We start from the raw sequence: 57,671 nt of genomic DNA on the forward strand, positions 1-57,671 counted from the left end.
AACAAGCCAGGTATAAGCATCCTGTTTTTAGTATTTGTGGCTTAATTAAAAGTGGCAAAAGCAAAGTAATTATCTCCTGGCTCAGCTTGTGTGTACTTTATGTGCTGATGCCCGCACTTCTCTGTTATACCTGGTTATCCATAAAGAAAAGCAGATGTTTTGTAGGCTTAAATGGAAGAAAAGCAAGTATAAATTACGACTTATCGGTTAGTTGGCGTAATTGTTGATATATAATCAAGTATGAATGGAAGGCGTTTTCTGCGTCAGGCTGATTTAAGGCTTACAAGGATTTATACTCGTTTGTAAATACTTTCGGATTTACGCTTAATTTTTTCAATATTTTAAACTATCTTTGGTTGCAATAGTCAATATTAGTAAAAAAGAGGATCTTAATATGATAATTTCTACTCAAAAAATATTTCTGGCTGTTATGCTGCTGGGCACTTACCTGACAGGATTTGTCGGGAAAGCATACTGCAAGGGAATATCCCGCGAGGCTATTGCGGGGGTGTTGCCTGTTTACAAGGGCGGAGTGGCCGTGTGGGCCTTTGTATCGGAGCAGCATTCGCAGCTGGCTCCTTCGGCACAAAACGCGCACCCGCACATTCTTACAGATGTGGCGGAGCATTCGTGTTCTAAAATTTATGCATCGGCTGTAGGCCAGGTATTTCATACACTGGAACTCAGAACCGATAGAAACATGTATGCGGCAAGTCTTGTTGCTTTGGCACCCAGCCGTAACCTTATCAAGGAACTGCCTTCTATTAACGCTTACCCGAACCCGTCGCGCGGCATTACGCTTTTTTCGCTCAACCTGACGGCCAACGACAACTATAAAATCAGAATATCCAACACCATTGGACGGGTGGTAACGAGTGCCGAAGTATTGCCCGCCAGTGCCAACACAGTTGTGCAACTGGATATGAGCAGCCTGCCTTCCGGCGTGTATTTTTACAGCTTGCTGGTGAACGACAAAACTGTAGAAACAAAACGCCTTATACTTCAGAAATAACCCCTTTTATAAGGATTTAGCAACAGGAAGCCGGCCAAATGGCCGGCTTTTTGATTTTAAACTTTTAAAAGTAGCCTTCCCTTAACATTATTTATTATTTTCGGGGCTGAATCAACTATCGTTATGACTGATTATCGCAGGATAAATAACATCGTGGGGTGGATCGTATTTTTGATCGCCGCTACAGTTTACGTACTTACACTCGAACCGACCGCCAGTTTCTGGGACTGCGGGGAATTTATCGCCAGCTCATTTAAACTGCTGGTACCGCATCCGCCCGGCGCACCGCTCTTTCTGCTGATAGGCCGCATGTTCTCGCTTTTTGCCTCCGATGTAACGCAGGTAGCCTGGTGGGTTAACTTTCTTTCTGGTCTGTGCAGCGCCTTTACCTCTTTGTTCCTGTTCTGGAGCATTACGATTCTGGCCAGGCGCATACTTATAAAAGAAGGCGAACAGCCCACAACCGGCAACATCCTGCTCATTATGGGCAGCGGCGTGGTAGGAGCGCTGGCTTATACTTTCTCTGACTCCGCTTGGTTCTCCGCCGTAGAAGCCGAAGTATACGCCATGTCGTCTTTTTTCACGGCGATCGTATTCTGGGCGATGCTGCGCTGGGAGGCAAAAGCCGGCGAAGCTTACTCCGACAAATGGCTTATCCTGATTGCATACCTGGTAGGCCTTTCCATCGGGGTGCACCTGCTCAACTTGGTAGCTATTCCGGCGCTCGCTTTTATTTATTACTTCCGCTTATACAAGCCCACTTTCTGGGGCGGTGTAGTAGCCTTCCTGATTAGTGCCGTAGTGCTGCTGACCATCCTATGGGGCATCATACCCGGTTTGCCTTCGGTCGCGGGCGACGTGGAAGTGTTCTTCGTGAATTCGCTTGGCCTGCCGTTCGGCAGCGGCGTTATTGTATTTGTAGTGCTGGTGGTAGCAGCCATTGTATATGGTATCCGCTACTCCATCAGGCACAACAACCGCATCCTGAACACGGCGCTGCTTTGCCTGGTATTTGTATTGATAGGTTACTCATCTTATATGATGATTCCAATCCGGTCCAGCTATGATCCGACTATTGACGAAAACGATCCGGATGACATCCTGGGCGTGGTGGCTTACCTGAAGCGCGAGCAATACGGTGATCGCCCCTTGATCTATGGCCCGCAATACAATGCCCAGCCCGTTGACCAGGAAGAGGGCGCACCCCGATACATCAGAGGAAAAGACAAGTATATTGTTACAGGCCACAAGATTGAGCCGATATACGAGAGCAAAGACAAAACCCTGTTCCCCCGCATTTACAGCGATCAGCCACAACACATTGATGAGTATAAAAAATGGGTTGATCTGCGTGAAGGCCAGATGCCGACTTTCGGCCAGAACCTGAGCTTTCTGTTCCGTTATCAGTTGGGGCACATGTACTGGCGCTACTTCCTGTGGAACTTTGCAGGCCGCGAGAGCGATGTGCAGAATGCCGGGGTGCTGTGGTTTGGCAAGGGAGGGCCTAATGTGCCGGATCGGGTGCTGAACAGTGAGGCCCGCAACTGCTTTTACCTGCTGCCGCTGCTGCTGGGTATACTTGGTTTGATTTACCAGATACGCAAAAAAGAGAAAGATGCTTTCGTGATTGGCCTGCTGTTTTTCTTTACCGGTATCGCTATTGCCTTATACTTAAACCAGCCGCCATCAGAGCCGCGCGAGCGTGATTATACTTTTGCAGGCTCGTTTTACGCTTTCAGTATCTGGATTGGCCTGGGTGTGCTGGGCGTGGCAGAGTTAATACAGAAAGTGCTGAAGAACAGAACGGCTCAGGCGGGCCTGGCTACTGTTGTCTGCCTTTCGGTGCCGGTTATAATGGCCGCAGAAGGCTGGAACGACCACGATCGCTCTGACCGCTACCAGTCCGTAGACTCTGCCAAGAACCTGCTGGATTCCTGTGCCCCCAACGCCATCCTCTTCACCAACGGCGACAACGATACGTTCCCGCTTTGGTATGTGCAGGAAGTGGAAGGATACCGGACAGATGTGCGCGTGGCTGTGCTCAGCTATCTCAATACCGACTGGTACATCGACCAGATGAAGCGGCAATCGTATAAATCGGCGCCGTGGCCGCTGACGCTGGAGAACGAAAACTACCGCCAGGGCACCAATGATTACCTGCCTTACATGGAGCGCCCGCAGGTAGCCGCCGGCATCGACCTGAAGCAGTTTATAGAATTGGTGAAAGAAAACCATCCGGCGCTGCAGGTGCAGTACGGCGAAGGTACAACGCTGATGACCATGCCGACACACAACTTCTTCCTGAATGTAGACACAAGCCTGGTGCAGCAGATGGGCTTTATCCCCGCCGAAAAGCAGAACCAGGTAACGGACCGCATGCAATGGACCATTAACAAGTCGCTTCTGGAGAAAAAGCACCTCATTATGTTAGACTTGCTGAGCACCAATAACTGGGAGCGCCCGATTTACTTTTCCACTACCGTGAACAGTGCAGACTTTATCGGCTTGTCGCAGTATTTCCAGCTGGACGGACTTGCTTTCCGGGTAGTGCCTGTAAAAACAGCTAGTGAAGAAGAGCAGGGCTACGTGAACAAAGACGTGATGTATAACAACATGATGAAAAAGTTCAGCTTCCGCAACTTCAACAACCCGGACATTTACTACGACGAAAATTACCTGCGCTTCTCGGCCAACGCCCGCGATAAGTTTGCCAAACTGGCTACAGCTTACCTGGAAGACGGCAATGTGGCCAGAGCAAAAGAAGTTGTGGATCATTGCTTCGATGTGATGCCCGGCAACGCTGTGCCGTATGATTATTACACGCCGCAGTTCATCCCGATTATGATGAAGATAGGCGAAGAAGAGAAAGCCAGGCAGATACTCGACGAAATGACGAAAAATTCGCAGCAGGCCCTGGATTATTATTTTGAGAAAGGCGCTTTGTTCGATACGGAGATACAGACCAATATGGTTATTTTGCAGCAGCTGGTAGGCATAGCGCAGGAAATCGGGATGGAAGACCGTGCGCAGCAGCTGCAACAGCAATTTATGCAGTACCTGCAACGCATGCGCCGCTAAACAAAAAGGAGCGGAAGGCAGTAATTAAAGCCGGACTGCCTGCAGGTAGCCCGGCTTTAATTTTTCAGGTTCACCTTGTTATCCTGTCACAGATGAAGCACTTTGCGCTGATTTTATTTTCTGTTTTGCTGTTTTCCTGGGGGTGTGGCGGGCCGCGTCTGCGCCCCTTGGCCAGAATGCAGCCTGTGATGGCAAAGCCAGTTATACCGGAGATAATATTACAGCAACGCTTCTACGGTAGTGGCGACAGCTTATACCTGCTGCTGCGGTTCGAGGATGTGCGGCAGGTGCTGGATGTACCGCAAACGGCTAAGTACATGATTTACAGCATTCGTGCCGGCGCGTCGGAACGGGATGCGCTGCTGCAGTCAGACTCGGTGAATGTAACCGTTGCCGGCCGCAAAGATGCGCAGGGGCTGGTGCTGCAACTGGCGCTGCCGCGGCAACTGGTGCAGGAGCCTAATGTGCTGCACCTGCGCCTCTGGCAGGATCTTGAGAACAATGAGCGGATGGGGGCCAGGTTTAAGGTGCCGCTGCAGGCAAGTATGCCGGAGAAAGACTTTCTGCTGGTGCAGGCTACAAACGGGCAGCCGGTATTCCAGGATTACACAACCACTTCTACGCCCCTGCTGCTTCGCTCTTACAGTGCAGCGCCCGGCACTCTGATGTTACAGCGCTTCGAAGCTGATTTTACACCCGCTCTGCCACCAATGTCTGCAAGGCAGGAGGCTGTGCCGCGTACCATCTCGGTGCTGGAAGAAACAAGTATAGTGCCTGGTGATACGTTCAGCCTAAAGGAACCCGGCTTATACTTACTGGCGCCTGACAGCAGGTTTCCGAGGGGCTTGCTGGTGCAGCCAAATGCTTATCCGAAGGTAACCATGGCAAAAGAACTGCTGCCGCCGCTTATTTATCTGACCACTTCTGCAGAGCGGGAAGCCATGATGCAAGCGGCAGATACCAAGGAGGCCGTAGATCGGTTCTGGCTTAAAATAGCCGGCAACGAAAATGAGGCGCGCCGCCTGATCCGCACATACTACAGCCGCGTAGAGACGGCGAACAGGCTTTATACTTCGCATAAAGCAGGCTGGGCTACGGACAGGGGTATGATTTACATTATCTACGGCCCGCCCAGCGACATTAGCCATACCGCCGGTTCCGAAACCTGGATATACCGCCAGTCTGAAACGTCGCCATACGTGAAATTCGTTTTTACCAAAAAAGAGAATACCTTTACTACGAATCATTATGAGCTGATACGGCGCCCCGAGTACGAGGAAAGCTGGTACAGCACAGTAGCAAAATGGAGAGCAGGTATAACAGGAACGTAGGCAGCCGCTATGGTAGCCCCAGAGCACCCAAAGAAGATAAAATAGAAATGATTTTCGGCTCCAGGCCCATTCTGGAGGCGATGCTGGCCGGTAAAACACTGGAAAAAATATTCCTGCAGCGCGGCAGCCGCAACAGCACCACAGATGAGATTACGGACCTGGCCAAAAAGCTGGATGTGCCCGTGGCGTCGGTGCCCGTTGAGAAACTGAACAACCTGACCCGCAAAAATCACCAGGGCGCTGTGGCCTTCCTTTCAGCTATTGCTTACGCCCCTCTGAACGAGATTGTAACATCGCTGTTTGAAAAGGGCAAAAATCCGCTGCTGCTTATACTTGATCGGATTACGGATGTGCGCAACTTCGGCGCTATTGCCCGGAATGCAGAGTGTATGGGCGTGGATGCTATCATTATTCCCAGCCGCGGCGGTGCACAAATCAATGCTGATGCTATTAAAACATCAGCCGGCGCACTGCACCTTATACCCGTTTGCCGCGAGCCTAATCTGAAGGATACCCTCGATTACCTCAAGGATTATGGCGTACAGCTGGTAGCCTGTACCGAAAAGACGGAGCAAAGCCTGGCGGATGATGACGTGGACATGGTCGGGCCGACAGCTATTATCATGGGCAGCGAGGAAGACGGTATTTCGCCGGAATACCTGAAGCGCGCTGATGCCCGCCTGCGTATTCCGCTGATGGGGCAGATTGGCTCTTTGAACGTATCCGTAGCCACCGGCATTATACTTTACGAAGCCATGCGCCAGCGCCTGAAAGAGGCAAAAGCTTAATTTATGGATAAAGGATTGTTTGGCAGGTGATAAGGGTGTTTTGTTATACCATACATAGCCTGGTTCATTTCATCCCAGATATAAAGTATGGCGTCTATAGACTTGCTTCGAAAAAGCCAATATGATTCGCTACTGAAGGATGACTTCCGCTAGTGCGAACTTGCAGCTCGTACTTTCCTTAACGCTGTCGGTGTAAAGATACGAGCTACAAGCTCGCACCAGCAGGGGTATGATACCAGCCGAAGTATAAAATATGCGTAGACCTCGCAGCGTGCGCAGCTCCTGCGAGTGTCCTGCTTGCTACCAAGGCTTCGGAATTAATTGGTTTCCGGGATGGCTATGTTTTTGAGTATAAAACAAATCAGCCATAGCATAGCTTTATACTTCTTCGTGCTTTTCCCTGTATGTGCACAAATACGAGCTACTAGCTCGCACCAGCGAAGTATAAAAAAGGGAGAAGGAGCTTTGAGTAACTCCTTCTCCCTTTCTTTTCTTCATTTGTCGAAAATTCCTTTGCCTGAATTACCCGGATTAAATATACTCTGTGCCTTTTTTGGATTTGGCATCTGCCATAAACTCTTTTACTTTCTGCTCTTCCTCTATTTTGCAGATCATCAGTACATTATCATACTCGGCTACAATGTAATCTTCTAGGCCCTGCAGTACCACCAAGCGTTCTTTAGGTGTTTTTACGATGCAGTTCTTCGTGTCATAGAGCAGCACTTCGCCATCTACTACATTCCCGTTCTCGTCTTTCTCATTAATAGTATAAAGCGATTTCCAGGTGCCCAGGTCCGACCAGCCGATATCGGCAAGCAACACATACACATTGTCCACTTTCTCCATAATGCCATAGTCTATCGATACGTTGCGGCACTGTGAGTATGCGCGGGTAATAAAATTCTGCTCTTTGGCAGTGTTCAGAACAGCACTGCCTTCCTCAAAAACCTCGGAAATCTCGGGCAGGTACTGGCGGAAAGCTCTCAGGATACTTTGTACGCTCCAGATAAAAATGCCTGAGTTCCAGACAAAGTCGCCGCTCTCCAAAAACATTTGCGCCAGTTCCAGATTTGGCTTTTCAGTAAAGGTCTTCACCTTTTTGATACGCTGCGACTCGTCGCCGATGTACTGGATGTATCCATAGCCCGTATCGGGGCGGCTTGGCGTAATACCCAGCGTTAAAAGCACATCGTCTTTGGCTGCAGCGGCCACGGCTTCAATAATCACGTCTTCGAACTCCCGCTCTTTCAACACCACATGGTCTGAGGGCGCTACAACCAGTTTGGCGTCAGGGTTGAGTTGCGCGATTTTATAGGAGGCGTAAGCCACGCATGGTGCCGTGTTGCGGCCAACAGGCTCCAACAGTACCTGGTTGTCGCTCAGTTGGGGGAGCTGCTCTTTTACCAGGGCTTCATAGTCCTTGTTGGTCACCACAAACACATTCTCCGGCGGACAGATATGCGCGAAGCGTCGGGCAGTCATTTGCAGCATACTTTCGCCGATGCCGAGCACGTCGTGAAATTGCTTGGGATAGTTGGTGCGGCTGAATGGCCAGAAGCGACTTCCGATACCGCCCGCCATAATAACTACATAGGTATTTTTATCCATGGTAATTAAACGAGTCCTTCTTTTAATAAATCGTGTAAGTGTATAAAACCGGCAAAATTACCAGATTCTGTAACAATAAGCTGCGTTATAGTTTTATCTTGCATAATAGCCAGCGCTTCTGCCGCATACTGATCGGGTGAAATGGTGAGCGGGGCAGGAGTCATGATGTCGGAAGCGCGAATGCCGTCAATGGAATCAAACTTGTTGAGCATACGGCGCAGATCGCCGTCGGTTATAATGCCTACTAAATGGCTGGTGCCATCCTGTACCACCGCGGTGGCTCCGAGGCGCTTCGAGGAGATTTCTATAATAATTTCTTTCAGCGTAGCGTTTTCTTTTACATTTGGAGCCTCATTCTGCCGGTAGATGTCACCTACCGTCAGGTATAAACGCTTGCCCAGCGAACCGCCCGGGTGCAGCCCGGCAAAGTCGGCAGTACTAAAGCCCCGGGCTTCCAGCAGGCAGACTGCCAGTGCATCGCCTAGGGCAAGGGCAGCGGTAGTGCTGGTGGTAGGCGCCAGGTTATGCGGACAGGCTTCGCGCTCTATATGGGCGTTAAGTATAAAATCGGCACACTGGGCCAGGTAAGAATCGGTGCTGGAGACCATGGCAGCCAGTTTGGAGCCTTTGCGCTTCAGTAGCGGAACCAGAACCTTAATTTCGGGTGTGTTGCCGCTTTTGGAGATGCAGATAACGAAGTCGTCGGGTTGTATCATACCCAAATCGCCATGTATGGCATCGGCGGCGTGCATAAAAATGGCGGGTGTGCCCGTAGAGTTAAGCGTGGCTACAATTTTGGAAGCAATGTTGGCGCTCTTACCAATACCGGTAACAACGACGCGGCCTTTGCTCTGCAAAATAGCGTTGACACAGCCTTCAAAATTCTCGTCAACCAGATCTGCCAGTCTGGCGATGGCTTCAGCTTCTAATTGCAAGACATTTTTTGCAGTTTGAATGATGTTATTAAGTAGATTCAAATTAAATTTGTATAAATGTGCCTTGAACGGGTACGTTGCAACCAGAATATTTTTTGCAGGATTACATGTCAGTTAAACAAGAGGTCAATCTCAAGAACAAATTAAAGGAAGTTTTTGGCTATAGTCAATTCAGGGGCAACCAGGAGTTGATAATAAACAACATCATTAATGGCAAAAACACCTTTGTGATTATGCCGACGGGCGCGGGCAAGTCGCTGTGTTACCAGTTGCCGGCGTTGTCACTTCCGGGCACAGCCATCGTTATATCGCCCCTTATTGCCCTGATGAAGAACCAGGTAGATCAGCTGAACGCTTTTGGTGTGAACGCGCAGTTCCTGAACTCTACACTTTCGAAGGCTGAGATAAACAAGGTAAAAAAAGAAACGCTTGCCGGGGAGGTAAAGCTGCTGTATGTGGCGCCGGAGTCGCTTACCAAAGAAGACACCATTGAATTCCTCCGCAACTCCAACATTACCTTTGTGGCCATCGACGAGGCGCACTGTATCTCAGAATGGGGGCACGATTTCCGGCCGGAGTACCGCCGCATCCGGGGCATCATCGATCAGATCGGTAATTTGCCCATTATTGCGCTTACCGCCACCGCCACGCCCAAAGTACAGCTCGACATCCAGCGCAACCTGCAGATGGACGAGGCCTCGGTATTTAAATCGTCTTTTAACCGCACCAACTTATACTATGAGGTGCGCCCCAAGCACAATACCAAAAAGCAGCTCATCCAGTATGTGAAAAAGCATAAGGGCAAGAGCGGCGTAGTATACTGCCTGAGTCGCAAAAAGGTGGAAGAAATTGCCGAACTGCTGCGCGTGAACGATGTAAAGGCGCTGCCTTACCATGCCGGCCTCGACGCACAGGTGCGCATGAACAACCAGGACGCGTTTCTGAACGAGGACTGCGATGTGATTGTAGCCACCATTGCCTTTGGCATGGGCATCGACAAGCCGGACGTGCGCTTTGTTATCCACTATGATACGCCAAAGTCGGTGGAGGGCTACTACCAGGAAACCGGACGTGCGGGCCGCGATGGGCTGGAGGGCAACTGCCTGATGTTCTACAGTTATGATGACATTATCAAGCTCGAAAAATTCAACAAAGATAAACCTGTAACGGAGCGCGACAACTCCAAGCTGCTGCTGCAGGAAATGGCCTCTTACGCTGACTCAGCGGTGTGCCGACGCAAGCAGTTGCTGCATTATTTTGGCGAAGCCTACGAGAAGGATTGCGGTTTCTGCGACAACTGCCTGCATCCCAAAGAGCGCTTTGAGGCGCAGAACGAGGCACAGCTGGCCTTAAAGGCGGTGCAGCAAACTGGTGAGCGCTTTAGTATAGAGCACCTGACGGCAGTGCTGACAGGCTTGCGCAACCAGTATACGACCAGCTATGATCATGACCAACTGGAGGTGTTCGGCGCCGGAAAAGAGCATGATGCCCAGTTCTGGAGCTCGGTACTGCGCCAGGTGCTGTTGTCTGAATACCTGGAAAAAGATATCGAGAATTTCGGAATTGTGAAGCTAACGCAGAAGGGCCGTGACTTTATCGCGCAGCCGCATCCTATACAGCTCACAAAAGACCATAACTACGAGCAGGAAGTAAAGGAAGACGCAGAGAAGGAAGAAACACAAGCCGCTGCAGGCCACGACGAAGCCTTGTTTGACCTGCTGAAAGGCCTGCGCAAAAAAATGGCAAAGGAAAAAGGCCTGCCGCCATACGTCCTGTTCCAGGACCCGTCGCTAAAGGAAATGGCCACCGTATACCCTACTACCAAAGAAGACCTGGCCCATATTGCCGGTGTGGGAATGGGCAAGGTGCAGAAGTTTGGTAAGCCCTTCCTGGATCTCATCAGCAAGTATGTAGAGGAGAATGATATTGTAACGGCGGCAGACGTAGTGGTGAAAACCACAGTAAACAAGTCGAAGATAAAGATTTACATCATTCAGCAGATAGACAAAAAAGTAGATCTGGAAGAACTGGCAGCCTCTAAAGATTTGACAATGCAGGAGCTGATCGAGGAAATTGAGCATATCTGCTATTCCGGCACCAAACTTAACCTGAACTACTACATCAACAATGTGCTGGATCAGGAGCGTCAGGAAGAAATTTATGACTATTTTATGCACGCCAGCACCGATAACATTGCTGTGGCCCAGCAGGAACTGGGGGCGGATGATTATACCGAAGAGGATCTGCGCCTGATGCGTATCAAGTTCCTGTCGGAGTACGCTAATTAAGCTGTTTAGTAGTTTAAAGGCTGTTTTTTTATCAGCAAAAATAAAAATCGCTGCACGAAAGGCAGCGATTTTTATTTTTGGGCAAAGTATAAAACATACTTTGTGCTGCGAGAGCAAGTATAAATTTATAACTTCGCAGCAACGTTCTGTACACAACAGCAGAGCACAACAATTAATAATCAGCCATTAACAACCCAAACCATGAACGTTCTGATTATCGGATCCGGAGCCCGAGAGCACGCCATTGCCTGGAAACTGCGCCAAAGCCAATACTGTGAGCAGGTTTTTGTGGCCCCCGGCAATGCCGGCACAGCAGCCTTCGGCACCAATGCCAGCATCGACATACATGACTTTAACGAACTGGCAAAATTTGCCTGCGACTTTAACATCATGATGCTGGTAGTAGGGCAGGAACACGCGCTGGTAGAAGGCATCCACGATTTTTTTCAGGGTTCGGAGTATCTGAAACATATTCTGGTAGTCGGTCCGAAGAAGGCAGGCGCCATGCTGGAAGGCAGCAAAGATTTCTGCAAAACGTTTTTGCAGAAGTATAATATCCCCACGGCACGTTATCAGACGTTTACGGAAGCCACTTTCAGGGAAGCCACGGCCTACCTGCGTACGCATTCGTATCCGGCTGTTATCAAAGCCGATGGCCTGGCAGCCGGTAAAGGCGTAATCATCGCCCAGGATTTTGAAGAGGCTGTTGATGCGCTGGAAGATTTGCTCCGCAACAAGCGGTTTGGCAACGCCAGCAGCAAGGTAGTGATAGAAGAGTATCTGCACGGCATTGAAGTATCGGTATTTATACTTACCGACGGCAAAGAATACGTGCTGCTGCCGGAGGCGAAAGATTACAAGCGCATTGGCGAAGGTGACACCGGCCTGAATACCGGCGGGATGGGCGCCATTTCGCCGGTGCCGTTTGTTGATGCCGCCTTTATGGATCGGGTAAAAGAGCGCGTAATAATGCCGACCCTGCGCGGCATGCAGCAGGAAAAGATGGATTTCTCAGGCTTCCTGTTTATCGGGCTGATGAACGTGAACGGCGAGCCTTACGTGATAGAGTACAACGTGCGCCTCGGCGATCCGGAAACAGAAGCCATACTGCCGCGCATAAAGTCTGATTTGTTTGAGCTGTTCAGGGCGCTGCACGATCACAAGCTGGGCGAGTTTGAATTGGAGGTAGATCCGCGCACAGCAGCTACCGTATTCCTGGTGTCGGGCGGCTACCCCGAAGGCTTTGAAAAAGGCAAAGAGATAAGCGGCCTGGAGCAGGTGCCGGCAGATGTACTGGTATTTCATGCGGGTACCAGGATGGAGGAAGGGAAGTTAGTGAGCAGCGGCGGTCGCGTGATTGCCGTTACCGCCCTGGCAGACAGCCAGGAGGCGGCGCTGGCCAAAGCAAACGCTGCCGCCGAAGCCATTAGTTGGAAAGGTCGTTACTACCGCCATGACATTGGTTTCGACCTGAAACCTGCCCGCCTGGTATAGGTATACAGTATAAAGCACAGGTATAAACCTTGCGTATAAGTATAAAAGAGAAAAGGCCGGTAAATTTACCGGCCTTTTCTCTTTTATACTTTGCCTGTTTAGCAATACGCCTCGAAAGCGCCTTGCAGGTTGTCGACAATGCGGTGCAGTTCGTTGCCTTCAATGTGATAACGCTCAATCATGTGCACCAGCTCGCCGTTTTTAAACAGGGCAATAGATGGGGATGAGGGCGGATAGGGCAACATGTGCTCGCGCGCAGCGGCCACGGCGTCCTGCTCCATGCCGGCAAATACGGTTACCAGTTTTTCAGGGCGCTTGTCGGTAGCGGCTACGGCCATTTTTAGGGCCGGGCGGGCTTTAGAGGCTGCGCAACCGCATACAGAGTTTACAGCCAGCAACACAGTTCCCTCGGCTTTTAAGGCTTGCTCCACTTCTTCAGGTGTGGTTAATTGCTCAAAACCGGCAGAGGTCAGATCCTCGCGGATAGGAGCAACCATATATTCAGGATACATTCCCATGATTATCAGAATTTAAGGTAAAAGATATAACTGCAAAATTAATAAAAATCCTGCACAAAAGACAGCATGCACCACCGAGACAGTAAAAGTATAGATAATGAGTATATTTAATATATAAAATATTTCATTTTTAGAAGATATTTCGATAACAGAAAACTCTTTGTGTTGTATGTAGGTATACGCAATCCATGGGTGAACGGCCCTTAGGCAGAAGCTGAATTATCTATACGGAAGGTAAACGTTTAGCAAAAGAATTTAATGCGAACAAGGTATAATTGTAAGATTTACACTTACCGAAGGGTTGTCTTTTCCAAAGGCGATGATTAAAACATAGAATTCCATGCTATAGGTATAGCATCAGTAAAAATATTTTTATCAGCAGGATAAATTTTGAGAATTCTTTAAGAGCAGTATATTTTATTATCATGAACAAAAACACATCTCCGCAACAACAGGCTGTTGCGCGATATTTCTTCTTAAAAACGAAGGAAAATAAAATACGGGAACTGATTGTGGTGCTTACCAGCAACTCGCAGACAGTACAGGTGCCCATGCGCGAGGAAGATCTGGAACTACAGAGTTTTTACGAACGCGGCATGACGCCACAGGAAGTAGCAACTGCCGAGAACAACCAGATGTGGAAGATTTTTAATACCTGGAATGCGCTTATATCCGATCACCAGAAGATGGGCGTAAACCAGGAATTATTGAATGAGTTGATTCACTATCGGAACCAGTTTGCCCTACAGGAAGAGGCGCTTGCCTAAGCCTGCTATACTATAAAACTCAAGTTGCGATTTACCAGCGGTGGGCTATCAAAATCAGATATTAACCCATTCCTGTAAACCGCAACTTGAGTTATGTAAATCAGAATACAGAATTAAATGCAGGAGCTAAGTATAAAAAGGCCTCTCAGCGTATTGCTGAGAGGCCTTTTTATACTTGTGGGAACCGCCTGACAAAGTTCCTCTATACCTTCAATATTTCCTTACCGGATAATGAATGGTAAATCAGAAGTCCAGGAGCTGTTTCTTTATCTGCTTTAGTTTACCTCAATCTCATCCAGAAACAGCCATGCTTTTTCGCCGGCGCCCCGCTTGCCTTCCGGCACGGTTTGCGTGTTTTTTACGGCCACTTTCACGAAGCGTATGGTGGCAGGAGCAAAGTCTACTTTCATAATTGCCTTAGGGCCTTCTACCTGCGACACAGAATCGGCAGCGCCTAGCGGCTTAAACGTTTTGCCGTCGGCAGAGCCGTATACTTCCACGGCTTTTGGCGGGTATACGTAGGTGCCGCCTGAATTAAGGGCGTGCACCACCACGTTGTTGATCTGTTGTGCTGTTCCCAGATCTATCGTAGCCTCCACGTTGCCGCCTTCGTAGCCGAGTGTTTCGGGGCCGCGGCCGCCACTTTTGCTGATGATGCCATTGTTCAGCGTAAAAGCACCTTTGCCTGCGAATGTCTCGGAGGGCGGCGTGCTGAGCGTAATTTCTTTTCCGGTGGCTTTGCTAAAGTCCAGCTTCACAGTTAGCGAATCTACTAATTTGCCATCCTTATAGTACAAACCCGTTACCTGCGAGGTCTGGTTTAACACAAGCGGGGCTGTATAGCCTGTTTCGGCCTGCTTGCCTTTGATGGTATAAACCAGTTTACCCAGATCCTCTTTTGCATCAAACTTTACAGTGATGCCCTGGTGGTCTGCTGTGGGCAAAACATCTGCATTGATGTCGTAATAAGCGTTGCTGTAGGCAGCGTCCCATAGATCATAGCGTTTAAACTGGGTGAGCAGCCTTCTTTCGAAATCATGCCAGTCCTTCTTTTCCGGTGCTGTCCACAGTGCTTCGCTTAGGGCGCTCATCCTCGGGAAAATCTGGTATTCTACTTTCGCCGGGTTGCTCATGTATTCTGTCCATACATTGCCTTGGGCGCCCATTACATACTTTGCCTGCTCCGGCGTTAGTTCTTTGGGTACGGGCTCGTAGCTGTAGGTTTTTTCTACACTTGTATAGCCACCAATGGTAACGGAGTCTTCGCGGGCGCTCTGGGCATGGTCAAGGTATACATGCGAGCCGGGCGTCATGATGACCTTGTGGTGTTGCTGGGCAGCGGCAATGCCGCCTGCTTCGCCGCGCCAGCTCATCACAATAGCGTTCGGAGCCAGTCCGCCTTCCAGAATCTCATCCCAACCGATAATGGTGCGGCCTTTGCTGTTGATGTATTTCTCCATACGCTGGATAAAGTAACTCTGCAACTCATGCTCGTCTTTCAGGCCTTCTTCTGCTATTCTTTTCTGGCAAAGCGGGCATGTCTTCCAGTTTGCTTTCGGGCTTTCGTCGCCGCCGATGTGGATGTATTTAGACGGGAAAATCGCCAGCACCTCGTCCATCACATCCTGCAGAAACATAAAGGTAGAATCTTTACCGGCACAGTATACATCATCAAAAACGCCCCAGGTGCCTTCTACTTTATAAGGACCTGTGCCGGGGCAGCCTAACCATGGATAAGAAGCCAGAGCGGCACTGGCATGGCCGGGCATTTCTATTTCCGGAACTACCGTAATGTGTCTGTCAGCGGCATATTTTACAATCTCTCTGGCCTCGTCCTGGGTATAAAAACCACCGTAACGGGTTCTGTCAACGTCCGTGCCGGGATAACGGCCAATGATGGTGCTGTCGCGGTAAGCGCCTACTTCTGTTAGCTTAGGATATTTTTTGATTTCAAGCCGCCAGCCCTGGTCTTCGGTCAGGTGCCAGTGGAAGTAGTTCATCTTGTGCAGCGCCAGGTAATCAATATACTTCTTTATAAAGGAGATTGGGAACATGTGGCGGCCTACATCCAGGTGCATCCCCCGGTAATCAAAGCGCGGCACATCCTGTATGGCTACTGCCGGAATCACCAATGCCGCGTTCTTTTCAACGGGCAGCAGCTGAATTAGGGACTGCAGGCCGTAAAAAGTGCCGGCATGTGTAGCGCCTTCTATGGACACACCATCTTTGGTTACATCTAACGTGTAAGCATCTTTTGCTGTCTCGCCTGATGGCTTGCGCGTGCTGAAACGGATGTAGTCTTTCTTTCCTTTCTTTTTAATGTCCAGTTTAAAGCCATACACCTGCTGCAGGTAATCGTTCAGGAAGTTGGCAGCATCGCGGTCGTCTTTGTCCTTTACTGCTATTACCGTGTTTTTGGTGATGGTAAAGTTGCCCGGTTTCACCTGCACATTGGCCGGCTTGGGAATAATATTAATATCCTGCGCTGTCGCCATGTGGGCCAGTAGCAAAAACAGGAAAACTAACTTCTTCATGTAATCTGATTTTTAGGAGGATTAAATTATAAAGGAAGACTGCCTGATACCGGTTGTGATGTCCTGATTTTGTGCCCGGATGTGGCAAAGTATAAGATGACGAGGTAGCAGGGCACCATAATCCAGTAAGCCTGCTGTGGGTTAATGGTGTCGGCCAGCCAGCCATACAGCAGCGGCAGCACGGCCCCGCCGGCAATACCCATAATGAGCAGCGAAGAGCCTATTTTGGTGAAGCGGCCCAGGTCTGCAATGGCCAGGGGCCATATAGCCGGCCACATCAGGGCATTGGCCAGGCCCAGCAGCGAGATGCACATAACAGACATATAACCTTCAGAGAAAATGGCGACAAGCGCGAGCAGTATACCCAATACCGCCGACACTTGGAGTGCCTTTGCCTGCGATATATACTTTGGTATGGCGAATATGCCGATGACGTAGCCTACCAGCATGGCAATCATAGTATAAGTTGTAAAGATTTTCGCATCCACGAGATCAATTCCTTTGGAGGCCCCGTAGCTGATAACCGTGTCGCCTGCCATTACTTCCACGCCCACGTACAGGAAAAGCGTAAAGGCGCCCAGCAGCACGTGCGGGAACTGGAAAACGCTGCTCTTGTTGGTGTTGGCCGAGGCGACAGTTTCGTCTTCTTCGTCGGTGTCTATCTCCGGCAGGGCCGAGAATGATACCAACACTGCCAGTACCACCAGCACACCCGCCATCACCAGGTAAGGGGTGATCACTTTCGTGGCCAGGGCATCCAGTTCTATTGCCTGCTGTGCTGCGCTCATACCGCCCAGGCTGTCCATCAGCGCATCAGCATTATCTAATATAATCGCGCCCAGAATGAATGGTGCGAGTGCGCCGGCCACTTTGTTACAAATACCCATAATGCTGATGCGCTTTGCCGCACTCTCGCGGGGGCCCAGTATGGTTACGTACGGGTTAACGGCTGTTTGCAGCACAGCCAGGCCGGTACCCTGCACAAACAGGCCGATCAGGAAAAAGAGGTAGGTACGCGTCATGGCGGCCGGAATAAAGATAAGGGCGCCCAAGGCCATCACGCCAAGCCCCACTGACATTCCTTTCTTGAAGCCTGTCTTCTTTAAGACCCAAGCCGATGGGATGGCCATCACCAGGTAAGCAACATAAAAAGCAAAAGCCACTAGGTACGATTCAAAGTTGTTGAGTTCGCAGGCAATGCGCAGGTATGGAATCAGCACGGAGTTGAGCCATGTTACAAAGCCGAATATAAAAAAGAGTGCCCCGATAATCAGCATGGAGCGCACAGCGCCCCCGCCCTGTGAGGCTGTAGGTACCTTTTGGTCTGTTACTAACGATTTTTGTGCCATGCTAATTACGGATTAAGTAGTATAGTTTAAAGTTTAGGTTATCTGCTGTTCAGTAAAGTATAGACGTATCAGACGGAGGCCATTTTAGCGGTGCTTGCCATCCGGAAAAGAGCCGCAGCGCCCCGGAGTGCGGCATTGTCGAGAGCGGAAGGCTCGATGACCAGGTGCTCCGTTATGCGTTTGAAAGGGAACTCCTGCACACGCCTGCGCATGGCCTTTTCAAAAAGAGGGAAAGATTTGCTGATAGAGCCTCCCAGAAAAATAGCTTCCGGCGAGAGTGTATACAAGACCAGGTTGATGACGTTGCCCAGGTGCTCTCCATAGGCTTCAAATGCCTCTAAGGCTACTTTATCGCCTTTTTCGGCACGTTTTTTCAGGGTGCTTCCTTCTGTGCCATACTTGCTTCTAAAGAACTCACCGCCACAATACGACTCAATATTTGCGTCTAAGTATGGAATGTGGCCGAACTCGCCTGCCCCCGAGAATGCACCGGCATACATGTTGCCATTGGCAATAATGCCCGCACCCAGACCTGAACCCAGCGTGATGCCCACCACATTTTTGTAGGCCTTTGCTTTGCCGTATACTTTCTCGCCCAGCACAAATATATTCGCATCGTTGGTTAAGTATACAGGCACCTCAAACTGATCTGCCATGTACTGCTGCAGGTGTACTTCTTTCCAAGAGGGGATGTTGATAACATCATACACAATGCCGGCTGTATCGTCCACCAGGCCGGGCACGCCGATGCCGATACCTGCTACCTGGTCGTCCATCAGCTGTGCAATGCCACTTGCTATTTCTGCTAAAACAAAATCCTCAGCGGCCTGAGCCGGCGTAGGTAAGAGCACCTCGGCTACGATAGTTCCATCCAGTATGGCTCCTACATGGATTTTGGTTGCACCGATGTCTACGCAAATAATCTTTTGGTTTTTCATATGTATTTATCAGGAGCTACAGCTTCCGCAGCTCATCCCATGTTTCTGTTACCATATCCGCTACAGCTACATTGCCGGTCATACTGCAAGTATAGGTATGGCCGAAGCAAAAGGTATAAGTATAAACCTAAGTTTTTTCAAGGTTAGAACCTATACCTGACAAAAGCTTCCATCGCCTCGTAATCTGCCAGGCCCAGGTCGTCATAACGTTTAGCTGTTTCGCGGTTCCGTTCTTCTGCCCGCACCCAAAACTCGCGCGCGTCATCTCCCGGGAATACGGGCCTGTCTTTTTGCGACTGGTGTTTAAAGATAGCATTTCTTTTGCGCTCCACTTCCTGTGGCGACAGCGGTACGGCCATCTCTATTTCATAAGTTTCAAACTCGTGCCAGGCGCCTCTGTACATCCATATCCAGCAGTCATCCACCCAGCTTTCTGTTTCACGGAGCCTGCGCAGGGCCTCCAGTACTATCCTGAAGCAAACCACATGGGTGCCATGCGGGTCGGCAAAATCGCCGGCCGTAAATACCTGGTGCGGCTTTACCTCGCGCAGCAAATCCATAGTCAGTTCTATATCCTCGTCTGTTACAGAGTTTTTCCTTGTTTTGCCTGTTTCATAAAAAGGCAATGCCATAAAGTGGATATGATCATCTTCCAAGCCGGCGTAGCGTGCACCTGCAATGGCTTCGCTTTTGCGGATAAAGGCTTTAACGTTGCGCACTTCCTGTGTATCAGGCTGGTTAGGCTGTTTTGTTTCCACGAAGCTGCGCATTTCGTCGTAGATGCGCTGGAGGCGGTAGCTGTCTTCCCCAATGCTCTTGTCAAAGTCAACGGCAAACTCCATATAGCGCAGCACATCGTCGTCCCATACAGCCGTGTTGCCGGATGTCTGGTAAGCCACGTGCACGTCGTGCCCCTGGTCTACGAGGCGCATAAAAGTGCCGCCCATTGAGATAACATCATCATCAGGGTGCGGCGAGAAAATGATAATGCGCTTGCGGGCAGGTTCGGCACGTTCCGGGCGTTGCGAGTCATCGGCGTTGGGTTTGCCGCCGGGCCAGCCCGTGATCGTGTGCTGCAGCTTGTTGAAAATGTGGATGTTGATGTTGTAAGCCGGCCCTTTTTCGGTAGCCAGCTGTGCCATGCCGTGGGTATTGTAATCCTCTTCCGTAAGTTTCAGAATAGGTTTCTTCAGGGTATCAGATAGCCAGATAACAGCTTTTTTAGTAAGCTGCTCATCCCAAATGCAGTCTTTTACCAGCCAGGGCGTGTTAAAGCGTGTCAGTTCTGCGGCGGCATCTGCATCGAGCACGAACTCTACGTTATCGGATAGTTGCAGGTAGGTGGCAGGTACCTCGCTTGATATTTCGCCCTCTACCGCTTTCTTAATGATAGGCGCTTTTTTGCCGCTCCAGGCCATCAGGATAATTTCGCGGGCTTTAAAGATGGTGCCGATGCCCATGGTAATGGCTTTGGTAGGCACGTTTTCCTTACCGCCAAAGTCGTGGGAGGCATCGCGGCGCGTAAGATCATCAAGGGTAACGAGGCGGGTACCCGAGTTGGGCGCTGAACCAGGCTCGTTAAACCCGATGTGGCCGGTACGGCCTATACCTAAAATCTGTAAATCCAGCCCGTTTAATTCTCCTATTTTGTGCTCGTAGTCCAGGCAGTAAGCAGCAATGGCCTCTTGGCTGAGTGTACCGTCAGGTATGTGGATGTTTTCCTTTTTGATATCGATGTGGTCGAACAGGTGCTCCTTCATGAACGTAACATAGCTCTGCGGCGCTGTCGGGCTCATGGGATAATACTCGTCGAGGTTAAAAGTGATAACGTTCCGGAAACTAAGCCCTTCTTCGCGGTGCATGCGTACCAGTTCGGCATATACTTCTATGGGCGTAGCACCCGTGGCAAGACCTAAAACAGCGTGCCCGCCAGCCTGCTGCTTGCCCCGGATAAGATCTGCTATGCGCCGGGCAACCCTGACTGAGGCTGTATGCGCATCAGGGTATACCGTTACCGGAAGTTTTTCGAAGCGTGTTTCTTCAAGTAGATTTAATCGAGCCATAGTTTATTAAAGTATAATTTAAGTTCATCGTATGTGGCCAGACAAAAGAGAGTGTTGCATTGCCTGATTGTTTAGTGGTTAATTGCTCGTTGTTTAATAGTTTATTGTTGAAAAGGATTGTCGCCACAGAATTGTAGAGATAAAAAAGAACACTAGATAAGGCTAAAATATTTATTTGTGATACCCTAAGCTATTAGTTCTCTGTCATATTTTTTCTCTTGCTTATACTTGCCCAGCCGCTTCACAGTATCTGCCAATCGTTAGCGCGCCAGTTCTATCTGGCTTTCAAAAATATTTTCCATCACGGTAGCCACAGACCCCAGTATACCTGCATCTTTACCCAACTCCGACAGCGCTATACTTGTCGTTTCGCGCAGTTGTGTCATGCAGTAAGTGTTGATAGACTGCTGTATAGGTATGGTGATGTACTGTTCTGCCTCTGCAATCTTTCCGCCCAGAATAATTAGTTCCGGGTTAAAAAGCTGGATGAGGATGGCGATGCCCTTGCCCAGGTTTATACCCGTTTCAGCTAAAATGTTGATGGCATACTGGTCGCCCTGGTTAGCGGCATCTATGATTACGCCGGGCTCTATCTGCTCTATCTCCTGGTCAGATAACTTGTTCAGCAGGGAACTCTGGCCCGACTTAATGCCTTCTTTGGCCTTGCGTGCCAGCGCTATACCCGAGGCCACGGTTTCCAGGCAGCCCCGCTTTCCGCAACTGCACAGTGCGCCGTCTTCTACCAGCGGAATATGGCCAAACTCACCGGCAAAGCCGGAGGTGCCGCTCCGCAGTTTGCCATCCATGATAATACCCAAGCCGATACCCCAATCCATCGAAATTACCAGCACATCTTTTTTATTATGCGCCAGTCCGAAGCGATATTCGGCTAACGTGGCGCTTTTTACGTCGTTCTGGATGTAAACCGGCTTTTCGAACTTCTGCTCCAGTATTTGCTGCAGCGTATCGTCCTGTTGTTGCGTGCGCAAATAAGTATAGCTGGTGCCCGCTCCGGCCGCAACCAGGCCAGGCATGCTGATACCGATGCCCATAAGTTTATCCGGGTTAATGCCGGAGGACTCGATTAAATCGCTGGCGTATGTGTAAAGCTGTTCAATGGCGCTTAAATCCTTTGAAATCTGGAAAGTATAAGTATAAATACCGGAGATATTATTGTTGTTATTATCAAAAATAGCTATTCTGGTTTTAAAACGCTCCATGTCGATGCTCAGAACGAACAGCGAATTGTCCTTAAGCCCATACAGGTCCGGTTTGCGGCCGCCCACAGATTTGCCGCGGCCCTGTTTCTCTACCAGGCCTTCGGTCATCAACTCATTCAAAAGCCCCATGGAAGTTGGCGAACTGATATTAAAACGGCTGCATAAGTCTGTATTGGTTTTTGCGCCCTTTACATACAGGTGTTTGATGATCTTAATCTTTTGTAAATGCTTCTTCCGGTCAATAGTAGTCAGGCTTTCGATATAGCGGCTTTCTGTTAACAATGAACCCATCCCTTTCTGTAAATTTCTTCAAATTGAATATATTATTTCTTAATTCCAAAGACTTTTATAAAAAAATAAGTTAATTATTTAAGGTTGGCTAAGTTTTTTGTCTTAAATCTCTCAGTTAGCGCTTCTTTTTATCTCTCGCCTGAGTGTTGTTGTAAATTTTAATATTTTTTGTAATTAAAGTTTATAATGAATGGATTTTATCATTTTTTATTCTAATATTTGGAGACTACAATCCGGTTAGTAAGTAATCACCGTAGCTTCAGGAGTAAATTGTTCTTCAGGGCTTAAAGGCTTGTTTGCTTTGATATAAGAGTAGAAGCTTGCCAGCCCTCTGATGTTATTGCTGACAGTATTGGTAAGTGAAACTATACCCGGGTAAGTATTGCCAATTTATATTAAAGTTTCCCAACATTAAACAACAATGCCAACATCAAACAACAACGTATGAAACAGAATTACTTTAATGCTTGGATGTTTGCCAAGAGCAGCCATTCGAGAACTTTGCCACAGAAGAAGGTGCTCGCCCTTCTGGTGGCAGCTGCGTGTTTAGCGCAGAGTCCGGCCCAGGCCGGAACCACTACTTTCGGCACAACCGCTTATAGTGCAGCGGCTGTGGTGCAGGGAACAGAAGTTAGCGGGAGGGTAACCGGTGACGATGGTCAGGGGGTGCCGGGCGCCTCGGTGGTAGTAAAAGGCACTACTATAGGTACCGCCACGGATGTGAACGGTAATTTTACGCTTAGCGTGCCGGCTGGCAGCAACACCCTGGTTATTTCCTTTCTGGGGTACAAATCGCAGGAAGTGTCGATTAACAACCGGACTACTGTTAATGTAACGCTTGCTACTGATACCCAGGCATTGCAGGAGGTGGTAGTAACGGGTTATGCCACGCAGGAAAAGAAGGATTTAACAGGGGCCGTGGCTGTAGTGGATGTGAGCGAAATGACCAAGCAGCCGGAAGCCCAGGTGACAAGCATGCTGCAGGGCCGGGCAGCGGGTGTAACAGTGCTGGGCTCCGGGCAGCCGGGTGCGGCGCAGCAGGTTAGGATACGCGGCTTCAACACATTTGGCAACAACAGCCCCTTGTATGTGGTGGATGGAGTGCCTACCCAGAATATTAATGACATTAACCCCAACGACATTGCCTCCCTGCAGGTGCTGAAGGATGCCGGTTCTGCTTCTATCTATGGTTCCCGTGCCGCTAACGGTGTGATTATTATTACTACCAAAAGAGGCAAGGAGAAAGTAAAGGTAGAATACGACGGGTATTACGGTACGCAAAGGCCGCCGGAAGGGAATGTGTGGGATTTGGCTTCTCCGCAGGAAATGGCTGAGCTGAACTTCCGTGTTGCACCAAATCAGACATTGTATGGCACAGGTGCAACTCCTGTTCTCCCGGATTACCTGGCTGTGGGTAATAATACCGGCCTGAAGGAAGGCGATCCGGCAGTAGATCCTTCTCTCTATAACGTAAATCCTTTTTATACAGGTGGCAGCGGAGAACTCGGGTCTTTCTACCGTATTGTGCGGGCAAACAAAGAGGGCACCAACTGGTTTGAGGAAATTTTCGATCCGGCGCCTATTCAGAGCCATAACGTAGCTGTAAGTGGCGGCGGCGATATGGGAAATTTTTACTTCTCGGCAAATTATTTTAATCAGCAGGGGGCCTTGATTAATACCTACTATAAGAGGTATACCGTGCGGGCAAACAGTACCTATAATGTGAGCAAGAATATCCGCGTAGGAGAGAACCTGGCGTACTCCATTATTGATAACCGGCAGATTGGCGGAGGTGAAAACCCTATCAACATGGCTTATCGTGAGCAAACTATTATCCCGGTGTACGATATCATGCATAACTTTGCCGGCTCGTTTGGTAATGGACTGGGGAACGCCAGGAACCCGGTGGCGCAGCTTACCAGAATCGGCAATAACAACTCGTTGGGCAATCGCGTCTTTGGTAATGCGTTCGCTGAAGTAGACTTCCTGAACAACTTTACGGCCCGTACAAGCTTCGGGGGCGAGATGTACAGTGGTTCCGGCAGGTCTTTTGATTTTCCGGAATATGAAAATGCGGAAAATAATACCTTTAATCAGTTCAACCAGAGTGCCAACAATGGCTACAACTGGACCTGGACAAATACAGTGTCCTATAAGAACACCTTCAACGACATACATGATCTGAGTGTGGTGGTTGGAACCGAGGCTTATAATAATTTCTGGAACAACGTAGGTGGCTCGACGCAGGGTTACTTCTCTTTTGATCCAAACTTTACCACACTAAGCACAGGGTCAGGAACACCGACAAATTATAGCAGCAGGGGCGAAGATGCACTCTTCTCTTTAATCGGACGAATAGACTATAACCTAATGGATAAATATCTATTGGGGCTGGTTATTCGCCGCGATGGCTCTTCTCGTTTCGGGGAAGAAAACCGCTATGGCGTATTTCCGGCGGTAAGTGCCGGCTGGCGTATATCTGAGGAGTCTTTTATGCAGGATGTAGCCTGGATTACAGACCTGAAGATCCGCGGAGGCTATGGTGTAATGGGCAACCAGTTGAACGTGGACCCAAATAATGCCTTCACTACGTATGGTTCAAGCAGGAGTGTTTCTTTCTACGACATTGATGGTACTAACAGTATCACGCAGGAGGGCTTCAGAAAAAGCCGTATCGGCTACCCGGGTGCTAAATGGGAAACCAACATAAACAGTAACATAGGTATTGATGCCACCTTGTTCAATGGCAAGATAGATGTTACAGCCGATTATTACGTGAAAGAGATACAGGACCTGCTGTTTAACCCGGAGTTTCCGGGTACTGCCGGAGCTGCTACAGTGCCGTTTGTGAATATTGGCCAGATGCGGAACAAAGGATTTGATGTGGCTGTAACCGGGCATATAGAAGCAACCTCAGACCTGAGGTTTGATATAACCGGAACTATCACAACCTATAACAACGAGATTCTGAAGATATCAAATGGCGCTCAGAACTTTGACCTGGAATCTCGCCGCTTTAATGGCAGCAACATTATCCGCAACCGGGTTGGCGATGCTATGAGTTCCTTCTTCGGTTATCAGATTGAAGGCTTCTGGGACAGTGAGGCCGAAATTGTGGAGGCCAACGAACTAGCAAAGGAAGCTCGTAAAGACACTGGAGCTGTATACCAGTCAGACATAGCAGTAGGCCGCTTCCGTTATGCTGATGTGAATGGCGATAGTCTTATTACCCCTGACGACCGAACAATACTGGGAAGCCCTAACCCGGACTTTACCTATGGCCTGAACATTGCAGCCACTTACAAGAACTTTGATTTCAGCATGTTCCTGTATGGTAGCCAGGGCAATGAGATATGGAACCAGGTGAAGTGGTGGACAGATTTTTACCCGAACTTCCTGGGTGCGAAAAGTAAGACTGCTGTGTATAACTCCTGGACTGAAGAAAACCACAATGCCATAGCTCCTATTCAGGAAAACGTAGGCTCCTTCAGTACGACCAACGTTCCTAACTCCTATTATGTAGAGGACGGTTCTTACCTGAGAGCGAAGAACGTGCAATTGGGCTATACATTGCCAGCTGGTTTGATAAGTAAATACGGTATAGGAAGTCTGAGAGTGTATGTGCAGGCCGCTAACCTGTTTACCATAACAAAGTACTCTGGCATAGATCCTGAAATTTCAGGAGGCACAACCGCCTTTGGTATAGACGAGGGTAATTACCCGAACATGCGTCAGTATTTGATGGGCTTAAATGTTTCCTTCTAAAGTGTTTTTATTTTAATATTCTGACAGATGAAAAAAAGGTTTAAATACATAATTTACGGGGCAATGGTGGCTACTCTGCCGCTGTTTACCTCTTGCGATGATGAGTTTCTGGATAAACCTGCCATCGGCGCGCTGAGTGACGATGTGCTGGCCAACGAGGCGGGTGTAGAGAAACTGCTGATTGGCGCCTACGCCGCTCTTGACGGTATAGATATAGGCAACTGGGAAGTGGACCCTACTAACTGGGTTTATGGTAGCGTAGCCGGAGGGGAAGCGCATAAAGGCAGTAATGGTGCAGACCAGCCTGCCATTAACCCCATTGCGACTTTTAACATAGATCCGAGCAATGGCTTTATAAACCTCAAGTGGAGGGCAATGTATGAGGGGATTTCCCGTACAAACTCCGTACTGACTGTGCTAGCCGTAGCAGAAGGCATATCGGAATCAGACAAGCAGCGGATTGCAGCGGAGGCGCGTTTCCTGCGCGGGCACTACTACTTCGAGCTGAAGAAGATGTTTAACATGGTGCCCTGGATTGATGAGACAACCACCGAATTCAACCAGCCGAACAACGTGGACATCTGGCCAAATATCGAGGCAGATTTCAAGTTTGCTTTTGACAACCTGCCAAATACACAGGCAGAGGTAGGCAGAGCGAATAAATGGGCGGCAGCCTCCTATCTGGGAAAAACTTACCTGTATCAGCACAAGTATGCTGAGGCAAAGAGTATGTTTGATCAGGTTATTACATCGGGTGTTACCAGCAACGGGCTTACCTATGGCCTTGTGGACAAGTTCAAGGACAACTGGACTGCCAGCGCTGAGAATAACAAAGAGTCGATTTTTGCTGTGCAGATGGTAGCAAACGATGGTACCAACACCATCGCCAATGCCAACCAGGGGTTAATGCTGAACTTTCCGTACAACAGCCCTTTCCGCTGCTGCGGTTTCTACCAGCCTACCCTGGACCTGGCAAACTCTTATCAGACAACAGCACAGGGCCTGCCCCTGGTAAACAGTTACAACGCTGACCCGCTCAAGACCGACCAGGGAGTAGCCTCTGACAAGCCATTTACACCGGATACGCAACCAGTAGATCCTCGCCTGGACTGGACAGTAGGCCGTCGTGGCATCCCCTTCCTGGACTGGGGTCTTCACCCGGGACAAGCTTGGATTCGTGAGCAGTCCACTGCCGGCCCGTATTCTGCCAAGAAGTTCATCTACTGGCAGTCCACAGCGGATACCTTTTCAGACCAGAGTTCATGGGCTCCCGGCTCTGCTATCAACGTGCTTATCATCCGCTTCGCTGATGTGCTGCTGATGGCGGCTGAGGCCGAGGCGCAGCTGGGTAACCTGGCGCTGGCGCAGGATTATGTGAACAGGGTTCGGGCCAGAGCTGCAAGACCTGAGAACATCGTGCACACGTACGTAGATCCAGCTGAGCCTTTAGAAGGCTTTACTGATAACCCGGCAGCTAACTACAATGTAGCTCCTTACCCGGCAGGTTATTTTGCAGGGCTTGGTAAAGATGCGGCGCTGGAAGCTATTTACTTCGAGCGTAAGCTCGAACTGGCGCTCGAAGGTCACCGTTTCTTCGACCTGGTACGTTGGGGAAAAGCTGCTGAAGAACTCAACGCTTTCTTCGATTATGAGGGAGCCATTCTTCCGGATGTTGAAGGAGGGCGCTTCAAGACAGGCAAAAACGAGTACTATCCTATCCCGCAACGACAGATCGATCTACAGACTATAGACGGAAAATCTGTGTTAACACAGAACCCTGGTTACTAGCGGGCAATTATTCTATATTCTGTTATAGCATATTAAGCTAACAGAGAAGTAAAAAGCCTTCAGAGTCAATACTCTGAAGGCTTTTTTATACTTTAGTCCGGGGTTATAGAGGCAGGATAAAATTCTGCATAACGCCGGTAGTAAAGAACCTAAAAAGCCCTGTCATGGTTTGCGTAGTAGTAAGTGATTAAGCGTCTACACATGCCTCAACTGTTTGCCCTTTATATGATCCGTTCTTTTAATTTCGTCCTTCTTCTTTTACTCCTCTTATCAATTCTTGTGCTGCCGGCATGCCAGCAACAGGAAAAGCATCTTTTTGAAATATTGTCTTCAGACCAAACCGGTATCCGCTTTTCGAATCGCATTACAGAATCGGATACGATGAATGTACTCAGGCAGGAGTATGTCTATAATGGAGGCGGTGTAGGCATTGGTGATTTCAACAACGACGGGCTGCCGGACATTTACTTCACGGGCAACATGGTTTCCAACAGGCTTTACCTGAACAAAGGTAACTTTAAGTTCGACGACGTAACAAATAAGGCTGGTGTAACCGGAGAAGGCAAATGGTGTTCCGGTGTGGCGCTGGTCGACATAAATAATGATGGCTGGCTGGACATGTATGTCGGCGCCACCATGAAAAAGGATTCGCTTAGCCGGGCTAACCTGCTGTACATCAACAAGGGGCCGGGCAAAGACGGCGTACCGGCTTTTACAGAGTCAGCGGCAAAGTATGGCATTGCCGACACGGGTTATACAACCAATGCTGCTTTCTTTGACTATGATAACGATGGTGACCTGGATTTATATGTGCTCATCAGCGTCATTAACAAAGGCGTGCCCAGCACCTACCGTAAGAAGATAACGGATGGGTCTGCCCTGAATACAGACCGGCTTTATCGCAACAACGGAGATAATACTTTTACCAACGTGTCGCGTGAGACAGGGATTCTGATCGAAGGGTTTGGCCTGGGCGTTGCCATCAATGATATAAACCTGGATGGCTGGCCGGATATATACGTAACCAACGACTATCTCTCTAATGATCTGCTATACATCAATAACCAGGATGGTACTTTCACTAACAGGCTGGCAGATTACATAAAGCATACGAGTTCCTCGGCTATGGGAAACAGCGTAACTGACATCAACAACGATGGGCTGGTGGATATTCTGGCGCTGGACATGCTGCCTGAAGATAATAAGCGCCAGAAGATGATGTTGATGGGGAATAATTATGCCGCCTACCTCAACAACGATATCTATGGATACGAACACCAGTACGTCCGGAATACATTGCAGCTAAACCAGGGTATGACGCCTGCAGGGCACCCGGTATTCAGCGAAGTTGGCCAAATGACAGGCCTTTACAGAACTGATTGGAGTTGGGCACCTTTGGTGGCCGATTTTGATAATGATGGCCTGCGAGATGTGATCATCACTAATGGTTTTCCAAGAGACATCACAGACCAGGATTTCAGAGTTTACAGGAATGGGCCCGCCGGCGCAGTTGGAGGCTATAAGTACCTGGCCGACTCCATCCCGGTTGTCAAAATATCGAACTATGCTTATAAAAACAAAGGTGATCTGTCATTTAGCAACGTAACCCAGAACTGGGGATTGGATATCCCTTCTTTTTCGAACGGGGCAGCCTATGCGGATTTAGACAATGACGGGGACTTAGACTTCGTGGTAAACAACATCAACGACAGTGCCCTGGTGTATCAGAACAGCCTTTATACGGCAGAGGCAAAGCCCGTCCGGAATCACTTTTTACGGGTGAAGTTTAAAGGCAAAGCCCCGAACAGCGCTGGATTGGGTGCTACGGCAACTTTATACTATGGCAAAGGCAAAAAACAGTTCCACGAAAACAGTATTTACAAAGGCTACTTGTCTTCAGTAGAAAGTATCGCGCATTTTGGTTTAGGCAATCACCAGACGATTGATTCGCTAAAGGTGGTATGGCCTGGTGGGAATTATCAGTTGCTTAAAAATGTAAAAGCAGATCAGGTGCTGACACTTGACCAGAAGAATGCGCAACAGCTAAACAGTTCTCCAGCGAAAAAGGGTGTCCAGATGCAGCAAATCGCTTTCAGGGAAGTTGCCGGCGCGCTTGGTGTCCGGTATAAGAGCGCCGAAGAGGATGAGATAGATTTTAACTGGCAACGTACCCTGCCGCATAAATTGTCACAGTTTGGGCCGGGCATTGCAGCCGGCGATATTAACAATGATGGGCTGGATGACTTTTATATCGGCGGAGCTGCAGGTAAAGCTGGTGGCCTTTTTATACAAAAGCAGGATGGCACTTTCCGGTTATCAACAGAAAATATTCCGACGGGCAAAACGGGAGAGGATATGGGAGTGTTGTTCTTCGACGCGGATAAAGATAGTGATCAGGATTTATACGTCTCCAGTGGCAGCTATGAGTTTCTGGAGGGCTCAGAACAGCTACAGGATTTGCTATACTTGAATGATGGCAAAGGCAACTTTACACTTGCAAAGGAGGCTTTGCCTGTATTAACAGGAAGTAAATCCAGTGTGAGAGCGGCAGATTATGACAAAGATGGTGACCTCGATTTGTTTGTGGCAGGCCGGGTACTGCCCGGAAAGTACCCGTTGGCGCCACAAAGTTACATTCTGCAAAATCAGGACGGACGTTTTACAGATGTTACCGCATCGGTGAGCCCGGAACTGATGAGCCTGGGCATGGTAACAGATGCTGTATGGTCTGACTTTAACCGTGATGGCAATGTGGACCTGGTTATAGCAGGGGAGTGGCTGCCGATCACTTTTCTTCAGAATACAAAAGGTAAGTTTAAGAACATTACGGCCGCCACAGGGCTTGCAACTTACACGGGCTGGTGGAACAGTCTGGCCGCAGGAGATTTTGACAACGACGGCGATATAGATTATGTAGCAGGTAACCTGGGCCTGAACACCAATTACGTAGCCTCCGCCAGCCAACCGCTGAGTGTGTTTGCAAAAGACTTTGACAGTAACGGAAGCATAGATCCCGTAATGGTCTGCTACCTTAAAGCCGAAGATGGCACCATGAAGCCGTATCCGATGCATGCGCGCGATGATCTGAATGCGCAAATGCCCCGCACCAGAAGCATTTTTCCGCGCTACATTGATTATGCAAAAGCAACCATTGATGAGGTAATACCTCAGGCCGAACGGAAAGGTGCTTTAATGCTGCAGGCAACACATTTCCAGAGTAGCTACATGGAGAACCTGGGGCAGGGCAAATTTAAATTGAAGGTGCTTCCCAAGGCCGCGCAACTGGCGCCCGTTTATGGCATGCAACCCGATGATGTAGACGGCGACGGCAACCTGGATTTGCTCTTGGTTGGTAATGATTACGGAACAGAGGTTTTTACAGGCCGCTATGATGCTTTTACAGGGCTTTACCTGAAAGGAAATGGAAAAGGAGGGTTCCGGCCGGTACCGCTTGCCAGCAGCGGGTTCTTTGTAGACGGGGATGCCAAGGCTGTGGCCCAGGTTTTCAGTGCTAAAGGCCAGAAATTAACTCTTGTCACCCAAAATAACGACAGCTTACGTATTTTTGCGCCTGTTAATAAGGTTAATAATCAAATGAAGGTACTGGCATTGCAACCGCTGGATCATTTGATAATCATTACTTACAAGAATGGTAAAAAGCAGGTTAAGGAACTTTACTACGGCCAGACTTATCTGTCACAATCATCACGTAAACTGAATCTTACAAGCGACATGGCATCGGTACTGGTAAAAGATTTTAGTGGCCATACCCGTAAGGTACAACTGTAATATGCAGTTCTGAAGATTCTTCTTAGCTCAGCTATAGTTTTAACTTGAACTCGATAATTATAATGGTTAAAGTTGCTTCTTTAAGGTATAAATCTATAACTATCAGTTCACGAAGTATCTAAAAACAGGATTGGCTCAAAGTATAACTGCTCCAAAAAAGTTAGAGCCTGCAACCAATGCAGGTAAACCACCGAGCAAAAGATCTATAATGCTTGGTTCTGGCCTGAAATGTAGCCTTACATCAAAAAGGCCTGACGCTTGATAAAGTGCCAGGCCTTTTTGAGGTGAGCGGTCGGAGGAGTTTGCTTTATAGTTGTGCTGTTCTTGCCGCTTTGCGGGTATGCAGCCTGGATAGCACATTGTTGCCTATGGCTTTGCCTTGTTCTGCCCCCAGATCGCAAGCCGGGAAGAAATGTATGCCGCCATACACACGGCTGTTGCCTACCTCAACGGCTGCCTCGTTAAAGGAACTGAACTTGCGGGGAGGTAAGCCGATTGCCATTTGGGAAGAGTCGGTAAAGGCAAACGAATCGCCGAACTCGTGTGTGAGCACGGTAGCCACTGCCGCCGATATAACACTATGCCCGCTGGGGAACTCAGGAAAAGGAGGCGTCTGCAAAATGGGTTCCCAGTCCTCGTCTATGTAGCGGTTAATATAAGTAACCGGCCGGATGGAGTTATACTTGAATTTGGTATCCCAGCAACTGATAAATCCGTCTGAAAGGGCCGTGGTTACCAGCACATAAGTTTCAGCAGATTCCATCATACTTAGCTTATTTTGTTTGATGGCATAATTAGCGATAGAAACCCAATGGCCTGGTGGTGTTAATTTCTGTTTAAAGTAAGTAACATGCCCTTTGGTGTAGGATACATTCGGATTATCGTCCCAGAATCGGGCAATCAATAGCTTCTCCTCATCGATGCTCTTTACTAATTTATATACTTTCTGAGCCTCATTGTAAAATGCAGAAGAAGCCGCAGAATCGAATGGCACCGGTACATCCGGCCTGAAAGCCGCGGCAGAATCCATCACAAAAGGGCGTATCATATTCCAGTGCGGTTCAATAGCCGTAGCATAATCCGGGGCAGTGGGCTGCCACACATCCGGTTTCTTCGAAAGCAGGTGTCTTGTCAGGGCGCGTGTCTCCTTATAGTTATCCTTTTTTGCCCAATTCAGGATATGCTCTCCCACTTTCCGGCCATAGGCTACAGAATTTTCGAGCACCTCTTTCCGGATGCCTATCTCCTTAATTTTAGCCAGGTACTGATCTTCATATTTTTGCAGGTCAGCCTCTACCAGCGTGAGCTTCTTGCCCACTGTAGCAAAAGCTATAACACTGGATACAGGATAATATATTTCCTGATTGGGTGCAGGCTTCGGCATGTTATCCAGGCCGTTCAGTTGCCCTGCAAGAGACATATAGGATGGATTGGCCGGAACCAGCGCCTCATATGCCGCTATGTTGGGATAAGTATAAATACGGCTCGCTACAGGTGGTGAAAAAATATCCTTGATAATTATTTCACTGAGGTGGCCGTTCCAGACCGTTAATTGTGTCTGAGAAAATTTATTGAGGGCAGCTACATCCTGCTTTTCCTGGCAGGCAGCAGTAAGCAAAACAGCAAACAGAAGTAACAGGTACTTTATACTTCTCATAACTTTATATTGTAAGATAAATCAATTTTTCAAGTTAAGTATAAGCCGGAAATAAATCTACTTTCTGACTAGCGATGCTCTTGCATTTCACTTCAAATATAAGATATTATCCTATTTAAAAGGAACCAAGTACAAGGATGTAGCAGTTTTAGCAGGAAGAAAGTTCATTCATGGCGCAAAATCATGTTTTACTGCAACATTCTGATTTAAAGCCGGTTGTTGGCTGTGGCAGTCTTGCAACAGTAAAAGATCAGGTTGTTTCAAGTAGATCTTGGTTGGATTAAAGTTAAGGTATCAGAGATTTAATGGGTGACTTTGCGGATACACTCTTCTTAAAAACTAAATTAGGCGCTATATTGCAAATACTTTGCTTAACGTTAAGCAAAGTATCTCCGGGCTAAGTATAATTAACCAAACTTTACATAAGCGAAAAACCTATCTGAATGATGATAAAGCATCACCCTTTAAAAGCTATCAGGCCGCTGCTGTACTGCCTGGCCGCCCTGTTTCTTTTTAGTTGTTCCGGCGAGAAAGAGAATAGAATACTTATCTTCTCAAAAAGCAATACAGGCCAGCAAACTTCTGAAGAAGCCATTAAAGCGCTGGCTGCGTACGCTTCTCAAAACGGCATAACTGCAGATACAACCTCCAATCCTGATTTTTTTGTTGAAGATTCACTGAAGCACTATGGCAGTGTTGTGTTCCTGCATACGTCGCAGGACGTGCTGAATACCCGGCAGCAAAACGAAATAGAGCGTTTTGTGCAGGCAGGCGGTGGCGTTGCGGGCGTACATGCTGCGGGCAGTTCGCAGTACCAGTGGCCATGGTTTAACAAGATGCTGGGTGCTACTTACATCAAACAGCCCGACAGTCTTGCTACTGTTGCCAACATCGATATGCAGGTTAAAGGGGAGGACAGTCTGCTATTGAAAGGACTTCCCAAGAAATGGTACCAGTCGGACGCGCTTCTTAAAATGGAATCGTTAAACCCTGAAGCGGAGGTAGTGGTAGAAACAGGACAGAAGGCGCCCGTGTCGTGGTACAGGGAGTATGATGGTGGCCGCATGTTTTATACTGCTGCCGGAGGTACTGCCGAAAGTTATAAAAACAAGAACTTCCTGCAGCATGTGCTGGGCGGCATCAGGTATACTTTGGAGGGGCCGGCACTTGATTACGAAAAAGCTTCAACCGAAAAGGTGCCGGAAGATAACCGCTTTCTGCAAATAGTGCTGGATACTTACCTCCACGAGCCCATCGAAATGGAAGTGATGAACGATGGCCGCGTGTTATTTATCGAACGCCTGGGAACACTGAAGTTGTACGAGCCGGAGAAAAAAGCGACCCGGGTGTTGGCCAACCTGGATGTGCATACCGAAGGAAACTACGAAGACGGCCTGCTTGGCCTGGAACTGGACCCTGACTTTGACAAGAACAACTACATTTACCTTTACTACTCCCCGGAAGGAAATAAATCAGTTCAGAACCTGTCGCGGTTTAAGCTGCTGGGTGGCGACAGCCTGATTATGCGCTCCGAAAAAGTGGTGCTGGAAGTGCCGGTGCAGCGCGAAACCTGCTGCCACTCTGCCGGCAACGTATACTTCGGGCCGGATGGCTATTTATACTTAACAACCGGCGATAATACCAGTTCTAAGGAATCGGATGGCTTTACACCAATTGATGAGCGCCCGGGCCGCGGTCCCTTTGATGCCCAGAAGTCATCAGGCAACACCCACGATTTACGCGGTAAAATACTGCGCATCAAAGTAAATCCGGACGGCTCTTATTCTATTCCCGAAGGTAACCTGTTCCCCGCCGATGGCTCCCAGGGCAGACCGGAAATTTATGTAATGGGTGCCCGCAACCCGTACCGCATGGTAGTGGATAAGCGCGGATACGTGTACTGGGGCGATGTAGGCCCGGATGGCGGCGTTGCCACTGAACGCGGACCGCTGAGCCAGGACGAATGGAACCAGGCGCGCAGGCCAGGCTATTACGGCTGGCCGTACTTTGTAGGAAACAACAAGGCTTATGCTGATTTTAACTTTGCCACCAACGAAGTTGGGCCGCGGTTTAATCCGCTGCACCCGGTAAACGAATCTCCGAACAACTATGGCTCCAAGATACTGCCGCCTGCTCAGAAAGCGATGATCTGGTATCCGTATGGCGAGTCCGAAGAGTTTCCGATGCTGGGCACCGGTTCGCGCAGCGCCATGGCCGGGCCGTTCTATTATGCCAGCGATTACAAGTCTTCGCGCTACAAGTTTCCGAAATACTACGACAACAAGATGTTCATTTTTGAATGGGCGCGTGATTGGGTAAAGGTGCTGACGTTTAACGAAGATGGTGACCTGCAGAAGATAGAGCCGTTCCTGCCAAGCCAGAAATTCGCGCACCCGATAGACATGAAGTTCGGAAGCGACGGCGCTATGTATGTGCTGCAGTATGGCGCAAATTATTTTGCCCGCAATCCCGACGCCACACTGGTTCGCATTGAGTATGCCGAAGGCAACCGGCAGCCTGTAGCCCAGATTGACGCGACCAAAACAGTTGGCGCTGCTCCGTTTAAAGTAAAACTGTCGGGCAAAGGATCTTTTGATTACGACAAAGAAGATCAATTGACGTATGAATGGCAGTCTGGAGCCGGCGAGAAATCTTCGGAGGCAGCGCCAACGTTTACCTACACCAAGCCCGGCGTTTATCGTCCTAAACTGACCGTAACAGACAAGGAAGGCGACAAATCAACCGCTGAAATCGAGATAAAGGTGGGTAACGATGTGCCCGAGGTGCAGATAGCGATTGCAGGCAACCGCAGCTTTTACTTTGATGACAGAACAATCAACTACAAAGTAAACGTGCGCGACAAAGAAGACGGGCAACTAAGTGAGGGTATAAATCCGGGAGAGGTGCGCTTCGATATCGATTACCTGGCGGAAGGGAAAGACATGGCGCTGCTGACATCCAACCAGAACGGAGCAGGCGGATCTGTTAAGTTTATCCGGGGCAAAACGCTGATAGCTGAAAGCGATTGCCAGTCGTGTCATGCGCTGGATCAGAAATCTATCGGGCCGGCTTTCAAGGAAGTGGCAACCAGGTATAAGGGAGATGACAAGGCAGTGCCGATGCTGGCGAATAAGATTATAACTGGTGGCAACGGCAATTGGGGAAAAACCATGATGGCCGCTCACCCGCAACTGTCTGAGAAGGAAACTACCGAAATGGTGAAGTATATCCTGTCGCTGGCCGGTGATGCGCAAAGCAGGCTGCCTTTGGCCGGCACGTTTACGCTGAAAGACCATGCAGGAGCCGGTGAATCCGGAATGTACGTAATCTCGGCAAGCTATACCGACAAAGGCAACAAAGTAACCGGGCCGCTCACCGGGCGTGAAGTCGTAATGCTGCGAAACCCCAAAGTACAGGCCGAGGATTTTGATTCGTTCCGGAACGTAGGGCGCCAACAGCCGCATGGTGATGGTAATTCTGTGGTGAGTGATATCAAAGATGGCTCTTACATCTCTTTTAAGAATATCGATTTAACAGGTATAAAAGAGATAGCGTTCCAGGTGATGTCGCGTGACAACGACGGAACAATTGAGGTAAGGGCAGGATCTCCGAATGGCAAACTGGTGGGCACCGCCAACATCAACCCCGGCTTGGATGAGCAAGGATGGAAGACGGTTACGGTTCCCGTAATCACAAGGCCAAAAGGCGTGAATGAATTGTTCTTTGTGTTCCGCAACAAAGTGGTGAAGGATAAAAGCTTCATGAACCTGGATTGGATTTATTTTGGGATGGATACTGGTAAGACAATGGCCTCCAGGTAAAAACAGGTATAAGTATAAACAGCAAAAAGGCCCTATGCACTGTGCACAAGGCCTTTTTGCTGTTTATACTTTTTACAGGGAAGTTGGCTGTACTGCTTTCCTGATACCTGAAAGACGGCACAGGTAATTATAACCTACATTATACTTTCGCCCTGCTAAAAGGATCTTGTGAATTACCTGCGGGTAGTCCCCAAGATTTTTTCAGGATGGCAGAACAGGCGGGAAAGCCTGGCTTAGCTTAATACCTTTACCAGGTTGTTGTAGCTGGTCGTAATGCTGGCCAATGGGTCGCCAGGTGTCTGATCCTGCTCCACAAAATAATATTTCATACCTGCCAGTTCCGCTTTATCGAAGATGCGCTTGAAGTCGATGGTGCCGTTGCCAACTTCCGTGAAAAACTTCTTGTCGGTGTTGTCCATGTCTTTTACATGCCACATCGGGAAACGGCCCGGATACTTTTCAAACAAGGCCACCGGATCGTTACCCGATTTGGTCGCCCAGTATAGATCCAGTTCCATACCTACCAGGCCTTTGTCTGTTTCTGCCAGGAGCAGATCGTAAGGGCGTTGCCCTTCCAGTGTTTCAAATTCGAAATCGTGGTTGTGGTAAGCGAAGCCCAGACCTGCTTTTTTGCAGGCCTCGCCTGCGCGGTTAAACAGCTCGGCCATACGCCTGTATTGGTCAAGCGTTTTATGTTCGCTCGGGAACATGTAGGCGCAGGTCAGGTAGTTCTGGCCAGACTCTGCGGCCATGTCTACCAGTTGTTGCAAACCGTTGGTGAGCGTAAGAAATTCAGGGGGCAGCGGGGCTTCTGTTGGCAGCTGCGTGCCGGGCAGCACATGGCTGCTGCGCAGCTTCATCCCCATACTTTCAGCCAAAGTGGCAAATTCCTTGGGTTTCATACCATAGTAGTGGCCTGTTTTGCCGGCAGCAGACTCCAGATCTTTGTAGCCTATAGCAGCTATTTTCTGCAGTGTGCCCCGCACGTCCTGGTCCATTAGCTCCCGGACAGTATACAGCTGCAAGCCTACAGGCAGGACCTGTTTGCTGACGTTAGAGTCGCCGGTATTTTCGGCTGCAGTTTCTGTTTGTGTTAAAGCATTTCCGCAGCTGGGCAGCAGCAGGCTTCCAAGTGCAAGCGCACCTGTTGTTTTAAAAAAGTTTCTTCTGTTTAGCATCGTTGTTTAGTGAAGTTTTGCTTTGAACTGATGGCCGGTTCTTCTGTAATCAGGTATAGGACAAACATGAAACCGGTCTGGAAGTACAACATAGAAAGGTATCAATAACTTAACCTAAAACCAAACTTATACAAAGGGTCTTTTGAGTCGTAAGGCAGGCCCTCTTTTTGGTTGCGCACCGCTTCCACCGACGAAGGCAACTCGAATGGCGTTTACCACCGGGTGCAGCGCCTCGCGCATACCTGCCGCCACGTACTCCTGGCGGGCAATACCGCCAAACTGCCTCGTAAGCGCCTCATTGCCGATGACACACAAGCCGAACTGAAACGCGTCGAAGAGCGCAAAAGCGGCGTAGCGTATAAGATTCCGTATTTATACTCATTTGATACAGAGCAGTACGAGTGCGCTTTGCAGGAGGGATGGTAATGAAAAAAGCAGGCAGGCGGTTCTCAACTGAGAACCGCCCGCCTGCTTCTAAGCCGGCCTGAATCCTGCTGCAAGTATACACATTCGCCATACCTTCGGGCTGATTTATACTTACAGCATTTAAGTAAGATCCAGCGGCTGCACTTTGCTCCTTTCAGCCATACTTTGATGTTCTGAACTTTCAGGATATCAGAGTATGGCCGGTATACTTACCTGCTTCCCATAGATGGGCTACCCACACCGCCGGCTGTAAGCTTCAGGTTAATGGTGAAGTTGTCGTAAATAACTTTGTCTGCTGCTGTGCCAAGCATGCCGGAGCGAAACTTAATGTCCCATTTGGTGCGGTCCAGTTCAATGTTAGCTACTGCTTCTGCCGTCTTTCCGTCAATTTTAACTGTAGCCGGAAAAGTAACCGGGTTCGTAATCCCTTTAATGGTGAGGTCGCCGGTGATGGTATAGTTGGGCGCACCGGCTTTAGGGTTGGCCACAGGAACGGCTTTCGTAATCTTGAAAGTAGAAACAGGGTATTTCTCTACAGAGAAAAAATCCTCAGATTTCAGGTGGTTTGTCAGCTTACTGTTAAACTCTGGATTGGTAATGTCGCTATCAGCGATGGTTGTCATATCAATCTCAAAGCTGCCTCCTGTTAGTTTACGGCCGTTTACGTTCAGGCTGCCTTTGCTCAGCTTTACCGTACCCGTATGCTCCCCGCCAAATTTTTTCGCATTCCAGGTCATGGTGCTGCCGGCAGTGTTTACGGGTAAAGTAGTGGCAGCCACTGTGGTGGTAGCGGCTCCTTTGGTGGGATTGTCTGCTGCTATTATCAGGTTCGAGCTGAAAAGCAGGGTAGCCAGAGCCAGCGTGCTTGTAAGTACAGGATAACTTCTCATACGCGTTTTTTGTGGGTTATAGGTTTTGATTATAAGGTATGCCGAAAATATGTTAAGCCAGCCATCAGCACGAGACTTTTTAGCGTCTGGTTGCTTTACTGAATTTCTTTACTTTACTCGTTCCATTTTTATTTCCACCGGTTGCCCCTGGAAGTCTGCTTTCAATGTTATGTTGTCGCCTTCTATTTTCCCTTTGTATGGAATTGAATTTCCTCCAAAAGAAAGCGTAAAGGAAAACGCATCCCCGGCAATCATGCCACCTGTAAGAGGCATTTGCCCCATCGGTGTCTGCATAGAGCCGGTCAGGGCAGTGCTATCGGCTACCAGGTCCAGCGTTATTTCACGGTCGCCCACAGCACCTTTCCAACGCCCGGTCAGGCTGCCTTGTTGTGTGCTGTCGGCAGGCAATGTTTGTGCCGGCTGGCCTGCAATGCCGTTGGTACTTGTTGCCTGGGCTGTGGATGGAGCCGTAACCGGCGCTTGTGCCGGCTGCTGCCCCGCTGCCTGGCCTGGTCTTGCTCCCTGTGTCGCGGCTCCTGTGGCAGCCGCTCCTGGCAGGGCGCCCTGGGTTGCGCCTCCGGCATCCTGTACGCCGCCTTCACCGCCACCTTTCAGGTCATCGTTGTTAACAGATTTTTTTCTTCTGCGGGGAGTTGCATCCGCTGTCATTTTGCCGATGCGGTAGCTAAAGTTCACCTTAAAGTTCATGTTATGCATTACGTTGGTACTTGTCTGGCTGAAAGCAGGGGAGTTCAGTTCACTTTTCATCTTCATGGTAGGCGATAAAAAGTTCTCGGCGCCAAACCCGATGCTGCCTCTTCGCTCATTAAATTCCTTCTTCAGGTTCAGGCTATAGATACCAAATCCACCCTGCCTTCCCTGCAACTGCACTTGGCGGCCGCGGTAAAAACCGAAGCCCTGTATGCCCCAGCCCTGCCCCAGGTTATAGTTACCCATTGCCCGGATGTTGTATACCAAACCGCTGTTGCTGGCCTGCTGCTCCGCATCATCCACGTTGTTGTTCAGCACAGCATAGTAAATGTCTGTTCCGCCATTCAGGGTAAGCTTGTTGCTGAGGTTTATACTTCCGAACACACTTCCGCCGTAAGCCTCTTCCTGCCCAATGTTGAAATACGATGTCTCCAGCACGCCATCTTCCGCTCTTTCTCTTACAGCCTGTATCGAGTTGTTGGTAGTGCGCACAAAAGTAGAGAAGTTGAGAGACGTGGTTTTAAAATAAGTGCTGTAAGACAACTCATAGTTGTTCGTGTACTCGGGGTCCAGTTCCGGGTTACCTACTGTTCTGACAGCCGGGTTTGCATTCTGCACATTGGGGTTCAGGAACTCCAGCGACGGGCGCTGGATACGACGGTTGTAAGCAAGCTTCACAGTGTTGCCGTCTTTCAGTCTCTTAGAAAGATTTATACTAGGCACCAGCACGCCGTATGACGGGATGTTCACTGCTTCTTCGCTGTTCTCAAAATCCGCATTGATGGTGGTGTACTCGTAGCGGGCGCCGGCTTTCATACTGTAGTTGTTAGCCGTGGTGAGGGTATAGGACAGGTAGCCGGCAGAAACATTCTGATCATAGTTGAACACGTTGCTCAGGTTGGTGCTGGCCTCCTTTGTAAAAGGCCCGGTGCCTTCAGCTGTCAGGGTTTCATAGTCGCTTGTTACCTGGCGCATGATCTGCTTACCGCCAAACTCCAGCATCTGGTTCTTGCCTATCGGGTTGGTGTAGTCCAGTTGGATGGTAGATTCCTGGTTAAAGCTTTCATTGATATTTTTCAGCCTTGTGTCTATACTTGTCTCCTCGCTGTTGAATATTTCGTTCAGGAAATTATTTGTGCGGTTGTTGCGGCTAAACTGCGTCAGGATGCTGAATTCCTGCTGCGGCTTAAACGTGTGGGTATAGTTGAGGTTCACGTCTACTGTTCCGGAGTTATCCGTGGTTTCCACATCGCGCAGGGTTCTGCTCACCAGGGAGCTGCCCTGATAAAGCTGGGTGAGCAGGGGATCCTGGTTGCTTTGCCAGTTGCGCGCGCCATACTGCACGGAGGCGTTGAGGTAATTTTTTTCGTTTATGTCATAGTCCCAGCCGAAAGTATAGCGGCCGAACATCATGTTGTTGCGTGTATCTGCCTGCTGCAGGATAGTGCTCTGCTCGGCGTCAGATCCCGTTGTCTGCACGTTCTCGAAGCTGCCTGGCGTGTTGTAACCCAGGCGGCCAAAGCCGCCCAGCGAAAAGCCCATCTTGCCGACGCGGTAGCTGCCGTTCAGGCCTAAGTTAGAGCCTCTCAAACCAACCCCGGTGTCGATGTTCAGGGTGCCGCCCTTCAGTGTGTTTTTCTTGGTAACGATGTTGATAATACCCGCTGAACCTTCTGCATCATACTTGGCCGAAGGAGACGTAATCACTTCCACAGACTTTATCATATCTGCCGGAATCTGCTTTAAAGCATCGGCCACACTACCTGCCGTAATGGTGGATGGCCGGTTGTTGATGAGCACCTTGATGTTCTGGCTGCCGCGCATCGATACATTGCCGTCCAAATCCACGGAGAGCATCGGCACTTTCCGCAGTACATCTGCCGCATCGCCGCCTCTGTTCGATTCATCATTTTCGGCGTTGTACACCGTGCGGTCTACTTTTTCTTCTATCATTGCACGCTGCCCTTCCACGGTAACTTCCTTCAGGGCTTGTGCTGTAGCCTTTATACTTATCTTGCCCAGATCGACAGCGGATTTACTATCCGTTACTTCAATGTCGATGGTTTTTGTTTCGTAGCCGATAAACGAGATGGCCACCCGGTATGCGCCGCTGGCTACTTTCTCCAGGGAAAACTTTCCCTTTTCGTCGGCCATGGTTCCATCTACCGGCTTGCTTGTTGCGGGATTTACCAGGGCTATGGTGGCATAGGGTACCGGCTGCTGCGTGGCAGCATCTACTACTGCCCCGCTTATACTTCCGCCGGCACGCTGAACGGCAGCAACAGCGACGCCCCCGGCCGAATGAGCGGAACCCGTTAAACTGGCGCCGCCTGACGGAGACTGCGCAAGGGCAACCTGGCAGCAGCAGGCAAGCACGAGAGAAGAAAGATATTTGTTCATGACGTTGATTTTTACATATAAAACTGAGCAAAACAAATCCTCCTTCACCGGATAAAAAAACGGAATAGACCGGCTGCCGCGAAATACCGACGAGTAGCCGCTGGCAGCCGATGGTTTTGATCAGGCGGAAAACACCTGTGCTGCATGAGGAGCTATCGATGAAATAGGAGCAAACCATCGGCAAGAATGGCTAAACAGTAGATCAGAAAGGCATTTCCAGGACTTAAATAGTAGGTTTGTAAAGATTATAGTTATATTAAACCTTACAATGGCTAACACCTTCATCAACCGCCACGGATACATCCTGATACAGCTGCTGGTGCTGCTCGGGCTGCTGCTGCTGCTGTGCCAGCCGCTTGGCTGGGATATTAAACTACCGGCGCAGTTCTGGGTAAAACAGGCAATCGTATTTTTCCTGTGGGTAGGTTTATTTTACCTGAACATGCAGGTTTTAGTGCCGCAGTTTCTGTTTCAGAACCGGGTAGGATTGTTTGCAGCAGCTATGCTGGTTGCTGTTGCAGTCGTGCTCCTTATAAGCCAGGCAGCTGATTCGTGGCTTAACCTGCCCGAGTTGATGAACCAGGCCTTTAACCCTGGCGGTAATGACAAACCTGTTAAAGCCGGGCTCCACATTAATCCGGTGATGTTGCTGGCAACAATGCTGGTGCTGGGTATAAGCACCAGCATCAAAACAGTGCAGAAATGGCAGAAAGACGCAGAGATCAGGCAAAGCCTGGAGAAGCAGCGAATCAGTACAGAGCTTTCGTTCCTGAAAGCGCAGATTAACCCGCACTTCTTTTTCAACACCCTCCACAGCATTTATGCACTCACGATGATCAACATCGAAACCTCCCGTGAGGCCCTCCATACTTTATCCCGGATGATGCGCTATGTGCTCTACGAAACCCAGGCCGGCACAACGCTGCTCAGCAAAGAAATCGAGTTCCTGCAGGATTACGTTAACCTGATGCAGCTCCGCCTCACAGATAAAGTAACTATCACGTTCGACAAGCCAACTCCGCTGCACGACGTGCCGGTCGCGCCGATGCTGTTTTTGCCTTTTGTGGAGAATGCTTTCAAGCACGGGGTAAGTGCCCTGCTGCCCAGCAGCATCCGGATTACCATATGCCAGCAGGGGCAGGTGGTTGAACTGGATGTGCGCAATACCATCTTGCCGGAAAAAAGAGTAGTGCTGGAGGAGAGCAGCGGCATCGGGCTGGCCAATACCAGCAGGCGGCTCGACCTGTTGTATCCGGGCCACTATACTTTAACGGTTACAGAAAAAACACCGGAGAACGAATACAGGGCGCACTTAACACTTGATTTATCATGACGCTGAACTGCATTGCCGTAGACGATGAGCCATTGGCTTTGGGGCTGATTGCCGCTTTTATTGAACAAACACCATTTCTGAATCTGGTCGGGCGGTATTCCAGTGCAGTAGAAGCTTTGCAGGGACTTTATAAACAACCGGTGGATCTGGTGTTTTTGGATATTCAGATGCCCGACCTGAGCGGCATCGAACTGGCACGCGTGCTGGATAAAGGGGTGTATGGCGCCGGGCCGCGCATTATATTTACAACAGCCTTCAGCCAGTATGCACTGGAAGGGTATAAGGTGGATGCCCTGGATTACCTGGTAAAACCATTTAATTACATAGATTTCCTGAAAGCGGCGGGCAAAGCGCAGGCCTATGCTGAGTTGCTAAACAAGCCGGCAACACTTACTGTGGCGCCTGTAGCGCCAGAAGAGGAGTACCTGTTCCTGAAAGTAGAGTATCAGCTGGTGCGTATTGCCTTTAGCGACATTTTATACATAGAGGGACTCAAGGATTATGTAAAAGTGCATCTGGAGAGCGAAACCAAGCCTGTCCTGTCGCTGACGAGCCTGAAAGCGCTGGAGGAAAAGCTGCCGGGCCGGAGATTTATGCGCATCCACCGCTCTTTTATCGTGGCCCTAGACAAGATTAGCGCTGTTACACGCAACAAAGTACAGATTGGCGATACCAGCATTGCCGTGAGCGATCAGTATAAAGATACTTTCAACCAGTTCCTGAACCGATGGGTATAATCCGCAATGCTGGTTAGGTTTGTTGTGATGCCGGAAAGCATTTACCTGTTGCCATAAAGGAATTTTATAAATAGGCGGACAAAATAAACCAGACAGCTTAAACTTTTCACCATAAGTATAAAGCGCTGATCAGCAGGTATTCAGTACTATAAAACCCCTTGTGCCTGATGTCTTATACTTATGGCCTTTTACTTACTTGCAGGTGGCATAGTCCGGAGATGTAGCAGTATACCTGGCAGGGGCAATGGAATGCTGAAGCAATTTGTCTATAGTATGGGTAGCAGCAGGTATAAGTAAAAACTGGTTTTGATTTAATATAGTTTTAACTTTGATGCCGGACGTTGCGCTCTGCGGAGCGATAATATAAATAGTATGAAAAAGATAATATTTTCTGTGTTGGCTGTACTTGTGGTAGTGGCAGCCATCTTCTACCTGGTTTCTAAAAAGAATGCCTCGCCGGAGCAGGCAGCACCCGCCGTAGCAGCAGGCCCCTCCAACGATCTTCCGTGGCTGTCCTTAACACAACTGGATGGGACCAGGTTAACAGCACACAGCCTGGAGGGTAAAACCATCCTGGTGTTTTTCCAGCCGGACTGCGACCATTGCCAGCGTGAAACCAAGCAGATACGCGAGCACATAGATGCTTTTAAAGATTACAATGTATACTTCGTGTCTGATGCCACCATACCGCAGCTAAGCAAGTTTGCCGTAGAGTATGAACTGGCGGCCAGCAACAATGTACATTTTACGCATGCTACGCCAGACGATATTTACAATGCAGTTGGCGGCATACAGGTGCCGGCTGTTTTCGTGTTTTCAGATAAAGGCCATCTGATAAAATCCTTTATCGGCGAAACACCGATAGAGCAGATACTGCACTACCTGTAAGCTTTGGCAGCATGCGGAAAGCCATGCCTTTGCTTTCCGCATGCTGTAGGTTATTCATACAGATCATCGATCTTAGCATCTGCCAGTTCTGTAAAAAGCAGGCTTATTTTGGTTGTTACCGCATCAAAGTAGCGTTCTCCTTTCTCTTTTGTCGCTTTTTTAGGATTACCAACGCCGGTGTCTTCCGATATTTGCGACCATTTGCGTTCTGCCCACGCCCATCCTTCTCTGTAAGCCCTGATCTTTGGTTTTTTGTCGCGTCCCTCGCCTGCTTCTTCTAGCGGAAGCACCAAATCGGGGCGCAGGTGTAGTATAAGGCTGGTTTCCATCTCGTCGGCGTGGTCGCCGGCATTCTCAAAAAATTCTGCTTTGTTGAGCGCCTGAAACCAGTTGCAGCTCGAAAGAAACATATTCGGGTATTTCAGTCCCAGTTCCCGCAGCATGGTTTTAAAGTCGTTGCCGCCATGGCTGTTCAGGATAAGCAGCTTCTGAATTCCCTGCCGGTTTAGTACCTCCAGCACATCATGCAGCACCGCCGCCTGCGTGCTTGGGCTCATGTTTATATCGAGCAGAATATCCGTCTGCCCCGTATTTACGCCAAACGGAATAACCGGCAGCACAATAACTTTAGCTCCGGCTTCCCAGGCTTTGCGGGCGGCTTCGGCCGCAATGTATTCTGCTTCCAGTATGTCTGTGCCGTAAGGCAGGTGGTAGTTATGCGCTTCGGTCGCGCCCCAAGGCAGAATGGCCACGTCAAATTTCTGGTTCTGTATCTCTTTCCAGTTGGTTTCTGCTAAAATGTATGGTCTCATAAAGTATAATATAAGGTATAAATTGATGCAGGCCGGATAAATCCAACCCATTTTGTACAGTTTCCCGACAGCCGGCTACTATATTTTGAAAGCAACGGGTTTATGCCGCAATGGTTTGTGTTGCGTATGATGGCTAAGTTATAAGAATGTGCTCATAAAGTGAAAGCCTTTTCTTTTTAATGCAGGCCTGCATCGCAATTTATATAGCGAAGCTGTGACGTTGACCAGGATAATTCCACGTGGAATGCTGTGGGGAAAGCCCGCTCTTATGGCATAAAAAACGCTACAGGTAAAGACCTCTGTACATAAGCCTGCTGGCTGCTTTGCACGCCGGGCACTGGGTATACTTGTATTTCACAGAAAGAATCAACTGAAAACATTTAAGATGAATAAAAAGATTAAAAAACATTATCATGAAACATTAATATTTCCTATATTGATTTAAAAAATACAATCATACCTTAACGTGCAGACGCCTATGAGATTACTGGTTTTCTTTCTGTTGTTTACAACCTGTGCTGTGGCACAGAAATTACCTGCCCGTTGGGATGAGCTCGTTGCCAGCGACTGGCCTGCGGCACTGGAAAAATCTTCTCGCACCTGTATACTTCCAATCGGTATTCTGGAGAAACACGGGCCGCATGTACCTTTAGGTTCTGACCTGATTAAGGTGCGGGAGTGGGCGGCACGCGCTACAAAAGATGAGTATGCCGTGGTATTTCCTGATTACTTCTATGGACAGATTAATGAAGCACGGCACCAGCCGGGCACATTTTCTTTGCCCAGCAGGCTGGTATGGGATTTACTGGATGCTACCTGTGCGGAAATAGCCAGAAACGGGTTCGACAAAATTGTAATTATCAATGGCCACGGCGGAAACCCGGAACTGATACGCTACTTTATACAGTCGCAGTTGGACAAGCGCAGAGATTATGCCGTGTATTTCTTTGATCCGCAGCCAAGCCCTGAGTTTAATAAGAAAATGGCTGAAATGCGTAAATCAGACCCTGCCGGCGACCAGCACGCAGGAGAGAAGGAAACTTCCAGCCTGTTGTATCTCCGCCCCGATTTAGTGAAGCAGGAGCGTGCGACACAGGAATCAGGCAAAAACCAGAAGCGCTTGTCCCTACCCAACCTTTATACCGGCATCTGGTGGTATGCCAGCTACCCGAACCACTACGCAGGAGAAGGGGCAACGGGCTCAAAGGAGCTGGGTAAGCTGATAACAGAAGATACAGTTGATGCCTTGGTAAAAGCGCTGAAAGTAGTAAAGGCAGACAAGAAGACGCTGGAACTGCAGAAGGAGTACTTCGATAAGGTAGATCAGGTAGGCGGCAAATAGCCGGCAGCCGGATACTCTTGCCGCTATTTTATACTTGTAAAGCAAAGCGCTTTAGCTTCTTGTCCGGGAGATGAGAAGCAGATTAGTGGAACCTTTCATCTAACCAAATTTATATGAACAAGACGTTTACAGCAAATACAGTCCGGGTTGCAGACAACGGGCTGCTTAGAGAAACGCCCCGGCAGCGTTACCTGTCCCTGGATGTGCTGCGGGGCATGACCATCGCTTTGATGATAGTGGTGAACACGCCCGGCAGCTGGCAGAATATTTATGCGCCTTTTGAGCATTCGCCCTGGCATGGCTTCACCATTACGGACCTGGTTTTCCCTACTTTCCTGTTTGTGGTGGGCAACGCCATGAGCTTTAGTATGCGCAAGTTTGAGAAGCAGGACGAAAGCGCCTTCCTCAAAAAAGTATTTACCAGGACAGCCCTGATTTTTCTGATAGGCCTTTTCCTGAACGCTTTTCCTTTTGTTTACCGCACCGACTCCGGCAGCCTGGCGCTGATCGATTTTTCTGATGTCCGGATTATGGGTGTGTTGCAGCGCATTGCCCTGTGCTATGGCATTGCCGCGCTGGTAGTGCATTATTTTAAAGTAAAAGGAGCTGTTGTTTTCAGCGTACTGGCCTTGCTCACTTATTGGGCCATCATGTATTTCTTCGGCAGCCAGCCGGACCCTTACAGCCTGGAAGCCAATGCTGCTCTAAAGTTCGATTTACTGTTTATAGCATCCGAAAACCTGTACCACGGCTATGGCATACCTTTCGATCCGGAGGGACTGCTGAGCACGTTGCCGGCAATAGTAAACGTAATCGGTGGTTTCCTGGCTGGTTTGTTTATACAGCGGCAGGGCAACAACAGCAATACCGTTATGAAGCTGGCGGTGGCCGGCATTGTGCTGGCGCTTGTAGCCCTTCTCTGGGACATGGTATTCCCTATCAACAAACCTATCTGGACGAGCTCTTACGTGCTTTATACCGTTGGCATTGATCTGGTTGTACTGGCCGTGTTGATGCTGATCATAGAAGTGGCCGGCTCTAAAGGCTGGACATATTTCTTTGAAGTATTCGGCAGAAACCCGCTGTTTATTTATGCGATGTCCGGAGTAATAATTGAAATGTTGGGCCTCATCAGAGTAGGAGATGTTGGCTTAAGCAGATGGATTTACCAGCATGCCTTCGAACCGTGGCTGGCTCCTAAAAATGCTTCGCTGCTGTTTGCCATTTGCTACATGCTGTTGCTGTGGTGCATCGGCTACTGGATGGACAGGAAGAAAGTATACGTTAAAGTATAGACAGGTACGGGACTTTTTAGGTATACTATGAGCTGATTGTATTGAATTGATGATAACCTAAGTATGATTTAGCTTTTCGTATGCTTACATTGTTTTTCTATTAGACATAAGAGGCCAGCCGCATACTTTGCGGCTGGCCTCTTACTGTTTATGCAATTTAACCTGTTTAGGGTTAGCCTGCCGGAAGCTGCTCTACCAGTGCCAGACGTTTTATGATGGAGCCTCTTTCTAAAACTGTGCCTGGCGAAAGTACGGCATTGGCTCCAATCCTGCAGTTATCACCTACCAGCGCGCCAAATTTTTCAACCTGAGTATCAATAACTTCTGTGCCGGCCACAACGCTTATCCGCTTGTTTTCTCTTTCGTTGTAATGATTTGCGATAATGGATCCGGCCTCAAAATTTACGTTGCTCCCGATAATACTGTCGCCGATAAAGTTGAAATGCGCAATAGCACTATGGTGCAGCACAATGCTGGTTTTTACCTCGCAGCCTGTGCCAATAGTGGTGCCTGTGCCCAGGTATACGCCGCCTCTCAGGTAGGCGTTTGCTCCTAAAAAGCAGCCTTCCCCAATAATAACGGGTGCTTTTAATACCACACTTTTCTCTACAACAGCCGTTTTGTGCACTGCAATGCCATCCCTGATAACATAATCAGCACCAAGGTGGCGCATAAACTCCTGCAGTACCCCGATTAGGTGCTGTGTAATATGCCAGGGCAGCATGTCTTTTTGGCCCACAAAAATACCGGAGAAACCTGCAATATACTTGTCAATGAGGAGACTCATACGAGGTGAACTTTAACTTGCAAAAACTCATGGAGTAAAGTATAAATCAGCACCAGTTTATACTTTGTTAGGCGCTTCGGCATTGCCCGACAGCCAGACGGGCTTCGTTTCCGATCGGTGATCAGCCGCGATAATTTCGCCGTAAAGCTCCGGCCGCCTTGCATTCCTGTAGCGGTACCCGCCGGCAAGTGTAAGTTTGTCTTTGGTCAGGGTAGCCAGGCTGATCTCGTTTTCAAAGCTCTTTATTTCTGTCAGCACTTCGCCGTAAGGGTCCAGGATCATCGCGTTCCCGTTCTTCAGATGTTCGCCATCGTAGCCGATAGGATTGGTGAAGACATAGTATACGCCATTGTCGTAGGCGCGTGCCGGAAGCCACCGCATCAGCCAGCGCCTGCCTTTAGGGCCGTCGAACTCCAATCTTAATGGTACCGGATCGGTATGCCGGGCCTGCCATAGTTTGTCGTCCACATAGCCGCGCCCAGGCATAGATGAAGGCGTGCACATGGTTACATGCGGGGCAAAAATAATTTCTGCACCCAGCAGGGCAGTTGCCCGCACATTTTCTACCACATTGTTGTCATAGCAAATAAGGATGCCACACTTCCAGCCTTTCAGGTCAAACACCGTATAAGCTGCGCCTGCCGACAGGTATTGGCTGATGAAAGGATGAATTTTGCGGTGCTTCGCTATAAAGCCATCTTTATCTACGCATACATAGGTGTTATACAGTTTGTCGTCTTCTATCTCCACCAGCCCGGCCAGAATGATAATATCATACCTTTGGGCTAACTGTATAAGCTTTTGTGTGCTGTCGCCTTGCGGCACCTGCTCGGCCAGCGCTACCACTTCCTCGCGTGTCAGGTCTTTTAGGAAAGTATAGGCGGTAACCGACATTTCGTGGAAACTGATGACGTCCGCGCCACGTTCCTTGGCTTTAGCCGTAAGCGCCTCGATAACTGAAAGGTTATAAGCTTTGTCGCCATCTCTGGGCTCGAACTGCGCAACGGCTACATTGAGGTTTTCCATTTTACTTTTGTTAGGAGCGTAATGCCGAAATTAAATTTTGCGATAGGGTATTGCCTGATACAGCTTTTTGTGGCCGCTAAGGACGCACCAGGGGAGCTTTCATACTACCAAGCCCGTTTGCCTTTACCAGATCTGCATACGTAATGAGTTTGAGTTTCTTGCCTGCCAGCGTTCTGAATGCAGGCGAAAGCAGCATGTTCAGTTCTGTTTGCCGGTGCTGACTTGCCTTTGGCTTGCCATCGCTCGTGTTCATCAGGTCGCTGTTCATGTCTACCAGCGCTTCCATTTCAGGCGTGCTTTGTGCCACATGCAGCTCCACTACGTTCAGGCTGCCGGGCTTCAGGCTGTTCAGATAACCCGTAAACTCCTGCGCTTTGGTTTCAACGGGCACAGGCCACATGGTTTTGTACGCCTCACCAAAATAGGTCGAGATGCCGAGTTTATACTTCCGGGCCAGCTTTTCGGTAACAGCCTGCAGCTCGGGCGTAGCCAGCGCCATACCCATGTGCGGATCAACGTAACTTATCTTCAGGCCAGAGTTCAACGCTCTTTCTATCTGGGCGGTAAGTTCTTTCTCCACTTCATCCAGTTTATACTTGCTGTTTAAAAAAGCTTCCGTAGAAGGCAGGAAATATCCCAGACTGTCTACCAGGCTCGGCACTGCATTTCGTCCGGCTACAGGGCCCCAGCGATAGTTCTTCCATTCAGCGTTTAAAGTCAGGTGCACGCCTACGGCCACATTCGGGTGCGCTTTCAGAATCTCTACTGCTTCCTGGTACCAGGGGCAGGCAAACATAACAGACGCCGAAAAAGGAAGGCCCGTCGCGGCCAGTTGTTGCACGCCCATGTTCACGGAGTGGTTCATGCCGATGTCATCGGCACGCAACAGCAGGGTGGGTAGGTTCGTTTTTTGCGCCTGCGCCGGCTGGCTTATACTTAGGCCGGCCAGCAGCGCGCCTGCTACAAAAGCGTATAGTTCTCTCATATTTTCCTGTTTTGATGCTATTGTGCTTACTACTTCTATAATTGCAATAAGATAGCACATTGTTCGGCGCATCCGGAAATAAATTACTGTTTATTTTGCCTGCTCTGCTCTTATAAAGGGATAAGGAAGCTCATTACGTTTGCGGGGGCTGAAATCAAAAGCTTTTACGCTTCCGGAAATGCATACATGCTTATAGACTAAGGGGCTTTTGCGTAATATTACTTTGGGTATATGATATACACGATAGTGCAGTGACAGTTATCTGTCAATATCTGCAAAAAAGTGTATGTTTAGGTGCATTATCCGCTAAGTACGACTAATTTATATAGTCGTTAGATGCTTCCTTTCGCATACATGAGAAAGTATATTATAGACAAAACTTCGGCCATGCGCCTTAGTCGTAGAGGGCTGTTCAACTCTCTTGTAGAGTCACAGGTTATTGTAAAAGGTTATAACTATGAAAAATTAATTCAGATTAATATTCCTCTTGTCGCTACTGCTATTGAGCTGTAAGGAAGATAAATTGAGTAAGACCTTAGACCTTGAGGAGTTTAGAGTCGATGTGCCTGCTAACTGGGAAAGCTTTACAAGCCAAGGCTATGATTCAAAAGCTGGAGGCATAACGAATGGGAAGGATGAATTAACCTATGACTACGGTTGGTATTCTTATGACTTTAAGAATGAAACAACAGCAACACATACCCGAACTTCAACCATAATTGACGGAAAGCCTGCCCTGATAGTAAAACCTATAGAGAAAGGAAAAGGTGTTATCGGGGTATTTATGCAGGTTGATAGCCGGAACAAACTCAGTCTTTCTGGCAAGGACATCAAAAATGAAGATACAGCGATAAAAATCTTTGAATCTATAAAGTTCTAAAAGAAAGAAGGCGAGCAACAACACTGCACAGGCTGTATGTCTGGCTGACATAATCTGGAAAATTATTTTATCCCAATGCACAAATGAAAATGAGATTATTACTTCAGTGGACAATCATCATCCCGGTTCTGGCCTGGGTGCTGTTTTTTTCCGGGCTTATTTATGGCAGCAGTTTTTTTCAAATTGTAGCGAGCGTGCTGCTTATTTTCAGTGTTATGTCGGCAGTGCATCATTCCGAAATAATTGCTGAAAGAGTAGGAGAACCTTACGGAACCATCATTCTGGCTATATCGATAACCGTTATTGAAGTCTCCATCATTATCTCCCTTATGATAACTGAAGGGGAAGAGGCTGCTTCATTGGCCCGGGATACTGTATATGCTGCGACAATGCTTATTCTAAATGGCATCGTGGGTCTTTGCCTGTTAATTGGGAGTCTGAAGCATTACGAACAGGATTTTTCAAAACCTTCTGTCACCATCGCTTTGGTGTCGCTGATATCCATTATCGTTTTTACGCTGGTATTTCCCACTTTCACTGAAAGCGTCTCGGGCTCATACTATTCAGCACCCCAGCTCGTTTTTGCTTCTATTGCCTGCCTGGTTATTTACGCTTGCTTTCTGTTCGCACAAACCAAGGGATACCGGCAATACTTCCTGACGGTTGGGAACGATGAAGATGAAGAAAAAGCAGAGCCCATTGCCATCAGCAACAGTAGATTTTTTACAAGCCTGCTGTTGCTGGTTATTTGTTTAGGGATAGTGGTGCTATTGGCAAAAACGCTTTCTCCTACCATCGAAAGCATCATTACGGGCTATAATCTTCCAAAAACATTGGTTGGGGTTATAATCGCAGCTATCATTTTATTACCCGAAGGGATTGCTGCCATCACTGCTGCAAGAAAAAACAAACTTCAAACAAGTATAAATTTGTCGCTTGGTTCGGCACTGGCAAGTATAGGTTTAACAATTCCGAGCGTAGCCATCGTTTGTATCATTTATGATTTTAAAATTATTCTGGGACTGGACATTAAATCTATTATCCTGTTGGGGCTCTCCGTATTTACCGTGATGTTATCGTTAAGTAGCGGTAAGACAAATGTTGTTTACGGAGTGGTGCTTTTAGTTAACTTGTTTGCTTTTATATTCCTGATGATATACCCTTGATCTGAGAAAGGCACCCAATGGTTAGGTATAAGCATAATGCGGGCTGAAATGCTACAGTTGTGTATTTTTGCTCCTAAGAAACTTTCGTGTAAGCAAACGATGAGTTGCTCCGAAATCCTGCACTACGCTTATACTTGCCCATTAGGTAAAAAATCAATTTGATTACTAAAAACGCTTTTAAAAACGGCATTTTAAAATAATTCGGGTAAGTATAAGTAAGAAAAGCAAAACCATGCAGACGATACGTTTAAGGGTGAGTAAAAAGTATTGGATTCACAAAGTATAAACAAAACCCTATCAGAAATAAGTATCAGCGCCAACATGCTGAAGGCAACAGATATAGTGCTTTAACGTGTTTTAAGAGCATATTTACCAGCTGGAACAATTAGCTTTGGCACTGACTGCCGACAGTTCTGACGCGCTGCTACATCCCCGCCTGATTTTGCATCACTAGCTATGCCGATATGACATATTCAAAAAAGACCTTGGTTTTGTGTTAGATCGCTAATATGAAATCAGTGCTTCTTCTTGTAGATTAATCTTTAGTAGTTATCTTTATAATTCTGGTAATTCAGAAAATACCATGAGGATTATTCACATCTAATTTTAATCGTAAAGTATGAATGGCTTAATCGATGAAAAAATAACACCGGCGTATCAGGAAATCATCAGGCGCAACCCAGGTGAAAAGGAATTTCATCAGGCCGTCAGAGAGGTGCTGGAGTGCCTGGGGCCTGTTCTGGTGAAGCATCCCGAATTTACACACCACAAAATCATTGAGCGCATCTGCGAACCCGAAAGGCAAATTATATTCCGGGTACCCTGGACAGACGATAAAAACCAGGTGCATATCAACCGTGGGTTCCGCGTGGAGTTTAACAGCGCGCTGGGCCCCTACAAAGGCGGGCTGCGCTTCCATCCTTCTGTGTACCTGGGCATTGTGAAGTTTCTGGGCTTTGAGCAGATATTTAAAAACGCCTTAACCGGGCTGCCGATAGGCGGGGGAAAAGGGGGCTCTGATTTTGATCCCAAAGGCAAGTCCGACTGTGAAATAATGCGCTTTTGCCAGAGCTTTATGACAGAGTTGTACCGCCACATAGGCGAACACACTGATGTGCCGGCCGGAGATATTGGCGTAGGCGGCCGCGAAATTGGCTTTATGTTCGGGCAGTATAAACGCATCACCAACCGTTACGAGGCTGGCGTTATTACCGGCAAAGGGTTGGATTGGGGCGGCTCACTGGTACGGACCGAAGCCACTGGCTATGGCAATGTCTTTTTTGTGAAAAAGATGCTTGGAGTGCGGAATGAAACCATTGATGGGAAAACCTGTATTGTTTCCGGCTCTGGAAACGTGTCTATCTATACCATCGAAAAGTTGCAGGAGATGGGCGGAAAAGTAGTGGCCTGTTCTGATTCTAACGGCTATGTATACGATAAGAAAGGCATTGACCTTGAAGTAGTGAAGCAACTGAAGGAGAAGGAACGAAGACGCATAAAAGACTACCTGACATACCACAAAGACGCCCGGTATGTAGAGAAAGGAAATATCTGGGAGGTGCCCTGCCAGCTTGCTTTCCCGTCTGCCACACAAAATGAGATAAGCGGCAAAGACGCGGCCCTTCTGGTTAGTAACGGCTGTATGGCAGTAGGCGAAGGAGCCAATATGCCTACCACGCCCGAGGGTATAAAAGTGTTTCAGGATGCTAAAATATTATATGCTCCGGGCAAGGCAGCCAATGCAGGCGGTGTGGCGACCTCAACCCTTGAAATGATGCAGAATGCCTCACGCGACTCCTGGACGTTTGAGTACACCGAGCAAAAGCTATCCGAAATCATGACCAACATACATGACCTGTGCTACGAGAAATCGGAAGAATTTGGAGCGCCCGGCAATTATGTGTTAGGAGCTAATATTGCAGGGTTCATCAGGGTGGCAAATGCCATGCTGGCGTTGGGTGTTATTTAAACAGATGTGGAAATTTGAAAATGCAGGGCCAATAACCAAGCTTTAGCAAATAAAAAAACGTCATTTTAGTTCCTGATGCAAGTTCAGCCAGGCGACTTTGACTGGCCGCAGCAGGTGTAAGTATAATACGCAGACTTCATGGTGTGCAAAGACCTGTGCGTGTCTTTGCACACGAGGTGTCGCACTTTATTTCCGGGCAAGGTCAGGCCGGAATCAAAACCATATCCGCCAAAACAAAGCGCCTGCAATTAACAATTCAGCTATATTTGCATCGCATAGATTTATAGCGATGATCGACGAAACCCACAACCCCTGGACCACCCTTTCCACGAAACAAGTATACCAGAACCCCTGGATAAAAGTACGCGAAGACAAAGTGCTGAACCCGAGTGGCGGCGAAGGCATTTATGGCGTGGTAAGTATGAAAAACAAGGCCATCGGCATTATTCCCATCGACGACGAAGGCTATACTTACCTGATAGGCCAGTACCGCTACCCGCTGAACGAGTATAGCTGGGAAATCCCGATGGGCGGCGGCTTGATAGAAAACGACATTCTGGAATCGGCCAAGCGGGAACTGAAGGAAGAGACGGGCTTTACCGCCGCCAAATGGACGAACATCTGCCGTTTGCATACTTCCAATTCCGTTACCGATGAAGAGGGCTTTGTTTTTCTGGCGCAGGAACTAAAGCCCGGCGAAACAGCTTTTGAAGAAACAGAGGAGTTGCACCTCAAACGGTTGCCCTTTGCCGAGGCGGTGCGCATGGCCCTGAACAACGAAATAACCGACGCTATCAGCGTGGCCGGCCTGCTGAAGGCGGCGTTTATACTTGATAAGAAGTAGCGGATATTTTAGCATGTGTAAAACCTAGCCCTCCAGGGAAGGCAATTTGCTCTGTACGAATATTCCCCTCCAGGGCAGGGGTGGGTTTGCTGGAACAGAGGAGTCAGTTATCACAAAGTATAAATTGACCTGAAACAGCTAAAGTATAAGAGTATAAACCGCCTCAAATATGCGGTCACAGCGCTGCGCAGCGTTATACAGGCAACCGCATCAATTGCGAACTGACGGAATATTAGTACATTTGAACGCATGAAAGCCCTGAAATATTTGTATCATCGTGTGTATACCACCTGGTGCGTTACCTGGTTTGTGCTGCCGTTTGTGTCCACATACCCCGTGCAGGCCATGCTGGTGCGCAAAAAAAAGTGGTACAGGCATGTGCATACTTTCAACAGGGTATGGTCTACGATTTTCCTGCACATGTTTCTGGCGCCGGTGAAAGTGGAGTGGCGCATGAAATTCGACCCGAAGCAGCGCTACATTTTCACACCCAACCACAGCTCCTACCTCGATATCCCGATGATGCTGAACGCGATCCCCGGGTTTCTTAATTTCGTAGGTAAAAGCTCGTTGGCCAAGGTGCCGCTGTGGGGTAAAATATACGACAAGCTATACATTACTGTCGATCGCAAAAGTGCCACAAGCAGCGCCAGAAGTTATCTCAAATCCATAAAGACACTGGAGGAGGGGCGCAACCTGGCTATTTTCCCGGAAGGAACCATCCCCAAAACGGCCGGGGAAAAGCTGCTGCCGTTCAAGGACGGGCCATTCCGGATAGCCATTGAGAAGCAGCTGCCGGTGGTGCCCGTTACCATGCCCTACAACCAGCACTTTATGCCCGACCTGGAAGGAAAGCTGAAAATCCGCTGGCATCCGCTCAAGATTATCATACATGCGCCCATAGAAACAAAGGGCATGACGCTGGCCGACCTGCCGCTGCTGAAAGAGCAGGTTTTTAACATCATCCA

At 48.7% G+C, this 57,671-nt stretch carries 38 protein-coding genes (1 of these 38 running past the window's edge); 22 read left to right on the plus strand and 16 right to left on the minus strand.

The window, feature by feature from the left end; genetic code table 11:
• The first annotated feature begins 394 nt into the window (after nucleotides 1-394).
• The 4 genes from I2I11_RS03140 to rlmB all read left to right on the plus strand — a co-directional run bounded on the left by I2I11_RS03140 (nucleotide 395) and on the right by rlmB (nucleotide 6,209).
• Nucleotides 395-1,012, plus strand: a complete 618-nt coding sequence (locus I2I11_RS03140) for a T9SS type A sorting domain-containing protein (protein ID WP_196266183.1) — start codon at nucleotides 395-397, stop codon at nucleotides 1,010-1,012.
• Between the two features lie 123 nt (nucleotides 1,013-1,135).
• Nucleotides 1,136-4,090, plus strand: a complete 2,955-nt coding sequence (locus I2I11_RS03145) for a glycosyltransferase family 117 protein (protein WP_196266184.1) — start codon at nucleotides 1,136-1,138, stop codon at nucleotides 4,088-4,090.
• Between the two features lie 188 nt (nucleotides 4,091-4,278).
• A complete protein-coding gene (locus tag I2I11_RS03150; RefSeq protein WP_196266185.1) occupies nucleotides 4,279-5,421 on the plus strand; it encodes a GWxTD domain-containing protein in 1,143 nt (380 codons plus the stop codon).
• Nucleotides 5,394-6,209 (plus strand): 23S rRNA (guanosine(2251)-2'-O)-methyltransferase RlmB, encoded by an 816-nt coding sequence (gene rlmB / locus I2I11_RS03155; protein ID WP_196266186.1) that lies wholly within the window; start codon nucleotides 5,394-5,396, stop codon nucleotides 6,207-6,209. The genes I2I11_RS03150 and rlmB overlap by 28 nt, the downstream gene beginning before the upstream one ends.
• A gap of 531 nt (nucleotides 6,210-6,740) precedes the next feature.
• Here rlmB and I2I11_RS03160 read toward each other — a convergent pair.
• Nucleotides 6,741-7,817, minus strand: a complete 1,077-nt coding sequence (locus tag I2I11_RS03160) for a mannose-1-phosphate guanylyltransferase (protein WP_196266187.1) — start codon at nucleotides 7,815-7,817, stop codon at nucleotides 6,741-6,743.
• 5 nt (nucleotides 7,818-7,822) lie between these two features.
• Nucleotides 7,823-8,794 carry a KpsF/GutQ family sugar-phosphate isomerase gene (locus I2I11_RS03165; protein WP_196266188.1) on the minus strand — a complete coding sequence of 324 codons (972 nt, stop codon included), beginning with the start codon at nucleotides 8,792-8,794 and terminating at the stop codon, nucleotides 7,823-7,825.
• 65 nt (nucleotides 8,795-8,859) lie between these two features.
• Here I2I11_RS03165 and recQ point away from each other — a divergent pair, with 65 nt between their 5' ends.
• Both recQ and purD read left to right on the plus strand, forming a co-directional pair.
• A complete protein-coding gene (gene recQ, locus I2I11_RS03170) occupies nucleotides 8,860-11,040 on the plus strand; it encodes a DNA helicase RecQ (protein WP_196266189.1) in 2,181 nt (726 codons plus the stop codon).
• 201 nt (nucleotides 11,041-11,241) lie between these two features.
• A complete protein-coding gene (gene purD / locus I2I11_RS03175) occupies nucleotides 11,242-12,534 on the plus strand; it encodes a phosphoribosylamine--glycine ligase (protein ID WP_196266190.1) in 1,293 nt (430 codons plus the stop codon).
• Nucleotides 12,535-12,632: 98 nt separating this feature from the next.
• On the opposite strand, the gene I2I11_RS03180 is transcribed toward purD, so the two are convergent.
• Nucleotides 12,633-13,046 carry a BrxA/BrxB family bacilliredoxin gene (locus I2I11_RS03180; RefSeq protein WP_304608339.1) on the minus strand — a complete coding sequence of 138 codons (414 nt, stop codon included), beginning with the start codon at nucleotides 13,044-13,046 and terminating at the stop codon, nucleotides 12,633-12,635.
• Nucleotides 13,047-13,477: 431 nt separating this feature from the next.
• On the opposite strand from I2I11_RS03180, the gene I2I11_RS03185 reads away from it, so the two are divergent.
• Nucleotides 13,478-13,819 carry a hypothetical protein gene (locus tag I2I11_RS03185; RefSeq protein ID WP_196266192.1) on the plus strand — a complete coding sequence of 114 codons (342 nt, stop codon included), beginning with the start codon at nucleotides 13,478-13,480 and terminating at the stop codon, nucleotides 13,817-13,819.
• Between the two features lie 275 nt (nucleotides 13,820-14,094).
• Here I2I11_RS03185 and I2I11_RS03190 read toward each other — a convergent pair whose 3' ends face one another.
• From I2I11_RS03190 to I2I11_RS03210, 5 genes are all read right to left on the minus strand, one after another.
• Nucleotides 14,095-16,353: a glycoside hydrolase family 20 protein gene (locus I2I11_RS03190; protein WP_196266193.1), complete on the minus strand. Its 2,259-nt coding sequence runs from the start codon at nucleotides 16,351-16,353 to the stop codon at nucleotides 14,095-14,097.
• Nucleotides 16,354-16,379: 26 nt separating this feature from the next.
• On the minus strand, nucleotides 16,380-17,702 hold the full coding sequence (locus I2I11_RS03195) for a sugar MFS transporter (RefSeq protein WP_196266194.1): 1,323 nt from the start codon (nucleotides 17,700-17,702) through the stop codon (nucleotides 16,380-16,382).
• Nucleotides 17,703-17,770: 68 nt separating this feature from the next.
• Entirely contained in the window at nucleotides 17,771-18,640 is an 870-nt protein-coding gene (locus tag I2I11_RS03200; protein ID WP_196266195.1) for an ROK family protein, read from the minus strand.
• Between the two features lie 143 nt (nucleotides 18,641-18,783).
• Nucleotides 18,784-20,703: a glucosamine-6-phosphate deaminase gene (gene nagB / locus I2I11_RS03205; RefSeq protein WP_196266196.1), complete on the minus strand. Its 1,920-nt coding sequence runs from the start codon at nucleotides 20,701-20,703 to the stop codon at nucleotides 18,784-18,786.
• A 260-nt stretch (nucleotides 20,704-20,963) separates the two neighbouring features.
• Nucleotides 20,964-22,214: an ROK family protein gene (locus I2I11_RS03210; protein ID WP_196266197.1), complete on the minus strand. Its 1,251-nt coding sequence runs from the start codon at nucleotides 22,212-22,214 to the stop codon at nucleotides 20,964-20,966.
• Between the two features lie 444 nt (nucleotides 22,215-22,658).
• Between I2I11_RS03210 and I2I11_RS03215 the strand changes: the two genes are divergently transcribed.
• From I2I11_RS03215 to I2I11_RS03225, 3 genes are all read left to right on the plus strand, one after another.
• Complete coding sequence (locus I2I11_RS03215) at nucleotides 22,659-25,979, plus strand: SusC/RagA family TonB-linked outer membrane protein (protein ID WP_230679857.1); 3,321 nt, start codon at nucleotides 22,659-22,661, stop codon at nucleotides 25,977-25,979.
• A 27-nt stretch (nucleotides 25,980-26,006) separates the two neighbouring features.
• The gene (locus I2I11_RS03220) at nucleotides 26,007-27,767 is read left to right on the plus strand and encodes a RagB/SusD family nutrient uptake outer membrane protein (RefSeq protein ID WP_196266198.1); all 1,761 of its coding nucleotides are present in this window, start codon (nucleotides 26,007-26,009) and stop codon (nucleotides 27,765-27,767) included.
• Between the two features lie 324 nt (nucleotides 27,768-28,091).
• A complete protein-coding gene (locus I2I11_RS03225; protein WP_370582908.1) occupies nucleotides 28,092-31,556 on the plus strand; it encodes a VCBS repeat-containing protein in 3,465 nt (1,154 codons plus the stop codon).
• Nucleotides 31,557-31,863: 307 nt separating this feature from the next.
• On the opposite strand, the gene I2I11_RS03230 is transcribed toward I2I11_RS03225, so the two are convergent.
• Complete coding sequence (locus tag I2I11_RS03230) at nucleotides 31,864-33,213, minus strand: vanadium-dependent haloperoxidase (RefSeq protein WP_196266199.1); 1,350 nt, start codon at nucleotides 33,211-33,213, stop codon at nucleotides 31,864-31,866.
• A gap of 443 nt (nucleotides 33,214-33,656) precedes the next feature.
• Between I2I11_RS03230 and I2I11_RS03235 the strand changes: the two genes are divergently transcribed.
• A complete protein-coding gene (locus tag I2I11_RS03235) occupies nucleotides 33,657-37,034 on the plus strand; it encodes a ThuA domain-containing protein (RefSeq protein ID WP_196266200.1) in 3,378 nt (1,125 codons plus the stop codon).
• Nucleotides 37,035-37,267: 233 nt separating this feature from the next.
• On the opposite strand, the gene I2I11_RS03240 is transcribed toward I2I11_RS03235, so the two are convergent.
• The gene (locus I2I11_RS03240) at nucleotides 37,268-38,212 is read right to left on the minus strand and encodes a sugar phosphate isomerase/epimerase family protein (protein WP_196266201.1); all 945 of its coding nucleotides are present in this window, start codon (nucleotides 38,210-38,212) and stop codon (nucleotides 37,268-37,270) included.
• 171 nt (nucleotides 38,213-38,383) lie between these two features.
• On the opposite strand from I2I11_RS03240, the gene I2I11_RS03245 reads away from it, so the two are divergent.
• Nucleotides 38,384-38,638, plus strand: coding sequence for a hypothetical protein (locus I2I11_RS03245; protein ID WP_196266202.1), 255 nt, complete (start codon nucleotides 38,384-38,386; stop codon nucleotides 38,636-38,638).
• 209 nt (nucleotides 38,639-38,847) lie between these two features.
• Here the strand turns inward: I2I11_RS03245 and I2I11_RS03250 are convergent, their stop codons facing one another.
• Together I2I11_RS03250 and I2I11_RS03255 are read right to left on the minus strand one after the other, a co-directional pair.
• Nucleotides 38,848-39,528, minus strand: coding sequence for a YceI family protein (locus tag I2I11_RS03250; RefSeq protein ID WP_196266203.1), 681 nt, complete (start codon nucleotides 39,526-39,528; stop codon nucleotides 38,848-38,850).
• A gap of 108 nt (nucleotides 39,529-39,636) precedes the next feature.
• The gene (locus tag I2I11_RS03255) at nucleotides 39,637-42,639 is read right to left on the minus strand and encodes a TonB-dependent receptor (RefSeq protein ID WP_196266204.1); all 3,003 of its coding nucleotides are present in this window, start codon (nucleotides 42,637-42,639) and stop codon (nucleotides 39,637-39,639) included.
• Between the two features lie 268 nt (nucleotides 42,640-42,907).
• Here I2I11_RS03255 and I2I11_RS03260 point away from each other — a divergent pair, with 268 nt between their 5' ends.
• From I2I11_RS03260 to I2I11_RS03270, 3 genes are all read left to right on the plus strand, one after another.
• A complete protein-coding gene (locus I2I11_RS03260; protein WP_196266205.1) occupies nucleotides 42,908-43,972 on the plus strand; it encodes a sensor histidine kinase in 1,065 nt (354 codons plus the stop codon).
• On the plus strand, nucleotides 43,969-44,709 hold the full coding sequence (locus I2I11_RS03265; protein ID WP_196266206.1) for a LytR/AlgR family response regulator transcription factor: 741 nt from the start codon (nucleotides 43,969-43,971) through the stop codon (nucleotides 44,707-44,709). The genes I2I11_RS03260 and I2I11_RS03265 overlap by 4 nt, the downstream gene beginning before the upstream one ends.
• Nucleotides 44,710-45,081: 372 nt before the next feature.
• A complete protein-coding gene (locus I2I11_RS03270) occupies nucleotides 45,082-45,597 on the plus strand; it encodes a TlpA family protein disulfide reductase (RefSeq protein WP_196266207.1) in 516 nt (171 codons plus the stop codon).
• Between the two features lie 50 nt (nucleotides 45,598-45,647).
• Here the strand turns inward: I2I11_RS03270 and I2I11_RS03275 are convergent, their stop codons facing one another.
• Nucleotides 45,648-46,409, minus strand: a complete 762-nt coding sequence (locus tag I2I11_RS03275) for a creatininase family protein (RefSeq protein WP_196266208.1) — start codon at nucleotides 46,407-46,409, stop codon at nucleotides 45,648-45,650.
• A gap of 478 nt (nucleotides 46,410-46,887) precedes the next feature.
• Between I2I11_RS03275 and I2I11_RS03280 the strand changes: the two genes are divergently transcribed.
• Both I2I11_RS03280 and I2I11_RS03285 read left to right on the plus strand, forming a co-directional pair.
• Nucleotides 46,888-47,751 (plus strand): creatininase family protein, encoded by an 864-nt coding sequence (locus I2I11_RS03280; protein WP_196266209.1) that lies wholly within the window; start codon nucleotides 46,888-46,890, stop codon nucleotides 47,749-47,751.
• Nucleotides 47,752-47,864: 113 nt separating this feature from the next.
• Nucleotides 47,865-49,046: an acyltransferase family protein gene (locus I2I11_RS03285; RefSeq protein WP_196266210.1), complete on the plus strand. Its 1,182-nt coding sequence runs from the start codon at nucleotides 47,865-47,867 to the stop codon at nucleotides 49,044-49,046.
• Nucleotides 49,047-49,218: 172 nt separating this feature from the next.
• Here I2I11_RS03285 and I2I11_RS03290 read toward each other — a convergent pair whose 3' ends face one another.
• The 3 genes from I2I11_RS03290 to I2I11_RS03300 all read right to left on the minus strand — a co-directional run bounded on the left by I2I11_RS03290 (nucleotide 49,219) and on the right by I2I11_RS03300 (nucleotide 51,844).
• Entirely contained in the window at nucleotides 49,219-49,833 is a 615-nt protein-coding gene (locus I2I11_RS03290) for a DapH/DapD/GlmU-related protein (protein ID WP_196266211.1), read from the minus strand.
• A 57-nt stretch (nucleotides 49,834-49,890) separates the two neighbouring features.
• Nucleotides 49,891-50,859 carry a nitrilase family protein gene (locus I2I11_RS03295; protein WP_196266212.1) on the minus strand — a complete coding sequence of 323 codons (969 nt, stop codon included), beginning with the start codon at nucleotides 50,857-50,859 and terminating at the stop codon, nucleotides 49,891-49,893.
• A gap of 76 nt (nucleotides 50,860-50,935) precedes the next feature.
• Nucleotides 50,936-51,844, minus strand: a complete 909-nt coding sequence (locus I2I11_RS03300; protein WP_196266213.1) for a ChbG/HpnK family deacetylase — start codon at nucleotides 51,842-51,844, stop codon at nucleotides 50,936-50,938.
• A 523-nt stretch (nucleotides 51,845-52,367) separates the two neighbouring features.
• On the opposite strand from I2I11_RS03300, the gene I2I11_RS03305 reads away from it, so the two are divergent.
• The 5 genes from I2I11_RS03305 to I2I11_RS03325 form a co-directional block, all read left to right on the plus strand.
• The gene (locus tag I2I11_RS03305; RefSeq protein WP_196266214.1) at nucleotides 52,368-52,724 is read left to right on the plus strand and encodes a hypothetical protein; all 357 of its coding nucleotides are present in this window, start codon (nucleotides 52,368-52,370) and stop codon (nucleotides 52,722-52,724) included.
• An 83-nt stretch (nucleotides 52,725-52,807) separates the two neighbouring features.
• Nucleotides 52,808-53,890 carry a calcium:cation antiporter gene (locus I2I11_RS03310; protein ID WP_230679858.1) on the plus strand — a complete coding sequence of 361 codons (1,083 nt, stop codon included), beginning with the start codon at nucleotides 52,808-52,810 and terminating at the stop codon, nucleotides 53,888-53,890.
• Nucleotides 53,891-54,509: 619 nt separating this feature from the next.
• Nucleotides 54,510-55,859, plus strand: a complete 1,350-nt coding sequence (gdhA, locus tag I2I11_RS03315; protein WP_196266215.1) for an NADP-specific glutamate dehydrogenase — start codon at nucleotides 54,510-54,512, stop codon at nucleotides 55,857-55,859.
• Between the two features lie 289 nt (nucleotides 55,860-56,148).
• The gene (locus I2I11_RS03320) at nucleotides 56,149-56,703 is read left to right on the plus strand and encodes an NUDIX domain-containing protein (RefSeq protein ID WP_196266216.1); all 555 of its coding nucleotides are present in this window, start codon (nucleotides 56,149-56,151) and stop codon (nucleotides 56,701-56,703) included.
• Nucleotides 56,704-56,952: 249 nt separating this feature from the next.
• A protein-coding gene (locus I2I11_RS03325) for a lysophospholipid acyltransferase family protein (RefSeq protein WP_230679859.1) crosses the window boundary here: on the plus strand, nucleotides 56,953-57,671 show its 5' portion. It continues 88 nt past the right edge of the window; the window shows 719 of its 807 coding nt (coding positions 1-719); its start codon is at nucleotides 56,953-56,955; the stop codon falls past the right edge of the window.

It is taken from the genome of Pontibacter rufus (assembly GCF_015694705.1).
In the GTDB taxonomy this organism is placed as follows: domain Bacteria; phylum Bacteroidota; class Bacteroidia; order Cytophagales; family Hymenobacteraceae; genus Pontibacter; species Pontibacter rufus.

What these genes read in the sequence shown, in the direction of transcription:
- I2I11_RS03140 (WP_196266183.1), top strand. Translation starts at nt 395, where the DNA reads ATGATAATTTCTACTCAAAAAATATTTCTGGCTGTTATGCTGCTGGGC.
- I2I11_RS03145 (WP_196266184.1), top strand. Translation starts at nt 1,136, where the DNA reads ATGACTGATTATCGCAGGATAAATAACATCGTGGGGTGGATCGTATTT.
- I2I11_RS03150 (WP_196266185.1), top strand. Translation starts at nt 4,279, where the DNA reads ATGGCAAAGCCAGTTATACCGGAGATAATATTACAGCAACGCTTCTAC.
- rlmB (WP_196266186.1), top strand. Translation starts at nt 5,394, where the DNA reads ATGGAGAGCAGGTATAACAGGAACGTAGGCAGCCGCTATGGTAGCCCC.
- I2I11_RS03160 (WP_196266187.1), bottom strand. Translation starts at nt 7,817, where the DNA reads ATGGATAAAAATACCTATGTAGTTATTATGGCGGGCGGTATCGGAAGT.
- recQ (WP_196266189.1), top strand. Translation starts at nt 8,860, where the DNA reads ATGTCAGTTAAACAAGAGGTCAATCTCAAGAACAAATTAAAGGAAGTT.
- purD (WP_196266190.1), top strand. Translation starts at nt 11,242, where the DNA reads ATGAACGTTCTGATTATCGGATCCGGAGCCCGAGAGCACGCCATTGCC.
- I2I11_RS03180 (WP_304608339.1), bottom strand. Translation starts at nt 13,046, where the DNA reads ATGTATCCTGAATATATGGTTGCTCCTATCCGCGAGGATCTGACCTCT.
- I2I11_RS03185 (WP_196266192.1), top strand. Translation starts at nt 13,478, where the DNA reads ATGAACAAAAACACATCTCCGCAACAACAGGCTGTTGCGCGATATTTC.
- I2I11_RS03190 (WP_196266193.1), bottom strand. Translation starts at nt 16,353, where the DNA reads ATGAAGAAGTTAGTTTTCCTGTTTTTGCTACTGGCCCACATGGCGACA.
- I2I11_RS03195 (WP_196266194.1), bottom strand. Translation starts at nt 17,702, where the DNA reads ATGGCACAAAAATCGTTAGTAACAGACCAAAAGGTACCTACAGCCTCA.
- I2I11_RS03200 (WP_196266195.1), bottom strand. Translation starts at nt 18,640, where the DNA reads ATGAAAAACCAAAAGATTATTTGCGTAGACATCGGTGCAACCAAAATC.
- nagB (WP_196266196.1), bottom strand. Translation starts at nt 20,703, where the DNA reads ATGGCTCGATTAAATCTACTTGAAGAAACACGCTTCGAAAAACTTCCG.
- I2I11_RS03210 (WP_196266197.1), bottom strand. Translation starts at nt 22,214, where the DNA reads ATGGGTTCATTGTTAACAGAAAGCCGCTATATCGAAAGCCTGACTACT.
- I2I11_RS03215 (WP_230679857.1), top strand. Translation starts at nt 22,659, where the DNA reads ATGAAACAGAATTACTTTAATGCTTGGATGTTTGCCAAGAGCAGCCAT.
- I2I11_RS03220 (WP_196266198.1), top strand. Translation starts at nt 26,007, where the DNA reads ATGAAAAAAAGGTTTAAATACATAATTTACGGGGCAATGGTGGCTACT.
- I2I11_RS03230 (WP_196266199.1), bottom strand. Translation starts at nt 33,213, where the DNA reads ATGAGAAGTATAAAGTACCTGTTACTTCTGTTTGCTGTTTTGCTTACT.
- I2I11_RS03235 (WP_196266200.1), top strand. Translation starts at nt 33,657, where the DNA reads ATGATGATAAAGCATCACCCTTTAAAAGCTATCAGGCCGCTGCTGTAC.
- I2I11_RS03240 (WP_196266201.1), bottom strand. Translation starts at nt 38,212, where the DNA reads ATGCTAAACAGAAGAAACTTTTTTAAAACAACAGGTGCGCTTGCACTT.
- I2I11_RS03250 (WP_196266203.1), bottom strand. Translation starts at nt 39,528, where the DNA reads ATGAGAAGTTATCCTGTACTTACAAGCACGCTGGCTCTGGCTACCCTG.
- I2I11_RS03255 (WP_196266204.1), bottom strand. Translation starts at nt 42,639, where the DNA reads ATGAACAAATATCTTTCTTCTCTCGTGCTTGCCTGCTGCTGCCAGGTT.
- I2I11_RS03260 (WP_196266205.1), top strand. Translation starts at nt 42,908, where the DNA reads ATGGCTAACACCTTCATCAACCGCCACGGATACATCCTGATACAGCTG.
- I2I11_RS03265 (WP_196266206.1), top strand. Translation starts at nt 43,969, where the DNA reads ATGACGCTGAACTGCATTGCCGTAGACGATGAGCCATTGGCTTTGGGG.
- I2I11_RS03270 (WP_196266207.1), top strand. Translation starts at nt 45,082, where the DNA reads ATGAAAAAGATAATATTTTCTGTGTTGGCTGTACTTGTGGTAGTGGCA.
- I2I11_RS03275 (WP_196266208.1), bottom strand. Translation starts at nt 46,409, where the DNA reads ATGAGACCATACATTTTAGCAGAAACCAACTGGAAAGAGATACAGAAC.
- I2I11_RS03280 (WP_196266209.1), top strand. Translation starts at nt 46,888, where the DNA reads ATGAGATTACTGGTTTTCTTTCTGTTGTTTACAACCTGTGCTGTGGCA.
- I2I11_RS03285 (WP_196266210.1), top strand. Translation starts at nt 47,865, where the DNA reads ATGAACAAGACGTTTACAGCAAATACAGTCCGGGTTGCAGACAACGGG.
- I2I11_RS03290 (WP_196266211.1), bottom strand. Translation starts at nt 49,833, where the DNA reads ATGAGTCTCCTCATTGACAAGTATATTGCAGGTTTCTCCGGTATTTTT.
- I2I11_RS03295 (WP_196266212.1), bottom strand. Translation starts at nt 50,859, where the DNA reads ATGGAAAACCTCAATGTAGCCGTTGCGCAGTTCGAGCCCAGAGATGGC.
- I2I11_RS03300 (WP_196266213.1), bottom strand. Translation starts at nt 51,844, where the DNA reads ATGAGAGAACTATACGCTTTTGTAGCAGGCGCGCTGCTGGCCGGCCTA.
- I2I11_RS03310 (WP_230679858.1), top strand. Translation starts at nt 52,808, where the DNA reads ATGAAAATGAGATTATTACTTCAGTGGACAATCATCATCCCGGTTCTG.
- gdhA (WP_196266215.1), top strand. Translation starts at nt 54,510, where the DNA reads ATGAATGGCTTAATCGATGAAAAAATAACACCGGCGTATCAGGAAATC.
- I2I11_RS03320 (WP_196266216.1), top strand. Translation starts at nt 56,149, where the DNA reads ATGATCGACGAAACCCACAACCCCTGGACCACCCTTTCCACGAAACAA.